Below are 56337 nucleotides of genomic sequence, written 5' to 3' on the forward strand. Positions count from 1 at the left end.
TTATCATATTAATATACACTACTCTATATACGCTCATTCCCTATAATCCCCTTTTTTACATACAAATTGATTTCATACTGAATGTAAGAATAATAGATTTTCTTATCATAACTCGTTATGATAAAAGAAAAAGAAAGCTGGCGGAAAATGAATAAAAAAATTGCAATAATTACAGGAGCCTCAAGTGGATTTGGACTATTAACTACACTCGAACTCGCAAAAAAAGATTATTTAGTTATTGCTACAATGCGGAACCTTGAAAAACAAGTGAACTTACTATCTCAAGCCGCTCAACTCAACTTACAACAAAACATAAAAATTCAACAATTAGATGTAACCGATCAAAACTCTATACATAACTTCCAATTATTTTTAAAAGAAATACAAAAAGTAGACCTACTTGTTAATAATGCAGGATATGCAAATGGCGGCTTTGTAGAAGAAATTCCAGTAGAGGAATACCGTAAACAATTTGAAACGAACCTATTTGGAGCTATATCAATTACCCAGCTTGTCTTACCGTATATGAGAAAACAAAGAAGTGGAAAAATCATTAATATAAGCAGCATTAGCGGCCAAGTTGGATTCCCTGGTTTATCTCCTTATGTATCTTCAAAATATGCATTAGAAGGCTGGAGTGAATCGCTTCGCTTAGAAGTAAAACCTTTCGGAATAGATGTTGCTTTAATTGAACCAGGTTCTTATAACACAAACATATGGGAGGTTGGGAAACAACTAGCTGAAAACCAATCTGATACAACATCTCCTTACAAAGAGTATATGGATAAAATACAAAAACATATTAATAGCGGTAGTGATACATTTGGTAATCCGATAGATGTTGCTAATAAAATTGTAGAAATTGCTGAATCTAAGCGTACAAATTTACGATATCCAATCGGTAAAGGTGTGAAATTTATGATCTTTGCGAAGAAGATTCTTCCTTGGAGATTGTGGGAACACCTTGTTTTGAGAAGCTTTAAGAAAATGTAATAAACTTTTTGAAAACTATTTTGAAAGGGATGCTAATTAAATGTTAGGTTTACCGTATGGGAAAGTGTTTTTAGTGCCGTGGACTGAAGAATGGGAAATTGAGTTTATGAAAGAGAAACAACTCATTGAGGAACAAATTGGCGAACATATTTTAGCGATACACCATATTGGTAGTACTTCTATTCCATATTTAAGTGCAAAGCCAATTATTGATATAGCAATTGAATTAGAAAATTATACGGACGGTATACATTGTATTAAAAAGTTAAAACTACTAAACTATAAATATAGAAAAGAAGTATTACCCGAAAGATACTATTTTAATAAAGGTGAACCAAGAACTCATCAAATTCATATGTATGAACAAGGGAATACATATTTAATAGAACAATTACAATTTCGTGATTACTTAATAGACAATAAAACTGCACGCATGCAGTATGAACAGTTAAAGATTCAACTTTCACAAGCTAATCCTACTGATAAACATAAGTATGCAGAGGATAAAACTAATTTCATTACATCTATATTAACTAAAATAAATGCTTAAATAAACAAGAAACCATTTAGTAGTAAATGGTTTCTTGTTTATTAGTTATTTCATTTAATTACTTGAAATAAATTGGACTATATTACGGTTATCCCCTTCTAAATAACTTATGATGCCTTCAGGATATGTCGGCTTCTCCTGTAATTCCTCTAGACTTTTCCAAATTAATATAATATCCTCATGCTCTTTATGCCTTATTTCATTTGTAATGATTTTTTCAACAGTCCCCCAATGTATCAATGTACAATGATGACCTTTTTCGTTGTCCCACTCAAAAATGTGTTCATTTACAATTGCTAACTCTTGAACATCAACTTTCAAATCGTATTCTTCTATTAACTCTCGAATTATTGCTTCTTTTGACGTTTCACCAAATTCAATAGAGCCACCTGGAAAACGATAAAATGATCCATTTTCATCGCATTGTACAAGTACTTTAGAATGATCTTCATTTAAAATCATTGCTTCAGCACGTAATTTAGGATTTTTCATTTTGTCTCCCCATTCATTCCACATATGATTAAATCCAATAGGTATAAAAGAAAAAATTAAGAATAATTCCTGTTATTACTAATAGCGGAACCGTTCCTAAAGAAATGACATATTCCCTCGATTCTTTATCAAATTTCCACTCCATAAATGATTGAAAGCAGTATAAAGTTATTAAAAATAAAATGGGTAAATTACTAATATAAACGGGATTTAAAGTAGCACATATCATCGTAAAAATTATATAAGAAATAATAAGAGCCCTAGTGCCCCATTTATGAAAGTTGTTTACATATTTACTATTCCAGTCTGTTTGTTTCGGTATATTTAGTTTTTTCCTCACTACTTTTTCAAAAACAACTAAGGATATAATCCATACTATTAATAAAATTCCTTTAACCCAAAACAGTGATGTTTCCTCCTTTACCTTTTCTCCGGCTGATCACTCGGATACGTAGCATTCCTTTTATTTTCTACGTCCCAACTAATAATTGTCGCACTATCACGTCCCAACTGATGATGCACGTGTTCTAAAACATTGTGAATATTTTCTTTAAGTGTTTTATCATTTCTGTTCATAGCATTATACAAATTTACAGGTATTTCATATCGGCGTTCCCCGCATTCTAATACTCCATCTGTCACCATTACAATTCGGTTCTTTCCAGTACGTAATTCACGAATACCTGATGAATAGCAAGGAACAGGTAAATCAAATGTGTTTACATTTCCAATCCATTCGTAAAAATGACGTTGATTTAATGCATATTGTCCTAACTTATGTAACTCTTCATGAAATACATACACTAAACAATCACCGATAGAAAGCCACCATATATAATTTTCTTTCCTTACACATAGTAAGCAAGCTGTTTCACCTTTAATTTTTTTGCACTTTTCCTTAAATGAAGATGACTGAAAAATTGTAAGTATATGATTTTCAACAGACTGAAATACTGAATTAATTGGTTCATTCAAAATTACTTTTATATTTTCATATTCTTTTTGGATTGTATTTACTACTAACTCAACACTTTCCGCACTATTATGTCCATCTAGAATAGCTGCAAATTCCCATTCACCATTTGACCAAACTAATGCACCATCTTCATTCTTTTTCGCTCCAGCACTTTTATTCCCGCCATATTTACCAAGTACAATATCACCATATTGTTTAACTGAAATTTCTCCTAAACACATTTCTATATTTCCAACCCATGAATATTGTGTATTATTTGTTGTATGCATACTCATTTACCATATACTTTCGTATTCTTTCACATAGTTTTTTTATTTTCTCTTCGTCACCATATGGTGCGCCAGTCCATTTCGCTATCTCGGTTGGTGACCAAAACTCTTTTGGTGTATTCGGATAACGCGGAATAATGTGCATATGCATATGTGGTACACCATTTCCTGAAACAAAAGTGTAAATATGCTCTGCACCTTCGCTTTCTTTTAGCGCTTTACTTACTCTACTTGTTATAAGTCCGAACGCTTTCGCTTCTTCATCTGTTAGTTCAGCAAGGCCAGGTACATGTCTTTTTATATCTATCATTACATAACCCAGGTATGTTTCTTCACTATCCCAGTGGACATGTCCAACGTAAACGAGTTCATCTTCGTAAATAGCTCCACCTGGAACTATAATATTTCCTATATGTTTTTTGCAAATGAAACAGTTTTGTTCTATTTGATTGTTTGTTGACATATCCATCACCTTCCTTTTCATATATAATATCACAATAAAAGGAAAAACAGGTTTCATATTCCGAATTTTCATTCTTTTGATACAATAATTTTTGAAATGAATTTACATCTCATTACTTCTTCAAAAACGCAATCCCAATTATAATCCCAATCACAATTCCGATTACTAAATTATTTGTAAAGTGCCCTTGAAATACACCAATTACAACCCCTATACCGACACCTATTGCCAAAGCATCATTTCTTTTTTTATTTTTAGCCAAAATTACATCTCCTCCCACCATTTCTCCCTAAATAACATACATTTACTTGAATGTATTAATATACGCACTATCTCGCTTAAATATTTCCAAAAAATGTCCTGTAATTTCACATATAATATTTTCCATTTTCTGTACATACTCCTTTTATATTGGAAAATTTTCAAGTAACTATTAATTATACATAGGCATTTACTATAAGAAAGCTTCGTAATTTATTGAAGGAGGAACGATTCAAATGTATCCTCATTGGAATCCAAATATAAATCAACAGTATGTTTATTCCCCTCATCCCGCAAGGAATACATTGCATCATGATTCACAATATATGATGCAGCGTATTGCAAGTCTTGAAAATCAATTAACTAAATTAATCTCATTAATCGAGGAAAATAATCAATTAATTAAATCAATGGAACAACAAAAAAACCAAGTTTGTGCACCAGCTGGAGGTTCTGTTATCGTTCGTATGTGATCTGGATGCAATAAAAAACACACTTTGTATTATAAAAGTGTGTTTTTTATTCATTATTTTCTTTTCGTATGGAACCCTTGTGTAATTCGATCTAATATAATTGCGATTACTACGATAGCTAATCCAGCTTCAAATCCCATTCCGATATTAACTTGTGTTACAGAGCGATATACATCAACTCCAAGTCCTGGAGCTCCTACAAGTGATGCTGTTACAACCATCGATAACGAAAGCATAATGCTTTGGTTCACACCAGCCATAATCGTTCCGGTTGCAAGTGGTAATTGTACTTTAAATAGTTTTTGTGATGCTGTGGATCCAAATGCATTCGCTGCTTCAATTAAATCTTCTGGAACTTGTCTAATTCCTAAGTCAGTAAAACGAATTGTCGGTGGCATTGCAAAGATTACTGATGCAATAATTCCAGGTACTACACCTACTCCGAAAAATGTAATCGCTGGAATAAGGTATACGAATGCAGGCATTGTTTGCATAAAATCTAATGTTGGTTTTAAAAATTTTGAGAAACGTTCATTTTGAGATGCTAATATACCAATTGGAATTCCGACAATAATTGAAATAATAACAGACGTAAGTACGAGTGCCAATGTTTGCATCGTTTGTGCCCAGTAGTTAATATTCAAAATAAATAATAATCCAATGAGCGTAAAAATGACTAAAGATAATTTCCTCGTTGTGTACCAAATGAGGAAACATAAGATAATAATCATCAATATGGCAGGTATTATTGTTAAAAAATTAGTGAGTAAATCAACAAATCCGCCAATAATATAAGAGAATCCTCGGAATAAGCCTTCAAAGTGCTCATATAAACTTGCAACAAATGAGTCGACCCATTCCCCTAATGGAATACGCGGTATACTATTCATCGTCTTTCACCTCTTCCTCAATGTTTCCTGCAAGAGCTTGAATGACACTTTCACGTTTAATAATTCCTCTTAGCCTTTTCTTCTCATCGATTACTGGTAACGGATATTTCATCTCCGCCATTTTTGCATAAGTCTCTTCCAGTAAAGTATCCAAATACACATGCGGAATATCATTAAGTAATAAATCAGCAATCGGCCACTGTTTTTGTACTGCTTTACTCGCATCATCCGCAGTTAATATACCTAAAAACTCATACTTTTTGTTTACAACATATACAGTTGAGACACCTGCATTCCTCATAATTTGAAGGGCTACACGAGGTCCACGATCAATTAATAAAGTTTCTGGTCGTTTTAAAATAGACTCAGCCGTAATTACTTTTCCTAAATTCACGTCCGCAACAAACTTTTCTACAAATTCATTAGCGGGGCTCATCATAATTTCTTCTGGTGTTCCAATTTGGACAATTTCTCCATCTTTCATTAATGCGATACGATCTCCAATTCGAAGCGCTTCATCTAAATCATGCGTAATAAATATAATCGTTTTTTCCATTTTATCTTGTAACTCTAACAATTCATCTTGCATTTCTTTTCGAATAAGTGGATCTAATGCACTGAATGACTCGTCCATTAGTAATACATCTGGATTATTCGTTAGTGCCCTTGCGATTCCAACGCGCTGCTGCATACCACCACTAAGTTGACTTGGGTAATTATCTTTATGATGATCGAGTCCTACTAACTGTAGCGATTCTAACGCTTTTTTCTCTCGCTCTTCAACCGGAACTCCTTGAATTTCTAAACCATATGCAACATTTTGTATAACTGTACGATGCGGAAATAGAGCGAATTTCTGAAATACCATACTCATTTTCGTTCTTCTTACTCTCCGTAACTCTTCTTTTCCCATCGTTGCGATGTCTTCACCATCTATGTATATATGACCTGCAGTTGGTTTAATCAATTGATTTAACATACGAACTAGCGTAGATTTCCCGCTACCAGACAAACCCATAATAACGAAAATCTCTCCAGAGTAAACTTCAAACGTTGCTTTTTTCACCCCAACGTTCATTCCTGTCTCTTTTAAAATTTCCGATTTACTTTTTCCTTCTTTTAATAAGGAAAGGGCCCTTTGCGGATGTTTCCCGAATACTTTTGTTACGTTTTCAACACGCACCTTTGTATTATCCATGTCACTACTCCTTTTCTACCCATCTATTCACATAGTGTTGCGATTTTACAAAGAAATATTACATAAAAATGACATTCATAAGATTTCTTTAAAATTCTCGTTTCCGTTCATAATAAGAATGCTTACTTATACATTTATTTTATAAGGCAAACGTTACTTAGGAGGTTTTCGATGCGAAAGAAAATTTGGTTTATATGCCTTGCATTATTTATTACTATGATTTTCACTTCATGTAATGCAACAAATGCAAATTCGAAAGGAAAAATTAAACTTGGTGTAACAAGTTGGAAAGAAAATATTGCAACCGCAAACATGTGGAAAGTTTTATTAGAAGAAAAAGGCTACAAAGTTGAACTTATGTATTTAGAAAAAGCCGCAATTTGGACTGGTGTCGCTCGTGGTGATGTTGATGCGAATTTAGAAGTATGGCTACCAGTTACAGATAAACCGCTAAACGATCGTTATAAAGATGATATTGTCTTAAAATCAAAATGGTACGAAGGTACTGGACTAGGTTTAGTCGTCCCTTCTTATATGAAAAACATAAACAGTATCGAAGATTTAAATGCTCATAAAGATGAACTAGAGAATAAAATTGTCGGTATCGAACCCGGTAGTAGTCTTATGAATTTAACGAATAAAGCAATGAAAGAATATGATATAAAACTAAAACTTGTCCAATCTTCTGAAGCTGCGATGATGAGTGAACTAAAGAAAGCATATACGAAAAAGAAACCAATCGCTGTTACGCTTTGGAATCCGCATTGGGGCTTTTCAGAATTTGACTTAAAATATTTAAAAGACCCTAAGAAAGTATATGGTGAAAAAGATGACATTTATTACTCTGTTCGTAAAGGTTTCGAAAAAGACCATCCGGATATCATAAAATACTTTGACAAATGGAAGATGAACGATGAACAGCTTGGTACGTTAATGGTCGAGTTAAATAAAACGAAAGATCCCGAAGAAGCGGCGCGAAAATGGATTAAGAAGAATCAAGCGCTAGTTGATGAATGGGTAAAAGATTAATAAAAATAGGCTAGAGGGTTAGCATATCCTCTAGCCTGTTTTTAACTTATTTTTTCGTAACAACGTCATCTACAATCCCATATGCCTTGGCTTCTTCTGCAGTCATAAAATAATCTCTTTCTGTATCATGTGCTACTCTTTCAATCGGTTGGCCTGTTTTTTCTGCAATCATTTTATTAATATCATGCTTTAACTTTAATATTCTTTTCGCAGTTATTTCAATTTCTGTTGCTTGCCCTTGTGCACCACCAAGCGGCTGATGAATCATAATTTCACTGTTAGGGAGAGCAAACCGTTTTCCTTTTGCTCCTGATAATAATAATAATGCACCGAATGATGCCGCAAAGCCCATGCATAGCGTTTGCACATCTGGTTTAATTAAATTCATCGTATCTAATATTGCAAAACCTGCTGTCGTTGAACCGCCAGGGCTATTGATGTATAAGAATATATCTTTTTCTGCATCTTCTGCTTCTAAAAATAATAATTGCGCTACGACACTACTCGCTACTTGATCATTAATTTCTGAGCCGATAATAATAATGCGGTCTTTCAATAACCTTGAATATATATCATAGGAACGTTCTCCTAATTTTGTTTGTTCTACTACATATGGAATTGCATTCATTTTAAATCCCTCCAATACTTGTTATGCTGCGTAAAGCATATAACTGTAGGAAGAAGGGTTTTTCACATTAAATAATAAGACTGGCTGTTTAGATGGTAATTTAGTAAAATCTATTGTCGGAAGAAGCTTCGTTAATAATTCTGGTCTTTCCTCACGAATAGATGTTACAACAACTTCAATATCCTCTGTGAATTCGACTATCTCAATCCCTTCTTCACTTACAGTTTTCAGCCTATTTCTACTCCGAAATAAAGAAGCTTTCACTGCACCTTCTGATACAGAACACAATTTAGCAATATCAGCGATACTATATTGAAAAACATCTTTTAATAATAAAATTGCGGATTGCTGTACATTTAATGAAGACAATACTTTCCCTACCATTTCATGCAAATCTGCAATGTTCTCATGTGGTTCTTCAAAAGTGATTTGTGCTCTTATTTTTTCATGAACAGACTTAGACTTCATCTGATCTAACCAACGATTTCTTGCTATTTTATAGACGAGTGTCATACAAATATCTTTATTTCTATATTTTTGAAGCACTTTACACACTGTTTCTTGGGCGAGATCTTCCCCATCCCATTTGTTTTTCGTTAAAAAAGTACAGTATCTTTTTAACTCTCCATATTGTTCAATTAAAAAGTTTATATTTGAATGATTCATATCGATATGGTTCTTTGAAACATGAGTTACTTTTGTGCACAAAATAACCACTCCTTTTCAGCGCTTACTTAATAAACGATTCAACATTAAAAAAAGTTACGGGGATATAAAAAAATAATGTTTATGTTCAATAATTCGCGGTCATAAATATGTTATGTACAATTTTACGTGAGGAGGAACAAATTTGCCAAAATTAACAATTGAAGGTGCGGGAACTTTTGATGTGAAAGAAGGAACAAAGTTAGTATTAGCAATTGAAGATAGCGGTGTCAACATTCTTCATCGTTGTGGCGGGAATGCACGTTGCACAACTTGTAGAGTAGAAATACTAGCAGGTGATTTCTGTGAAGCAAGTGCGAATGAGAAACATGCAATGACGGAAAAAGGAATTGAAGATCATTTACGATTATCTTGTCAAATGCGTGTACATAAAGATATAGTCGTTCGTCCGGTACTTACAGTTGAAAATTCAGGTCTTGATGCCGGGCCGCGTCCGGCGGAGTAAAGCGATGAATTTAAAACAGCTCGCTGGCGAATATGCCGCTAACTTTGTAAATGATGGCATGAAGATTGGGCTTGGTACAGGTTCTACTGTATATTGGACAATACAAAAATTAGGTGAGCGTGTAAAAGAAGGATTATCATTTCAAGCTGTACCAACATCAAAGGAAACTGAAGCATTAGCACATCAACTAAATATCCCCCTACTTTCGTTAAACGACGTACAAAGTCTTGATCTTACAATTGATGGAGCGGATGAAATTGATTCAAATTTACAACTTATAAAAGGCGGTGGCGGTGCATTACTTCGTGAAAAAATCGTTGCCTCTTCCTCTAAAGAACTAATTATCATTGCTGATGAATCGAAACTTGTAACACATTTAGGTAATTTTCCATTACCTGTTGAAATCATCCCTTTTTCATGGAAACAAACCGAAAATAAAATTCAGTCTTTAGGGTGTCAAACAACGTTACGTTTAAAAAATAATGAAACCTATATAACCGATAACAATAACATGATTATCGATTGTATATTCCCTAATCATATTTCTAATCCTGCCCATTTACACACCCAATTAAAAATGATTACTGGTGTAGTTGAAACAGGGTTGTTTATAAGTATGACGAGTACAGCAATTATTGGCACTAAAAATGGGATAAAGAAATTGTAATAAAAGCTAACTTTTTAAAGTTGGCTTTTTAGTATGTTCTTCTTCTCTTAATAGTGCTTTATTATGATATACTAGGAAAACGCAAACTGATTACACTAGAAAGGACTGAACATTTTGCAATCCAAACTTATAACAGAACTTACTGATTTAGAAACTGCCTTTCATATTCGAAAAGAAGTATTTGTAAAAGAACAAGGTGTTCCTCTTACAGATGAATTCGATACATTCGATGAAATCGGAGAGCAATGTAAACATATTTTAGTTTATTATCATGATCTTCCTGTAGGCACAGGGCGTATACGATTTGTTGATGGTGTCGGAAAATTAGAACGTATTTGTATTTTAAAAGATTATCGTACATATGGATTAGGTAAAGTCATCATTCAAACGTTAGAAGAAATTGCTCGTAACGAACAAGCTACAAAAGTGAAGCTACACGGTCAAACACAAGCTGAAGGATTTTATAAAAAATTAGACTATCAAACTTCTTCTGATATATTTATGGAAGATGGCATTCCGCACATACTTATGACGAAAGTGTTATCATAATAAAAAGGGTAGTATATGAATCTTATGTATTCATACACTACCCTGTTTTATTAATAGAAAAGTGAATTCTCAAAATTACCTTTTGCATCAAAGCCCATCATCTTTTAGTTCATACCTAGGTAAAACTTACACTGTTTTCCATAATGATAATGCATAAATCCAGTTTGGATCACCATTTCCTTGATAACTCTGGACTGCTTCATATACTTTTCCTTCGTGTAGAACTCTATCTCCCTTTTTATATGCTTTTTTTGCATCCCACGCTTCATGTGAAGCGCTTTCAGTTTTTGTAGTAATTGTGAATATATCACTCTGTACGGATTCATTTCCAGCTACATCAACAGCTTTCACTACATATTTATAAGTAGTATTAGCGAGCAGATTTTTATCCAAATAAGAAGTTGTATTGGATGTTGCAATCTTTTTCATTGACCCTTCTGTTTCTCTATAAATATCATAATGGTCTACACCAATATTATCGTCAGATGGACTCCACATTAAATCCACACTTGACGCTGTCGTTCCCATACTATGTAATCCTTTTGGTTGTGTTGGTGCTTCTGTATCAGGAGTCTCAACTGTCGTTTTTACTGTAAGCGCTGTACTTTCTTTCGATACATTGCCAGCTGCGTCAATTGCTTTTACAGTATAAGAGTATTCTGTACTTGGTTGTAACTTCTTATCAATAAAATGAGTCCCTGGTACTGTATCAATCATCTCTCCGTTACGGAAGATTTGATATCCTTTTACCCCTACATTATCCGTAGAAGCGTTCCATGTTAGTTCTACACTATTCGCTGTTACTTTTTGCGTCTGAAGTCCATTTGGACTACTTGGCGCTTCTATGTCTGGTTTCACATCATTAATAAGATTAACATCAATTACATTATAGAATGCATTTGCTGTATCAGCTACATCCCATACTGCTAAAATCACATGATATCCACTACGATCAGTAGGTACATTGATTTTATGAGTTAAATTATTTGAAGCTGCAGAACCATCATGTTGTACAGTTCCAATTGGTTCGAAATCTGCTCTTGTTAGCGCTTTATTTGGATTCCATCCTTTTTTAGTAATATAGTAATGCCACTTACTCGTTAAGTGAGGCGCAGTATACTTCCAAGTAAATGTATTTTCCCCACCAGTGATTGTATTTTTAAACCAACGATTTTCTGTTTGTTGATCTAAAATACCACCAAATTTTCCGCCTGCTGAAGCAATTTGTCCATCTACTGGACCACCTTGCGGGAACCCTTTTGGAGCTTCTAAACTTTGTGGTTCATACATAACACTTCCACAGTTTACATTTAGCGCACCATAAGTTGGACTACATAAAGCGGATCGGCTACCGGGCTTTTCAACAAAACCGTGCGCATAAGCATTTTGAGGAATAAGTGTCGTACTAATAATTCCAGCTGTTAATGCTACAGCTCCTAAACTTTTTTTGTTCATTTTCATATTTTGTAGTTGTTTTAAAAATCGATTATTCATGCTCATGTCTCCTTCTTGTTATACTTTGTAGTGGAATGTGGGCTTTGATGTAAAAGAATAAAAAGAGACAAACTTGTACCGATGTATGTATTAATTATGCATACACCGCAGTGAAAATATATTTTTTCCTTGTGAAACATTTCACTTTATGAATATATCATGACATAGAACTCGCCTAAGCATGTGCAGAAGTTGTGCAGAAACAGTGAAATTATTACTAACATATAAAACCACATCCTGAAATCATAAAGTAAAACTTTAATTAGTTGGGGTTTTACGGTCGGTTAATACGGGATAAAATAAAAGTGTGCAGCAGAAATTGTAGACTTAGTTCTCAAAATTCACATTTAGTATTTTCATTTTTTCCATTTAAACAATTCTTCTCTTCTTACAACAGAAAAGTGTCTATATCATTTAATATAGACACTTTTTTCATGTATAACTTTATATTTATTACTGACCTACAAATGTAAAAATTTCATCAACAGCTTCCTTATATCCACCCGATGTTCGGAATGATTCCTTCAAATTCAAAGCAGCCTCTTTATATGAAGGGTTATTTAAAATTAACTCCACACTTTCACGCAATTTCTCCACGGTTAATTCATTCATATGTAATTGAACTCCTGCTCCAAGACTCTCCACTTGCTTTGCGATTGCTGGCTGATCTGCACTTTGCGGTATTACAACGAGCGGAACCCCGTTATATAGTCCTTCATGCGTACTGTTCATCCCGCCGTGTGTAATAAATAGTTTCGTATAAGTAAGCAGTTCGGTTTGAGGCACATAGTTTTTCACAATGAAGTTTTTAGGGATTTCGCCTAGATCACTTATTTTTGTTTTATTACCAATAGACATAACAATTGTATGCTCACTATTCTCAAAGGCCTTCATACACAGTTTATAAAAGTCAATCGCTTCATTAAAAACAGTACCTAATGAAATATAAATCGGACTTTTTTCTTCAATTGAAGTAAAATCAACGTCTCTGTTTTTCATTTGTGCAGAGATAGATGGTCCTACAAATTTATATGTTTCATCAAACGTATCACCAAAAGGCTGGAACTCCTTAATTGTATACACAATAGTAAGGGGTGCAGGATTACAGAAAACTTCATACGATGATTTTATTTCAACACCATATTTTTCAGTAATTCCCTTTGTTAAGTTTTGAAAATCATTCTGTATTTTATCATGAATTTCTACTGGGATATTTTTTGACAGATGACCTAACATTTGCTCAAAGGATTTTTCATCCTGCACAAAAGATGTGCATGAATTTATGGCTGGAAGTTTAAGAATTTGAGCAATTAAATGGCCACAACCAAACATAGAATCATGAATCATGTAATCAAAATGTTCACCTTCAATTTGTTCTAGAACGCTAGATATTACAATATTCGCTGTATGTAGAAGGCCGTTTATTCTTTCCTGTAAATAATTTCTGCCTCCAGATAGAAACGCTTTTATAAATTTTTGATTATCAATCGTTCGTACAGTAGCACCTGTCTTCTCAATCCGCTCCCTGAAAGCTTCTATTGAAAAATAAACGACCTCTTCACCACGAGAAATCAATTCTTCTACAACTTGTAAAGTTGGATTTATATGTCCTTCTGATCCAGCGTTAATAAATAAAACACGCGCCATAATAAACACTCCTTACGTTAAATCGTTTCTATGTTGGCAAGAGTACGGATTTTCTCCATACTCTTTTCTTAGTTGTTCGTAGCATGTTCCTACTAAATTGACCTAGCGAGTCTAAAACCGAGATCATCTATATGAAATGTAGGATGGCTTCGACGACGACAAGTAGCGCCGCACCCTCTCGCTGTTTCAGCCCAACTACCACCACGAAAAATGCGGTATGATCCGTACACTGTTTCATCATACAAATCATAACACCATTCCCAAACGTTCCCTAGCATATCATAAAGTCCCCATGCATTCGGTTCTTTTTGGCCAACGTCATGAATATGTCCATTTGAATTTTCATTATACCACGCTATATCATGAAGTTTCCCGTATGTATATCCGGTTGTACTTGCTTTACATGCATATTGCCACTCTGCCTCACATGGTAATCGGTAGCCATTTGAATCTAAATTACATTTCACAATTTGACCACCATCACTAATAGAATAATATTCTTTTAATCCCGCTTTTTTTGAAAGTACATTACAAAACGCAATGGCATCGTTCCATGAAATATTGACAACTGGTTTATGATTTTTATCAAAATTATTTAATGTACTATTTGTAATAGCATCATATAGTTCGATTGTTACAGCATACTTCGCAAGAAGAAATGGTTGAATTTGCACTAGCCATTCTTTTTTTATTCGATCATCTCTTAATACTACCTCTCCAGCTGGAATATTTACCATTAATGAATCAATTAGTTGAATTAAATCATTAGTCATTTTCTATTCCTCCAAACGTTCATTTTATATGAATTTATAGTCATATACTCATTACAAAATACAATTTTCAAAAGCGTTAAATTTTCCATAATAAAAAACGATTAGTTTAATTAAACTAATCGGTAAGATTCAAAAAGAATTGTTGTGTCACATTCTATTATTATATGTGCTCTAAAAATTTCCGAACCTCATTTGGAGATTTTAAAACAATAACCTTTTTCTCTTCGGACAATTGCTCTAACCCTTTTAAAATTGTAGGTCGTTTAGCATTAGGATATTTCCATATCCATTTAAAAAATTGCAAATCAAATCTTTCTTCACATCCCGCGCCCATATCTGGTCTTTTTTTATTCCGGTATTTTACAATTCTTTTAAACGCACGATAAATACAAATTGTTCTATGAATATCAAGGAAGATAATTGTATCAGCTGCATTCAGTCTGATATCCATCGTCCCGCCATAATTCCCGTCAATAATCCACTTCTCATCTTTAATTAAGTTATTTTGAACTGCTATTTGTTCTTCTCTCGGAACACCTTCCCAATTCGGTTTCCAAAATAATGCATCAAGATGATGCACCTTAATATTTAATTTATTTCCTAACTGCCTTGCTAATGTAGATTTTCCTGAACCACCAGAACCAATTAATATTATTTTTTTCATACCTTTACGATACCTTCTATAACTTCTTCAATAGCTTCCTTATTAGCAAAAATCCAGAAGAACATTTCTTCATTTAACTTTAATAAATCTGGTAACTGGACAAAATAAGCAATAAAGATAATTTGAATTGAAAGCATAACATACCAAATGGCTTTTAGTTCTTCTTTCGTTAAATCATTTTGTTTATAATAACCTTCAAAGACTTTGCTAACGATATGTAACCATTTCCCTCTTAATTTTTCATCACTAAATAGCTCGCTTAATATACTTGTACAGCAATAACATAAATCAAATATTTTTACATTATTTTCCAAAATCTCAAAATCTATAAACCCTTCCAGTTTATCATCTTTAAAGATTACATTTGATAGATGCATATCACGATGAATAATTTGTCTCGGTAATGGATGGACCGTTTCCTTGAAAGCTGCGTGCATTCGCTCCATCTTTTGAATTACCTCTCGATGAACATGCTCATTCTTTTCTAAAATCGGTATAGCCCATTCAAATACCATCTTATATAAATCTCTTTTTATTAACTCATGGTCACTATTCACCGAATGTAATGCTTTGTGCAGATTAGCTATTTCTTCTCCAATTGTACTTGCTAGCCTTTCCAGCTTATTCGTATCTTTTATTTCTAAAACACTTCCGGCAACATACTCATATAAGCAATAATATTTTTCTTTATATAATACATATTGTTCATCATTTTCTGTCTTTACTACTCTCTGTACTTTAATTCCCTTTTCATACAGTTGCTTCAAAACATCGAATTCAACTAGAAGTTGCTTTATCGATCCCGTTCTCTTTAAAATGTACTCTTTATTCTTGCATAAAACCTTCGCTACTTTTGGTTGAATTACAGTAGCTGTGACATGTTCATTTCGAAACCAAAGCTTTGCAATTTCCAGTGCTTGTTCCATTTACAATACCCCTTTTACAATTCTTATTTCTTCCGAAAAATAACCTCACACAGTATTCCCACTCCAACACCAATTGTATAAGCCACTAAATCACTCCACAAAAAACCGTATCCCAACACGAGTCCGCCCAAAGTCGTTCCACGAATGCTATCTATCCATTCCGCATGATACAATTGGCTCGCTTCAATCCCGTAGCAAAACATTAAACTAATAAAAGCCAACTTCTTCGTCTCTGTTTTAGGAAACAAAAATCCAAAGCCAGTGAAAATCATTAATGCCCATAATGCATCACCTAAATAATCATTTAATAGATGTGGTAGTGCAAAAGCAAACTTTCTTGAGCTAAGACCTAAAATAATAACAACTATAGTAAATAGTGCATATACTACTCTATTTCGTTTCGTATTCATTTTAAAGTCTCCTAATATGTAATGTAAAACTGTAAATAGCTAGTAAAACAAAGTTATTTTACTAGCTATTTATTGATTGCTTTTATGATAAGAAAATGTGGATTCATATTTAAATAATGATATGATTTTTCGCTTACTTCTTTCATTTTTTCAATTGCCTTCGGTTCCACTATCTCTTCTAATACAAAATAATTTGTAGTTTCATTTAGTATGTCTTGTAATGATCTTCTAAAAAACTTGACTTCAATAGTAATATTCGGTTTAACCCAAGTATCTATTAATAACTGTTTTTCAAAATAATTTTCACATGGAAACTTTGTGAAATCCATAAAAGGATGATGAATAGAATATATAAGTTCTCCACCTGGCTTCAATACACGACGAAATTCTTGAAATACTTGATTCCAATTTTCTATATAATGAAGAGTTAATGAACTTACAATCACATCATACGTATTATCTTCAAATGGCAATGTTTCTTGCAGATCATGACAAAGGAACGTCGCTTCTTCTCCTATATTTTCTTTTGCTGCTTTTACCATTTCAGGACTTACATCAATTGCTGTAACATTTGCTCCTCTTCCTATGAATTGAGAAGTATACCATCCAGCTGCACATCCAGCATCTAATATCTTTTTTCCTTCTAGTTCCTTTGGAATAAGCTCCATCATCGCCGGTCTTTCATAATAACTGTTATATGGATTTGCGAAATCTAGATTTTCTTTATATGTACTCGCTAATTTATCATACGTATCTTTAATCGAATCTTTCATTACACACACTCCTAATACATATTAATCCATTAACTCCTGCTGCTTTTTCTTTGAAAATGATTGTAGTACTAAATCATACGACCAATCAATCATTTTATTAATTTGCTCCTGCTCTATACCCTTATGAATATAAACGGTATTCCAATGTTTTTTATTCATATGATACCCTGGAATAATTGTTTCTGGATAATCTTCTCTTATTCTTAATGCGACTTCTGGATCACACTTCAATGTAATCGCAGCCTTTTCACCTTCTTCATGATTTACTATCGCAAATATTTTATTATTAAGCCTCATACATGTTGCACTCCAGCCATCTGGAGAATCTTCTGTCGCTTTTCTTTTCGATAAACAGTACGCTCTTGTTGCATTCATTTTAATTGGCACCTCTTATTCTTTCCCTGTTTGATTACGATGCATCACAATTTGCTTCGTTGCTTGAAATTGCTGCTCACCGTAAAACTTTATTAGCTTCTCTCCGCAAAATAGACTAACAATATCAATATGAGATATTTCTCGAAGTAATATTGTAAGCATTTTCTCTCCAATACCTTTATTTCTTACATTCTCATGTACGACAACATCTTCAATGTATGCTCGAAAAACACCATCAGAAACGACTCTAGCAAATCCAACTAATTCATTTTCTTCCCATACTCCAATGGCTATGCTATTCTTTAACATTTTTTCAATATCGACTTCTTTTCTTTCTGGCCACCAACCGACAGAATCATAAAGCTTCTTTATTTTTTCTGCACAGATTGGTTGTTCTTGTTGCAATTTATACGTGTACATATGCTTTCTCCCATCAATCAGTATACATAATATTATTATAATCTCTTTTCAAAAAAGTGCTGACTATGACCTTTCGGATGATCTTCAACGATACCATACTCTCGGTAACCATGCTTTTTATAAAATTCTGGCGCTTGAAAACTAAATGAATCTAGCAATATTAATCTGCACCCTTTTTCCTTCGCAATTTCTTCAATTTTATGTAAAAGTTGGCTCCCCCAACCGTCATGACGAGCTGATTTATCAACCCATAAAAAGTCGATATGAAGATGATAAAAATACATCGTACCTGTTAAACCACCAAATATTTTTCCTTCTTCATTTTTTACTACGAGACTTACTTCTTCCATCGGCTGTTTTACTTCATCTGTTAAGATGGACATATTATATTGAATGACTTTATTTTTAATGTATTCTCCTTCAATACGTGTACCGTTCTCTATATGTTTCATATACATTGCTTCCTTTCAACTTAGTAAGCTACATTTTATTTTTCCCCTTTAAAATACTAATCAAAACGAATCCACCATATGTAACAAAGCATGAAAAGCCAATTATCCCTGGTACAGAGACATAGCCTACCCTTATGTAACTTATAACTGCAAAACAAGCGATAGACAATGAAATAGATAGCCAAAATATAACAGCTATTTTTCTTCGTCCTCGTTTCGATGTACTTTCTTTCTCTTCAGAAACACGTGTGCCAAAAAGCAATACAATACAAATAAGAATTGCTGCAAAGTAAATTGTATCTAATGACAAATTGTGATCATATAGTGCGATTCCAACTTCAAGAGCAATAATCGTTAAAATTAAAATAATGATTGTTGAAGTCTTTAAGTTTCTTTTCAATCGCTCACTCCTAGCATGCTTTCACTATATTCTTTGTATATGTACTTTAAAACTACTGCAAAAGCTTCATCTACCTCTTTATTTTCACGGCGATTCGGTAAATCTTTTCCCCCAATCACATAAAGAAGTGGAAATTCGTTAAACATTCCTATAATACCAATATTTATTGTAGCTGTGAGTAATCCACCTGTCATATGAGCTATATGATAATATGGAATTTCTTCATACTCTCCTTGCTGTCTTACCATGCCGCTAATAATTGGTTCCCATAATTCTGGTTCTGATTTATAACCTTGAAAGGTTTGTATGAAAAGGGCAAGAACTTCACTTAATTCTCCAACATTTTTCTCATCTCTAGCATTCTCTTGTATATGAATTTTTGAAAAGTACGTTTGTGCGTACATTTTCACAGCATCCCATCCACCACAGTGCATTACAACTGACTGTGCAACGTAACTATCATGACAAGCAATCATTACCTCTACCGCTTCACTAAGTGTTAAAGAAGTTCTTCCTTGTAAATGCGGATATAACTGCGCACTATCTTCATGTGGATTAAATTTAATGTAATGAAGTATATCATTCCAATTATGTTTATTTTCCTTCACCATTTGCGTTACTACAAATCCAATGACTAATTTTGCTGCTGATGCTAACGGAATATTTAATTCACTATTATACGAAGCAACTATACGATTATTTTTTGTAGAATAAATTGCCATTCCCACATAATTAGATTGTACCTCTTTTATTTTATTTATAACAGTTTCCATTTCTATCCCTCTTTTTATATCGTTATATTAACTTCTAATATTTCAACATTGAATGTAAAAAACCTTTTCATTAGCTATTAAAATAAGAAAAAGGTAGCATGAATTTTTTCTTGCTACCGAAAAATATTTATTCTTCTATAGGATTTTCAGGACCGTTAAGTTCCAGCTGATAAAAAGCTAAATCTAGCCATTTATTAAACTTATAACCAGCTTTTTTTATTGTTCCTGCATGAACAAATCCATAGTTTTGATGCAAGGCAATACTTTTCTCATTCTCTGCATCAATTCCAGCAATTAAGGTCATATACTCTCTTTCCTTTGCAATTTTGATTAATTCCTTCATTAATGAAGACCCAATGCCATTTTTTCTATATGCCTTATCTACATACACAGAATGTTCAACTGAATATTTATAAGCAGGCCACGTTCTAAATAGGCCGAATGTCGCAAATCCTACTACTTTATTATCTAATTCATATACGAAAATTGGATACCCTTCAGCCTTTTTTTGTTCATACCAATCTATTTTATTTTCAAGGGTTACAGGTTTATACGCATATACAGCTGTTGTATAAAGTATCGCATCGTTATAAATATCTAAAATGTATGCTAAATCTTTTTTCGTTGCTTCCCTTATCATTGTTTTCTTCCTTTCATCATGTTCACCTTATATCACTATCTTTTCAATAGTTTTATTTTATCGAAATTTCCGATTTTTATCTACATACGAATACTAGCTTTTCGGAAACCGTCAAATATATTTATTGCAGCAGATAATGTGTAAATTACAATTCCACCGCCAACTAACCACGTTTTAAATCCCTCTAGGGAAATAGTAAATGCATTTGCCAAATACGTAATAAACCCTGCGTTAAATACATGTGGATTTACTACAATTACAATGAATACTATCGTCCCAGCTACCTGAAGAATAGCATTCCCAATCGCCAATCTTTGCGTCCATTGTCCCTGCACTAATTTATAAAGGGATATACATATTTCAAAAACGATCATAATTACAACGATTGGCCAGTACTGCAATAAAACATCTTGATTAAAAGTTGGCGAGACAAACTTCAGTCCATTTGCCGTACCGTTATATACGCCAACAAGATGATTCGCATAAAAGTAAAGTGTAGCCCAAACTGCTGTCCACATTAAACCTCCAAAAACTTCAAACTTCGAGATTGCTTTTTTCTTTGGGATATACGAGATGTTTTTCAAATCATCTGGTGTCCATTTTTTTAAACTTGTCGTCAACGGTTCGATACCTTTGTCTGTATCTGTTCTTTCTAAAATAACAAACACAACTGTCAACCAGAAAAATACATGGAGGCCCACTTCAAAAATTTCCCCAATGCCTTTACCTATCAATTGAAAAATAACATTTAATACTGCTTGATCACCACTATAGCCTATAAAATTTTCTGCAACCATTGATATGAGTGCAATGACAGCTGCGATTGGTATAATCATTTTTAACAACGTTGTATATACATCAAAATAACGTGGTCCAATTAAATGCATCGGTCTATCCAAATAACCATTAGCCAATGAAACCGGACTCCCCAATTTTTCGAGAACGCTCTTTACATCTTTCTCATTATAATCTTCAGGTAACATATCATCTATAGTTGACCTTAGTTCAAGTGTAATATCTTCACGATTTTTTTCAGGTAATCTCTTCGCAACCTCTTGGATATAGAGATCAATTAAATTCATTCTCTTCCTCCTCCTTTAATAAGTTATAAAGTTCTTTCGAATCCTTTATCCATTCTTTTTTCAACTGCAAAAATATTTCTAATCCATAATCACTTAAAACATAATACTTACGAGGTCTACTCTCCGTTTTATCCCAACTACTCGTCACTAATTCCTGCTTTTCTAATCGGCGAAGTAGTGGATATAAAGTACTTTGATCAATTGTAACCCCTGATTGCTCCAATAACTGGACAAGTGAATATCCGTACTGCGGCGTTCTTAATTGACTTAAAACAGCTAACGTTAATGTCCCTCTTCTTAACTCAGTAATTAACGAGTTTAATAAAGTATCCATTCACTCACCTCATTTCCATTACTATATGTCATACAGTATGTGTTTTATACTATGTATTGTACAGTATTAGTGTGACAAAAACTGCAATTTTTTACCAAAAACAGATAATGAAAAGCGCAAATTATATGATTTGTTCTTTTTAGCTAAGTTATATATATCTATAGCACTCTAAAAGGTAGCACCTTAACTACTAATTTTGAAGTTCTAGTAATGCTATGTTACAAATATCGTATACATATGATGTGAACATAACATCTTACTATAGGAAGGTATTAAAATGGCAAATTACCATGGTTGAATGATTCCCGTTTTCAGCACCTAATCAACGTTATTTCCTTCATAAACTTCATCTTGTTCAAAATCTTTATTTTTGTTTGGTTTATTAGAGAAAAATAAAAAAACAATTAAATTAGGTTAATTGTTTTTCAAATGCAAAATCTTTATTTTTTTTAAATAATCTATGATATTAGAAAAGACAAACTCTCCAAATGCAAGTGGTATATAAATAAACCATAACTTTAATATTGCCTTTGTTTCTTTGTGATCAGAATCCCCCATTAAAACCAACCCTATCCTTTATTTTCAAATATTTTGATTTTAATTCCAATAATAAGAAGATTATACCATTTACAAATTTAATAGTCTATGTTTTCTAAAAATTAAATAAACATATCCCCTCAATATTCAGATAAACATAATAACTTTTTTTCGTTTCATCTTCAAAGTCAATAATGGGGCCTGTTAGAATCGCTACATTACCAATCGATTAGATCCCGTGACCAATAAAATCCATCTTAAATTCTTCCCACTTTAATTTATGTAATGATATAATAACACTAAATTTTCAACACGTGCTTAATAGATTGGGGACTTATAATGGATAAACCTCTCACTGCATTACAAACTATTATTATACATATGAATACAAATGAGCATTGGCATGATTTTATTTGTTACTGTCAGCATCGCGAAGCGGGACTTCGAAAATTAGCTTTTAAACATTTAGGGACATTTATTACAAATGCAAAAAAATGGGAATCAAAAGTTCAAGAAGAGTTTGCCATTTCGCTGTTTACTATTTTAGATGCATTAAACGAAAAAGATGAGGTCTTAACTTTCTCACTAAATAGTTTTCTAATTGACATTCTATATAGATGGACAGAAAACAACCCATTTGATTCAAGACCTTTTAGATGGATAGGAATTTATATGGACTCTAGCAATAAAGAAGACGATTTAGAAAAATCCCTTCGAAAAGCGATTGAATTAGGTGGTGATACCGAACAAGAAGCCATGATATACCTAGTTTCTAATTACATCAATACTTTAGAATTTGGTACACATGAATTCCCTTCAGGTTATTGCGGAGATTTAAGTGAATGTATAGAAAAACTTCCCTATATGCTTCAATTAATTGATAGAATTCAGAATAAGAACATAAAGGAGCAAAACATTGGGCAAATACAAGAACGACTACACCTTATTCTAGATTGGTTAAAACATACACAAACTCCAGAAGATGCTGTTCGTACATGGAAAAAAGAACAAACTAAGGCATTAGAAAAGGTCATTGTATATTATTTACACAACAGCTCAAGTCATTAATTCATCTTGTACAGAGATAATAAAGTTGTTTAAAACATAATAAAATTGTTTAAAAAACGCTAGTCATGTTATTCAACAATCGAGCTATATTACGGAATAAATCCTTGTAAAAATTAAAAATATTTGAAATAATCGTCATTAAGTTGAAGCAGAGCGATTGCAGAAAAAGGTGATACGACTTTTTCTTACTTAATAATTGCACGATAGTTAAAAAATTCAACTAATTATATTCCGAAAGGGTGTGTGTAGTATCTTATCAACTAATGTTTTTACTTATAAATCTAAGGATGGAAAAACAATAATAATTAGAGAAGCTAAAGAACAGGATGCAGAAAGAATACTAGATTCTGCTTCAAAAGCTTTAATAAACGCTCCATACATGCTAAGTACGGTTGAGGATGTAAAAAAGGTGCGTATCGATGTTATTCAAAAAACGTTAAAATCTTATCATGAAAATCCAAATTATGTACAGTTTATTGCTGAAGTTGATGGTAAGTTAGTCGGTGCAATAGATTTTAAGAACGGAAACAAAGAAAAAATCAGTCATCAAGGGGCTTTTGCGATGAACATACTACCTGAATATCGAAATTATGGTATTGGAAGAGCTCTTCTAGAAACGTTAATCAATTGGGCTAAAAATAACAGTAAGATTGAAAAAGTTTGTCTTGAGGTAATGGAAGATAATCTAAGTGCAATCCAGTTATATAAGAATCTAGGCTTCTTTGAAGAGGGTAGAAAAGCAAAGGGTGTAAAATTGGATGGTGGCTATCAAGATTTAATATTAATGGCTTTATTCGTTTGAAATTGAACATTATTCAACAATCGGGCGCTATTGTTGAATAATGTTTAGATTTTTAAACGACTTTATTGTTATATTTTTAAGTACAGTGAAGTATCTTATATCGAAAATTAAATAAATTTATTGTCATTTTACACGTCTACCATTTCAATATAAAAAGAGGATTTTCATACAGTACTAGAAAATCCTCTTTTTATATTTATCCCACATTAGCTTGCAGTAAAACTCCCCACTGATTATAGTTTCACTTTATTTTAATCCTTTAATTAAAGGTGACGCTTCCCCACTATGGAAAATCCATAAGTCATGAAGTGATCTCGTACATCCGACATATAGTAACTTTGCATCATGTTTTGTGTTTTTGTAATGTTCCTCATCCACATCAATTAAAAGCACCGCATCAAATTCTAAACCTTTCGCTAAATAGACAGGTACTACTGATATACCACCTTCATATTTACTTTGGTTTGCTTCAATTACGTTTACCGTTAATCCTGCATTTGTTAATTTCACATATATATCACGGCATTCATCTTCTGTTCTTCCGATTACTGCAATTGTTTTCACATCTGCATTTTGCAAATGTTTTACCGTCTTCACAATTTCAGTAAATTGATTTTCGGCATGAATTACTTTCACATCTTCTCCACTGCGGAAGACTGGTGTTGCGAGTCCTACTGGGATTTCTGCATTTTTAATTATTTCATTTGCAAATTCAATAATTTCTTTTGTAGAACGATAACTTCTTGTCAATTCATAATAACCGGTTTCTTGGAATACTTCCTTAAAAGCATTCCAATCTTCAATTCCTTGGTAATCATAAATCGCTTGCGATAAATCACCTAATATAGTGAAAGAATTACCTAATGTAATTTCTTTTAATGCATAAACTTGGAAAGGCGAAAAATCTTGCGCTTCATCAATAACAACGTGATGAAACTTCTGCCCGATTTCAATCCCTGTTATACGATGATGTATGTATATTAAAGCTGGTAAATCTTCTACATACACTTCTTTTTTACGACAACTCTTTTCTGTTTCTTTAACAAGTTCTTCAGGTAATACCTCAAGTATTTCTTTACTTTTTACTATTGAACTATACAGTGAAAGAGCACTCATTTTCGGCCAAAACTTCATATATGCGTTGAGTCTCTTAGTCGCTTCTTTTTTAAGTAATTTTTTCTCGTTTGTTTCCCCGAATTTTTTAAGTTCAATTTCAATCCAGCGCTTCATTCGTCCTACTAATCGTTCTCTTCTTTTCTGTAAAGGATAATGTTTATATTCAACTTGCATCCATTTTTTAATATCTTCTACTGGAATAATCGCTCTATCCCACGCCTCAAAATCTTTTGTCGGAACTAACTCATTTTCAAATTGGATCATTCTCTCTTCAATAAACGTCTTAAATTCCAACGTACCCTTTAATTTACCTAGCATTACCTTCTTTTCATCACGATTAATTGAAAATGCTTCTTTCAATTTTTCTTCTGTCTGCTTTAGTTTCACTGAATTATCTAACGTACGTAATGCCCAATCCGGAAACGTTGTTTGACTAATATTCCCTACACCTAATTCAGGAAGTACACTCGAAATATAGTCTAAAAACAGACTATTCGGCGCAAATACGATCATTCTTTCTGCTTCTAATTGTTCACGATATTCATAAATTAAAAAAGCAAGGCGATGTAAAGCAATTGTTGTCTTTCCGCTCCCTGCAACCCCTTGAATAAGTAATGGTAAATTTCTTTCCGCTCGAATAATATCATTTTGTTCCGATTGAATTGTTGAAACAATATCCTTTAGCTTATTATCTTTATTCTCACCTAATCGATATAGAAGAAAATCATCGGCATGCGATACATCTTCATTTCCTTTTACATATGTATCAACAACACGTTCAAGTTCTCTTTTTCGAATGGAAATGTTTCGTTTTAAATACACATCACCTTCTACTAACCCATCTGGTGATTGATAAAATGCTAATTCTTCTCCACCGGTAAATGAATAAAACATACTTGCGACAGGCGCTCGCCAATCAATAATGATTGGCTTCATCGTGTCCATATCCGAAACCCCTACTTTTCCGATATAAATCGGCATAACTTCTTCTTTTCCATCTTCCTGAAAATCTAACCTTCCAAAGTACGGCTCTTGCACACCAATACGTAAGTTTTGTCTATTAGACTCCCTCATACTTTCAAGAATTTGCTCTTTAAAATCTTCTCCATAATAAACCGGGGTTTTTTCAAGCTTATCCAATTGCTCATCCATCGTATGTAAAGTATCCTTCATTTTTTGTAACTCATCTTCAAATATGTTGCTCATTTCGACGATTCCCTCCTGTCCGTTCTAATTTTTCAGTCGAAGTATCATTGTATTAAAAACCCAATCATAAAGTCAATAGTTTCCATTTAAATTTTCCGAAAAAACTTACTTTTCATCTTTCTAATTTAAAAATAATATGCAACATCTAAATCACACAAATACACATATAGTATAGTGATGCATACAAAAGATACTACTTTCTATTTGTCTCCTATTTAATTTATCTATTAAAAAACATTGTAAAAATGAAAGACTTTAATCAATGGGCGTTTTACTGCCCATAAATAGTAGGATAAATAAAAGTAAAGGAGGCTCTTCAAATGAATATTTTGAATCTATCTCAAGATTAAATATGCTTTTATCTGGCTGTATCCTTATGGTTTGTTGGTCAATTATGTATGTTGAAATATATAGACTTACAAAATCCGTCTGGCCATGTGTTATCATGCATGCAATCGAGGATGCTGTTCCTACTGTTTTAGTTACAATAACAGGGATTATTACTCTTACAAACAGTAGTGATTTTTGGTTAAATCCTATTAGCGGGGTCGCTGCTACTGTTTTATTTCTCGGAATTGGAATCGTACTAAGAACTATAAGAATAAAAAGAGAACGACAATTATTCACACAATAAAAAGCAGATAATGAATTCGTCATTATCTGCTTTCCAATTTTTAAAACTACCTTATTATATTTTTTGATACATAAGCCAGTCACCAGAGTCTATCACTTTCTTTAACATCTTTTTATCCTGAGCGATATACACATATGCCTCAATTTCCCTATCAGCAACATATACTGTTTGCGTGATTCGATTATATAAATCAGTCTCCGCATTGCCTGTATATTCTTCTAGTTCATCTAACTTACACAATATCTCATCATTTACTACATAAATTTCTCCATACACCTGTTCTTCAATCGAATAAGTCATGGCTGGATATCCTTCGTTCGTATCAAATAATTTTCCATATGTCCAAGCTCTGTCTGCGATGCATGTTGCACCTAGCATATAATGAGCATTCGTTTGTCCTCTTCTTAACGTTCCATAAACGAAAACATGATACATAAATTCTTATCCCCTTTATATGCCTCTACTTTCTTATTTGTAAATAAGCACGAATCATAAAGTAACTCACTTCATTCGGAAGCTGTTCTTTAATAGATTTCAGACCACCATCTGCATTTTGAACGGCAGTTTCAATAAGAGATTCATACTCTGCTGAAACAAAGCTTTGCCAATCTACTTCCATTCCATCCTCATAGCAGCGAATTAAATGGTTTTCGATTGTTTGTCTTGATAAGTTACGTTCTTTTGCAATCTCATTCAAATCAATACCTTGTTTATACATTTCATACGTTTCTAAATGAGAATTTGCGGACGCTTTTCCTGACTTTTTACGCTCTGAAACTACTTCTGTCTTAATCGTTTCAGCATAATTTGGATTTTCCTTAATAAAATGCTGAACTGCTTGTAAGAAGTGCGAGCCATATTTCACAAGTTTGTGTTCTCCGATACCTTTTACCGTCAACAATTCGGAATCACTTTGCGGCATTTTCACACACATATCTTTTAATGTTTGGTCAGAGAAAATAACGAACGGAGGTACACCTTCTCCTTGTGCAATTTCTTTACGTACTTCACGAAGCACTTCAAATAAAGGATGGTCTTGAACAATTTGTCTTGTCTCTACTCGTTCTTTTCGTAAAACATTCTCTTTACCAAGTAATACTTCTTTCCCTTTTTCAGTTACTTTTAACGTCGGATAAGTGCCATGTTCAACTGCAATTAACTCGTCTGAAATTAAAAACTCAATAAACTCACTGACCTCTTTTACACTACGGTTCGATAAAAGCCCATACGTTGGTAAAGTATGAAAATTAAATTCAATAACTTTTTTATTCTTCGACCCAGTTAATACTTGCGCTATCATTTGCTTTCCAAAGCGTTGGTTGGTTCTAATCATGCATGATAAAACCATTTGTGATTCTCTTGTCACATCGATGCTCTCGCGATTGTCTGTACAATTACCACAGCGTCCACAATCTTCTTTCGGTTCTTCTCCAAAGTATTGCAAAATGAATGATTGTAAACATTGTTCTGTATGACAGTAATCGGTCATATTTTGCAATTTTTCAAGTTCATTTGAAAAACGTGATTCTCCAGTTGATTGATCAATTAAAAAACGCTGTACTTGTACATCTTGAGAAGAATATAACAATATACATGTACTATCTAATCCGTCACGACCAGCACGTCCTGCTTCTTGATAGTAACTTTCCATATTTTTTGGAAGCTGATAATGAATTACGTAACGAATATTCGATTTATCAATACCCATCCCGAATGCAGATGTTGCTACCATTACACTTACTTCATCTCGTAAAAAGAGTTCTTGTTGCTCATTTCGATCAATATCACTCATACCAGCGTGATATTTTGATACAGAAACTCCTGCCTTCATTAAATCTTCATATAACTGATCGACTACTTTTCTAGTAGCTGCATATATAATCCCAGATTCCTTTTGATTTTGACGAATATAATCCGCCAAATATGCATTTCGATCTTGCCCTTTAATGACAGAAAACGATAAGTTCTCACGCTCAAACGTTGTCATAATTGTATTTTCTTGATTAATTTCAAGTGTATTACAAATATCATCACGTACTTGCGGTGTTGCTGTTGCTGTTAATGCTAATACGAGCGGCTTTTCTGGAAGATAATCTAATATGCGATGTATATGTAAATAACTTGGACGGAAATCATGTCCCCACTGTGAAATACAGTGTGCTTCATCAATCGCAATCATAGGGATTTTCATATCGATAAGTTGGTCAACAAACTCCATCGAATCAAGACGCTCAGGCGCCACATAAAGTAACTTGTAATGTCCTTGTTTCGCTAATTGAATTCGCTGATTTGCTTCTGCAATAGATATAGAACTATTAATATATGTAGCTGAAATGCCATTCTGTACCAATGTATCTACTTGATCCTTCATAAGTGATATTAAAGGTGATATAACCAACGTCGTTCCTTCAAATACTAATGCCGGAATTTGATAACAAATCGACTTACCGCCACCCGTTGGCATGATACAAACCGTATCTTTCCCATCTAGTACATTTTTAATTGTTTCATCTTGTCCTCTTCGAAACGAAGAATAACCAAAGTAGGACGCTAAAAGTTCTTGTGCTTTAGTAAACAAAAAAGAGTCACCTGCTTTTCTTTATCTTTCATCTACTTCTATTATATCAATCACTTATGCGACTTGAAAGGGATGATTAGATGCTTATTGTTTTTTCATTATTCTATGTTTCTTCACTTATTTAATATGAATTAGCATCATTATTTTATATGTTTTACAACATTTATAACGTAAATCCAGTACACAAGAAGAAAGAGTTTCAATTTAAATGTTCATTTTATTTCCCTTTCTTGAATACTACTAATCGTATACATATAAATTCAGGAGGTTACTATATGAAACATCGTAATATGAGGTCCATCACGGCAAAAACGAAAACAAAACAACTCCAATTCTCTAATAATGATGCGTGGAAATATGAATCATACTATAAGTATCAGCCATTATTCTCTTATAAAAAGCTTTTTAATTTTCTTTCTCAACTTTTTAAACGTTAATATATGCGCAAAAAATATATTATTCACAGAAGTTTTCTCAATATTAAACATATAGACTTACTACAATTGAGTTGTTAACATATATAATAATCTGTTGGATAAACCCCTTAAGTTGACCTGCTTATATTAGCAGGTCTTTTTCATGATTACATACTTCTGTGTACCTCGATCTCACTTCCAAGTCTTTTCTCCATTTTATAACCATATTTAACTCCCAACAATTAATGATAATCATAAATTGTTGGGAGTTAAATTGTTCGTATATAATTATGCAATTCTTCTTTCTCAATACACAAAACACATTTTACTTGTTACTATAAAAGTACTCCAGATGAGTTTTTTGCTCATCGACATTATCTAGTTATTGGGATCTGCCGCGGGAAGCAGGTCCCTTTGACTGTATGAAGGTCCCAATTTCATTTGGACACATTTACCAGGTTTTTTCAAAAGAATTTTATGATAACATTACGTAGTCGAGTCCGACATCTCGGCAATACCCTTTTGAGGGTCTGTAACTTCCCTTGCAGACCCTCTTTTACTTTATATTCAAATTATTCATATATATCACAACATCATTCATTGAATTTCTCCATTTCAAATTCCCTAAAAATAATCTAGGACACGGAACTAAAAATAAATCTTCATCATACTTTGAGTTATACATGTTCAAAGGAGTGTTACTATTTATGTATTCTTATTGGCAATCGTATTACTCCCCCTACCATAACCCTTATGTAAACTATGATTTATCCGTACGGAACTACCGAATTAGTAAAAATGAGAATTTTTTAAAAGGATATATGCGTTCTTTATGGGAACAACACGTCGCTTGGACGAGATTGGCTATTATAAGTATAGTATTTAATTTACCAGATGTTAACGTTACTGTTGGACGACTTCTACAAAACGCAACACATATGGGACTATCACTTGAACCATTTTACGGTGAAGATGCAGTAAAAAAATATAGTGCATTAATTAAAGATCACTTAGTAATTGCAGCGGATCTTGTTAAAGCGGCAAAAGCTGGTAATCAAAATGCAGCGGCCGCTATAGAGAAAAAATGGTACGCTAATGGTGACGCAATTATTGAATTTCTTAACAGTATCAACCCATATATAGATAAAGAAGAATTTAGAAAAATGTTTTATGAACATTTAGCACTAACGAAAGCAGAAGCACTTGCCTTCCTAAATAAAGATTATGAAGCAGGAGTAAAACTTTACGATAAAATTGAAAAAGAAGCATTAGAAATGGCTGACATGATAACAAACGCAATCGTAAAACAATTCCCGCAAGTCTTTCAATAAAGTGAAACTTTAATCAGTGAGGGGTTTGTTCATCCCCCACTGATTATCAGCTCTCACCAATCGGCTTATTTAGTTTTCTCTCCATGATATTTCACCTCTCCTCTTTACATTTAGCTTATATCAATATATTTTATTAATATCCGTTTTTTATAGGAGGAAATAGTTTGATTAACGCGATTGGTCTCGTTTTTATACTTACAAATAAACACGAGAAAAAAAAGAAAGTTTACTTAAATGAAAAATTTGCACTAATAGATATTATTGATTCTAAAGAAGTATTTGATGATGAAGGGAATCCTTTAGTAGAACTAACATGTAAATACAGTATATATTTAGATGAAAAATATTACTGTAAATCTCTCGATGATTATACCGGACAAGTCTTTCCTTTCTTAAGTGCAAAAATAGGAAAAGGTCTTCTAAGAAACTTAAACTACTACTTTTCTTACGTTGATGCCTATGATAAGAAACCACCAGTTAAAGAAATAAGACCACTTATGAAACAAGTAACTAACAGATAGCCAAAAATACCAAAAAAAGAAAGCATCTAACCCTGGATGTTTTCTTTTTTATTAAAAACTCATTAACTTTCATCCTCTTCTAAAAGTATGTATCCAAGCATATTTTAAATTAAAAACATTGGAGGATTAGAGTGAATGAAATACTCAGAAACAATTATAAGCAAACGACTTCGAATACTTAAAATGACGGGTATGTTTTTCATGCTAGTGTTAATAGCATGGATTGGCTATACAAAATTACTTTATGAAAACGGCTTTCTTCAAGAAAAAAAGAATTCAGTAGAAGTAATGAACACTAGCATTACAGGAGAAATAGAGCAGCTTTTTCATATAAACTTGCAAGGTTATCGAAAAACAAGCCTTGATGCTGTTATAGAAGCCAGTAAAACCGATCCAAGTGAACTATCCTTAATTGAACTAGTCAACAAATCCTGCTCGCGAGATTGCATAGGCGAACCAGTAACATATGTAAACTCAAATAATGGATATATCTTTTATAAGGAATCTAATGGAACTAATGTAGCTATAACGGTTAAAAAGAAAGACACATGGGTAATTGTAAAGAAATCTGTTCAAAATGGAATATAATCACCCCAAAAAAGAGTACGCATCGTACTCTTTTTTATTATTAATACCCTTCCTCTTCATGCCTACAATGGCATTTCGCTTTTGTTTTACAATGACATTTTTCACACTCACACTTCGGTTTCTCTTTGCAACAACACTCGTGAAAATCATTGCGCTTACATCTCCCAAACATTAAATCATCCCAAAATTTATTACAATCTTGAAAATGTCCACAATGACAAGTATTTCTCATAAATATGCTTCCTCCTTGATAGAATTCATCATATTCTATGTTTGAAAGTATACAAAGGCTTGTTTATTAGTCTATTTTCTCCATATTATAAGTAGAGTTAAAAGATTAAATAAAAATAAAAACCGTCACATGACGGCTCTTATTTTTATTTAGCAAACTACTCTTTTGTATAAAAATATTTAATTCCTTTCATATCTAACCAAGCAGTTGCTTTGTCCAGTTCGTTCCCTTGACGATAATCTGTTTCGAAATACACAAGCCCTTGGTTATCTCCACGAGATATTATTTTAGAAATATATCCAAGCTTATCCATCATTTGAATCATGTCAGAAATTAAATTTACACCAAATTCATAAGTAACTACTTTGTTATATTTATTCACTATAATTCCAACCCCTTCTTGTTTTTTTATCGGCTCAACAATTTGATTTGTAAACCAAGCTAACGGCTTATTTCCAATCAGCTTATTTAAATCACACTTGCCGATACCAGCCACATTGCCTGTCTCTGTGTATTGCCAAATATCACATGGATAGGCCGGTTTGTTACCACCATAACGAGGAATCCATACAAAATCACAATTGACATTTGCCATTCCAAATGGAGCATACATATGATGAGCAATATATAAACCGACTTTCTTAGCTCCTAATCTGCGTAATTCATCAATAAAAGCTTGTGCACCCGCTCTCATATCGTTCATTGTTCTTACTTCTACGTCAACTACCCAAACTGTTGCATTTTTATCACCACGGTTCCAAAAGTCTCTTGCTTCTATCCGTGCATCCTCTACTGAAACGAAACGACAGAACGCATAATTACCAAACGGAATATTCCTTGCTTTCATTGCTTGTACATAATTTTTATATAAAGGATCTACATAGTTTGAACCATCTTGCACACGTGCAATTACGAAATCTAATTGTGGTGCTGCGATATCCCAGTTAATGTCGCCATTCCATTTCGAAATATCTACAATATAACCCATTATTTAACATCTCCTTTTTCATTATTATATTCAAAGCTTGTTTTTTTGTTATTATCAACTAATAAATAGTATGAGAGGTATTATATTATTGGGTAATAATTTAAAATTCGGCTTATGTATTGAGAAAACAAAATATTATTACGGGTTTAATAAGTAAAGATTTACAAAACTCTAAACTATATAAAGTGAAACGATAATTAGTAGGAGGCTACGAGCAGTGTAATTCCCACCTAATTTCTTAGCTTCATCCGAATTTTGAGGTAAGAATTTTACTTCCCGCAAATAGCTTGATAAATAAAACCACCTTTCTGACAGGTGGTTTTGTGTACTAATTTACATATAAATTGTCCATATTTTTATAGTTACTTAATATACTTGTTAACTAAAAATAAGACAATTTTTAGTTTTTAATCAAACCAATTTTCGTTTTATCTCACGTACTCATAGTACCATTTACGTGCATCTAACCAAGCTGTAAATTTATCGATATTCCCGGACGGATAGCCATTCGTTATAGCATAACCAATGCCATCTTTTTGAACGACAATTTGTCCATCAATACCCGCATCAACCATAGCTTGAGCCAAAGCTTGTAAATTACTAAATGCTACACCACCAGTTTTTACTTTGAGCAAATTCGCTTCACCTCCTCCAGTTTGTCCTGTAAGAGCAAATACAATAGAATTAGCGATTTTATCAACATTCCATTTTGCCATGTCGGATTCATTATCAATAAATCCTAATTCAATAAGAATAGCCGGTGCCTTCGTTCCATTTAATACTGCTAAATCTGTACGTTGTTTCGCACCTCGATCACGCCATCCAATATCTTTTGCTAGTTGAGCTGAGATTTTAGCCGCCAAATCTTTCTGATCATAATATAAAACCTCAACACCCTGTCCATTTCCATCACTTGCATTAAGATGAAAAGAAATAACTAAATCCACAGCATGGGAATTGCTATTCCGAATGATATTATTTAAATTTTGTGATTGAGTTGCCCCTACCTCGTCCGTATCGTCATAAACCGTGTGTCCTAGGGCTCTTAACTTAGCCGCCACGGCATCTTTAACTTGCCTATCTAGAACGTGTTCTTTCCGATTCCCGAAATTAGCACCTTGAACAATACTATTGTGTCCTCCGTGCAAACTATATCTAGCCATTATTCATCAACATCTCCTTTCTTAATATCTTATTCAAAACTTGTCTTATTGCTATTCCCACTTACAATCTTAACTGTGCCCATACGTCCTACATTTTCTAAAAGTGACGCAATTTGTTTTCGATATAAAAAAGCTATCGCTTCATAAATCGAATGATTTATTCTCTAAATTACTTTTACATGAATGACGACACGAACAAAAAAGCATCACCCTTTCGGCGATGCCTAAAAACTCTATTTTACTTTTCAGCTCCCTAAATAAATAGAGTTTAAAATCACTGAAACTACACCTATATTTCCTCCCCTTCCTTCACAGCTTCTTTCAACCTCTGCAACATATACCCAATCCCTTTACACCCCTCTAGCGGATATGTAATCATTTCTTCTGGATATAGCTTTGTCACTACTTTTTTATGCTTCTTCCCTGCTAATAAGACGATTTCGTCAAACTGTAATAAACTTTTATCTACCATCTGTTTTTGTAATTGCTCTATACTTATTACCTCATCGCTTTTTGAATCAAATGCAAGATCATAGTTTTCTAATACAATATCACTTGGTCTTAAAAATCCATGTTTCGCTGATAATATAACCCAGTTTTCGAAAAACATAGTTGCGTACGCCTGACATGCTTTTCCGAACGGACTAATATATACATCTTTTGCTTCCATCGGTCCGTAGTCTGAATGTTTATCCCAAATTTTCTTTTTTCCACATGGAATTATACATAGCCTTTTCATATATATTTCTACTCCCTTTACTTTGGTAAATAAAATTCGTTATTTTGTACATTTTTCTCTCGAAATACTATATAATAATTCTGAAAGTTAAAATTACACATTTTACCATATACGTACTATAGATTACTCTCATTGCAAATATTATAATACCATAAAATTTTTTCATTTTTTCTTCAAAATAATGAAAGTAAATTATAATACTATCATGTATTAATAAAGCAATAAAGGAGGTTCATAAAAATGAAAAATATTATCCCTGCACTATTAGTCTATTTTATCGTTTGCGTTATTTCCGTTATCATCCCAGCATCTGAAGGCTATAATTATGTCGGCTGGAAGTTATTTGTTGGGCAAGTGTATGCGATACCTATTTTCTTCATTACTACGATAATCACATTTTATATAAACAAGAAAAAATCTTACGAATAAACGATTATAAGGATAGCTAACGCTATCCTTATTTTAATTCGTTAATCAAAACTTTATATCCTTTCTTCTAAAAAGTTAAACGCAGTTCCTCCGAAATCCAGCTCTCTAATTTTGAAACAGATTCAATATTTTTTCAAAAAGCCCCTGTAATTTACTTTTCAATACTTCCATATCATTAAGCATACACAATGCGACTGTTTAAAAATTAAAAATTTCTGCTTATTATAAATAAAAAAGGACAAGTAGCCAATCTGACTACTTGTCCTTACTGTTCATCTGTACGCAATACGATTAAGCTTGGAATGCTTCTGTTAATACTGGTACGATTTGTTTTTTACGAGATACAACACCTTTTAAAGTAGCTGTATTGTTTTCTAGTGATACGTTGTATGCTTTCTCAACAACGTTTGCTGCTTTACCGATCGCAAGACCGACAGAATCGTTAGTTAAGATATCAGTTACAACGAATAAGAATAGGTCTAAACCTTTTTCTTCTACTACTGCAGAAATTACTTTTTCAAGTTCCGCTTGGTGTACAAGAACGTCGTTTGTATCAACAGCGTTTACTTGTGCGATTTCAACTTTCGCATTACCCATTTGGAATTCTTTAGCATCAAGAGAGATTAATTGCTCCATTGTTTTTCCGCTTAAGTCAGCACCAGCTTTTAACATTTCTAAGCCGTAGTTATCTGCATCTACACCAGCGATTTCCGCTAATTCACGAGCAGCTGCTACGTCTTGTTCTGTGCAAGTTGGAGATTTGAATAGTAAAGAATCTGAAATGATTGCAGATAACATTAAACCTGCAATTTCTTTACGAATTGTTACGCCATTTTCTTTGTACATTTTGTTTAAGATTGTAGCTGTACAGCCAACTGGCTCACAACGATAGTATATAGGATCGCTTGTTTCAAAGTTAGCAATACGGTGATGGTCAATAACTTCTAACACACGAACTGATTCGATATCGTTAGCACTTTGTTGACGCTCGTTATGGTCAACTAAAATAACGTTGTCCACTTCGCTTGCTACTGTCTCAACAAAACGCGGTCCTTCTACTTTAAAATAGTCTAACGCAAATTGAGTTTCACCGCTGATTTCGCCTAAACGTACAGGCTCAGCATTCATTCCTAATTCTTTTTTCAATTCTGCATAAGCAATTGCAGAACAAATTGCATCTGTATCTGGGTTTTTATGCCCGAAAACTAGTACTTTTTCCATGTTTTCCACCTCTTCATGAAAAGGATATCTTAAAGAAGCAAATATGACAATATTTAAAGCATATTTTTTTATAAATAATTGCACTTTCTTCTATATTTTTCATCATTTTCATAAAAAAAATCATCTAAAATGAATTAGATGATCGAAATGTATGTTTCAATTAAAATAGTGTAGGAGCTTGCACTACATTGTTAAAAGCGAAATTTGAGGATAAGCCATTATTCAAAAGGTTTACATCTATAACTTGATAAAACGCATTTCCAGTGTCTGCAATTTCCCAAACAGCTAAAATAAGATGGTATCCACTACGGTCAGTTGGTACATTCGCTTCGTGCGTTACTGTTGTTCCTGGTCTAGCTCCACCGTCATTTTCCACATAGAATGGCACTAAATCTAAATCTGATCGCGTCAAAGGTTTATTGGGATTCCAACCTTTTTTCGTAATATAGTATTTCCACTCTTTCGTACTATGAGGAGCCGTTAGTTTCCACTTGAATGTATTCGTCCCGCCATTTAACGTAACTTTCTTCCACCTATCTACAGTTTGAACATCTAAAGCGGGAAAATGACCAGCCCCTGCAATTTGTCCATCAGAAGGTCCTAGTTGCGGAAATCCACCTATTCCTTCTACGCTTTGAGGTTCATATTGAATCGGTCCACAATTTACATTTACCCCTTGCTTACATAAATAAGATCGGCTCGCTGGTGATTCTACATATCCATGAGCTGAAGCCTTTTCTGAAAATCCAAATGTTAATAATCCCGTAAGTAATACGCCACCACTTAAAATAACTTTCTTCATCTTTTGTAAACTATTCTTTTTCATTCTTTCATCCCCTTCCCATAATAAAGCGAAAATAACTATAGTTGGCTAGTCATCTTCTCTACATTTATTATAAGACGAGAATCATTACTAAAAGAACCCTCTAAAAACTTTCTCAAATTCATTTAGTGCGTTAATTAGATTATAATTAACTATTTTAACACCGCCAGAAAAATATAGACGGTGTTAAAAATAGTCGTTTATTATTCACTTACTAATAATTAAGCACTCTCCCCGTTTGATTATACCTTAAATGTTTTTATAATAAATAACCGTAGCATCTAACTTTCCATTCGGAGAAATTGCATACCCTGGTATTGTTCCAACTTCTTGGTAGTCTAGTGATTTGTACAATTTATTGGAAGGATCTCCTTCTCTAGTATCTAATACTAAAAGAGACCTGTTTTCTTGCTTTGCTCGTTCCTCTGCTTTTTGCATAAGCGCTCGTCCAATACCGTTACGTCTAAAGTTTGGATGAGTCATTAATTTACAAATCTCAGCTCTATGAATTCCGTTAGGCTTTGTAACTAACTGTAATTGAATACTCCCTGCTACTTCGTTGTTTATTTTAGCCACATACAATATCACTTCTGGCGCTAATACTGTTTGCCAATACTTTGTTGCATCTTTTTGTTCCAGTGGAGGCAAAAAACCAATTGATGCCCCATCATTTACAACCATTTTCAAAAGTTTCGAAAGTTCTTCTATATCATTTTCTAGTTTCTTAATTTCTTCAATTACTAAATTTCGCATTACTTTTCCCCCTTTTGTTTCATTGTAACAATTTTTAAAGAAGGAATAATGAAATAATAAGAGGAATTTATAGTAAGATATGATTTTTTGTGAAAGGATAACGATATGAAATATATATTAGATAGAACATACGCAAAAGAATTACTCGAATGGGCATATGAACAAAACCCGGGCCCTTGGTTTGAACATTCACTACATGTTGCTCATGCAACTGAAAACATAATTATAGAACTTATAAAAAAAGGGTACAAGCTAGATGCTGACATAGCATATAACGCTGCCCTTTTGCATGATATCGGAAGATACAAAGGTTTTACCAAATCGGTCATTCATTCCTATGATGGTTATATGTATATGAATGATTTAGGGTATACAGGAAACGCTGTTATTTGTGTGACACACTCATTCCCATGCAAAAATGAACATATAGATATCGCAGCGGAATGGAGTCTCGTTCCTGACCATATGAGAAGCCGGTTAGTTGAAATATTAAATGAACATTGTAACTACGATTTATACAATAAAGTAATTACTCTTTGTGACGCTCTTGCTGATGCGGATGGCTTTACTACGCTGGAAAGAAGATTAATTTCTGTTGGTTTGCGTCATGGTACAACATCTCATACATCTTTACATTGGAAAGGGTTTTATGCGATTAAGAAAGAATTAGAAGCTTTAATCGGTAAGAGTATATACACAGTTCTTCCTGATGTAGAAAAATCTATTTATGAAGATATAGAATATTAAATTGAAAACGATAAAAATTTGTATGTATGTTTCTAAACAGAAAAACAAAACAAAAGCCATTGATTATATGAAACAATTGAAGCTTTTTACAAAACCTTAAAACTAAATAAATAGTTGTTATTTCTCATTCCTACTAAATTTAAAATTCTCCCATTATTGTATAACCATAAATTGAACCCATCCTAGATAATTTTTATACTCAAATTTAATTTCACATAAAAAACGTTTTAAACATAAAGTTTAAAACGGTTTTTTATTCAATGCTTTTGATTTTTCAGTTCTGTTAAACACTCTTGCACTAAAGTTACCGCTTGACTCATCGCAGCTCCGCCAGCAAATGCTGCTGAAACACCACATGCTTCCAGAATCTCTTTATCCGAACATCCTTGATCAAGACAACCTTTTGTATGATAAATTGTACAATACTCATCTTGCGTTGCTAAACTAATTCCTAATGCAATAAGTTGCTTTTCTCTTTTTGTTAAAGCACCCTCTTGAAAACAAGCTTGCGTGAACGCATTATATGTCTCAGCGATTTCAGGAATTTGATTTGTAAAACTACCTATACCTTCTTTATAATGATGTAGAATATCATTTATCGAACTATGTTGCTCATGTTCCATCTTATTCCCTCCAGTCATATTATCCATACTTATTGTAGTATGTGATAATATGGAGGTAATATACCTTCTTTTAAATTAAGAATTTTCAGTTAATTTAAGTTATAATTTTAAATTATCATCTACAATAACTTTTTCTCTAGAACTTTTTCTTTCAACCTCTTTACTTCTTTCTTCCCAAAATGTTAATCCTTCAATCCCCACATTTTTAGGATTAAATACTGGATCTTTCCCTTCTTTTTTCTGCGTTTCATAATCTTTTAACACTTTTAATGCGGTTTTACTTAAAAGTAAGATTGCGATTAAGTTTAACCATGCCATACTACCGATTCCTAAATCTCCAAGATTCCATAAAAGCGACGCTGATTCAACGCTACCGATGTAAACCATAATTAAAAATCCAAATTTTAAAACTGGTTTTAACCAGCCATACTTCAGTTGACGATCTAAATAAGTAAGTGTTGTTTCAGCGATATAGTAGTAAGCGAGTAACGTTGTAAATGCAAAAAAGAAAATCGCAATTGAAATAAATATTGGACCAAACCCTGTTATCACAGTTTCAACTGCTTGTTGTGTATAAATTGGACCAGCTTCCACATTTCCTATGTTTTGTACAATGGTGGTTTTCCCTTCAGGTATAACATTGTACATACCTGTTATTAAAATCATAAGAGCTGTCGCTGTACATACGACAATTGTATCGATATATACGGAAAACGCTTGAACTAATCCTTGTTTTGCGGGATGCGATACTTCAGCAGCCGCCGAACTATACGTCGCTTCTCCGACACCAGCAACGTTTGAAAATACAGCGCGTTTTACGCCCCATGCAATAGCTGCACCAACAATTCCACCAAACATTTCATTTACACCAAATGCGCTAGAGAAAATTAAAGCAAACATACTTGGAATCTCCGTTACATTCGCAATTAATATGATACATGTAACAATTACATAACCAATTGCCATAAATGGAACAAGCATTTGAGAAACGCCAGCAATTCTCTTTACACCACCAAAAATAATTGCTGCTAGTAACAAGACTAAAAATATACCAGTTATATATTTGCTAATACCATTAGAGTTTTCAAATCCAACTGCGATACTACTAGATTGAATACCTGGTAATAAAACGCCATATGAAAGTGTTACAACTACTGCTACAATGACTGCAAACCATTTCATTTTCAAACCTTTCTCAATGAAATATGGAGTACCGCCGCGATATTCATTCCCTATTTTACTTTTGTATACTTGAGATAATGTTGATTCTACAAACGCGCTCGCTGCCCCTAACAAAGCCATTACCCACATCCAAAATACAGCTCCAGGACCGCCGAAAGCAATTGCTGTCGCTACCCCTGCAATATTACCAATTCCAACTCTTCCTGATAAGGCTAAACAAAATGCCTGAAAAGATGATATTCCCGTCTCTGAACTCTTTCCTTCAAATAATAGTTTAATCATCTCTTTAAAATAACGGATTTGCAAAAAGCGTGTTGCAATCGTGAAATATACGCCTGCCCCTAATGCAAAAACAACTAAACCGATACTCCACACTTGCCCTACTAACCATTCTACTAAATTCTCCATCCAAATCCCCCTTATCATTCTTTTGAAAAGCAATTTTGTATATAAAAAAAACGGACAACTATTATCAAACTTTCTAGTTGTCCGCATCTTTCATTATTTCATCCCTCAATTTTTATCAGTAAAACGCCCTATTACTTTATATTTACCCAAACACTTTTCACTTCTGTATAATTATCAAGCGCATATGAACCTAATTCGCGGCCAATACCAGATTGTTTATATCCACCAAATGGTGCAGCTGCATTTTCTAAGTTATAATCATTAATCCATACTGTTCCTGCTTTTAATTTATTTGCCACTTGATGACCCGTTTTGATATTTTGCGTCCATACACCCGCAGCAAGGCCATAGGATGAGTTGTTCGCTCGTTCAATTACTTCTTCTGTCGAATCAAATGGCAGAACAACAACAACTGGTCCAAATATTTCTTCCTTAACGATTGTCATATCGTCTGTAACGTCTGTGAATACAGTTGGCTTAACGAAATAACCCTTTTCAAGTGCACGTTCACCACCAGCCGCAACTGTAGCGCCTTCTTTCTTCCCTTGCTCAATGTAATTTAACACACGCTCTTGTTGTTTCTTAGATACGAGTGGACCCATTTCCGTTTCTTTCTCCATACCTGCTCCAAGTTTTACGTTGTTCGCCATTTTCACAAGTGCATCTACTACAGTTTCATAATGTTTACGATGAACAAACACACGTGATCCTGCGCTACAATTTTGACCGTGATTATACATAATACCTTGGAATGCACCATTAATCGCTTCTTCCAAGTCCGCATCTTCTAAAATGATATTTGGTGATTTTCCGCCAAGCTCTAACGTTACATGCTTAATCATTTCTGCAGACTGACGCATAATGTACTTTCCTGTAACAGTAGATCCTGTAAAAGCAACTTTATCAATGTCGTGATGATTTACAATTGCAGCCCCTGCTTCAGGACCAAAGCCTGGTACAAAGTTTACAACACCGTTTGGAAATCCAGCCTCTTTAAAGAGTTTCGCTGCATATAGTAAAGATAAAGGCGTTTGCTCTGCTGGCTTTAATACAATCGTACAACCTGTCGCCAGTGCAGCTCCCATTTTCCAAGAAGACATAACAAGCGGAAAATTCCACGGAATAATTTGTCCTACAACACCAACAGGTTCATGTCTCGTATAATTTAAGTAATCTTTTGAAATCGGGATTGTTTGCCCAATAATTTTTGTAGTCCATCCTGCGTAATAACGATAATTTTCTACAGTCGCTGAAATATCATCATCAAGTGCTACTTGGTATGGCTTTCCATTATCTAAAGCTTCTAGTTGCGCTAATTCTTCTCTATGTTCTTCAATTAAATCTGCTAATTTATAAATAAGATGCGCTCTTTCAGCAGTAGTCATTTCTGCCCACGGGCCAGATTCAAATGCAGATCTTGCCGCTTTTACTGCAGCATCAATATCCTCTTCTTGCGCTTCACATACGACAGCTAGAACATCTTCTGTTGCTGGATTGTACGTTTCAAACGTCTTTCCGCCAATAGCAGAAACAAATTCGCCATTAATAAACATTTTAATTTCTTCATTTAAAAACGCTTCCACTTTTGGTTTCAGCTCAATATTTGTCTTTAACATTATGTCCTCCTTATTTAAACAGCTGCATGAGCTGCAATATTTGATAAAATCGTTTGAAGCTTTTGATCTTCTTCTACAGTTAACCCTAGTCTTGGATAGCGAGAAGGTCCTCCCGCTTGCCCATGTAATTCCATAGAACGTTTAACGATTTGAACATATTTCCCTGATCCTTCAAGAAACTCGCAAAGTGGTAAAATAGCATCGTTTATTTCCCACGCCTTTTCTAATTCACCATTTTGAAAATGCTCATACATTTTTGTAACGAGACCGGGAACGATATTTCCTGCTACTGAAACCCATCCCGAGGCACCAACTAAATATGATTCCATAACTAAATCTTCAGAACCACAGAAGACTTGGAAAGCCCCTTCACTTTGTCTTACTAAATCTCTCGCTTTTCGAATATCTCCGCTAGATTCTTTAATATGTGTAACATTTTCACACTCTTTTCCAATACGGAGCATTAGCTCTGTACTCATATCAACACCAGAAGTAAATGGATTATTGTATAACATAATTGGTATATTTACAGAGTTTGAGATTTCTTTAAAATGAAAATAAATCTCCTCTTCCTTCGGTTTACAATAGTAAGAGTTTATAATTAATGCACAATCCGCTCCGTGTGCTTCTGCATGCTTCGTATATTCAATTGTTTCTTTCGTCGTTTCCGCAGCAGTTCCAACAATAACTGGAATACGGCCATCAATTTCTTTCAAAACGGTTTCTACCATTTTAAATCGCTCTTCTTTTAATAAACTTACAAACTCTCCTGTACTTCCATTAATGATGATACCTGCAACGTTTTGTTCGATAAAGTAATTTACATTTTGCTTTACCCCATCCCAATTAATTTCCTGAAATTCATCCATCGGTGTTATTAATACTGGGAATGCCCCTTTAATTTTTTGCATATTTATCTCTCCTTATCACATTTTATTTTAATAAGAAACCTGCCGGAAATGGATCCGTAGGGTCTAATAGAAACGTCTGCATCCCTGTAATAAATCCTCTACTTTCAAAACGGAAAATGTATCCTAGTTCCTCCTTCTTCACTTTTTCCACAGTTATAAAACTATTAAATATACTTTCATTTTTAAAAGGTTTATCCGCCATATAATCATTTTTAAATAACGCATGAACATAGGATACAATAGTAGAAACAAAACCTGGCGAACGTACGATAAAGTTATCTTCATGAAATGTAATCGATTTTATATGGTTCTTTTCTTTTTGCGAAGGATCTACTAAAATAAGCCTTTTTATTAGCGACTGTTTTTGTATAGCCTGCAGTGTAGCTTCTCCCCATCTTTTCAATTCAGAAATGTTTTCCATGCGAATTTCTGGCGAATACGCACCTTTTTCTACAACTGCATATACTTTATCTGCTTGTATAAGAGAATAACTTACATTACCAACCTGTAAATTTTTCTCAATCATATAGCATAGTTTGCTTTCAAACGAAACCGATATAACTTCATCATTCTCTACATACGCATGAACTAAAAATATTCCACATAACGTTTCAATTTTGTATTGATTGGACTCTCTCTTTTTTAAATACCTACTTTCGAGTAACATCGTTATTACTGCAACAATGCCTCCATAATGAAGCGGAACCGAACCTTCATGATTAAAAAATAATACAGCTGCATCCACTTCATTATAGATAGATGGAACGACAATACACCCATTCAAACCGATAAAACCACGTGGTTCATTTAATAAAAGCTTCATCTCTTCTGCTAATTCACCTGAAAATTGTTCATTTAATTGCTCCAAACTGTAGTAGTATTTGCATGGTACGTCTTTCATTACACGAAATGCCTCGCCATTTACATGTACGTCTACTGCTGTATACATTTTTTGAATGTTCATTTTATATCCTCCGTTTCATGTTCCATCGGCGGAATTAGCAAAAATCCTTCTTTAAGTGGATCCATTTCATTGTAAAAAAATCTATGCATACCCATAAGCCAAGCTGATCCCGTAATTTTCGTTATGACAGCTTCAATATTTTCAACATGTGTCGTATTCATGACATATCCTTTAAATAAAGAACCAACGATACTCTCATGAATGAACTCTTCACCAATCTCGATTTCTTTCTGAGCGTATAATACAGCTAGCTTCGCAGATGTTCCTGTACCGCATGGAGATCGATCTATTCCGCCTGGTGGTACAACAACTGTATTTTTCACATGCGCACATTCATGAGTAGGATCTGTATAAAATTCAACATGTGTTAATCCTCTTATAAACGAATACTCTGGATGAGTGATTTCAAACTTCTCATTAATTGTGTTCCTTATATGAATCGCCTTATCGATGATTGTAGATGCATTTTCTGGTACTAATTCTAGACCTACTGATTTCGCATCAATAATGGCATAAAAATTCCCTCCATAGGCAATATCAGCCTCTATAGTTCCAATGTCTTTCACTTGTACAGTAATATTTTTCAATAAAAAAGCTGGTATGTTACAGAAAGATACTTCTTTTGCTTTTCCATCTTGAACAGCAATATCTACTTCAACTAAGCCAGCCGGTGTATCTAGTTTTAAAGAAGTAATCGGTTCAACTACCGGAATTAAACCTGATTCAACTAACGCTGTACATACACCGATTGTATCGTGACCACACATCGGTAAATATCCACCTGTCTCTATGTATATAACACCTATATCAGCCTCAGGATGACACGGGTCTGTTAATAATGCTCCTGACATTACATCATGACCACGCGGTTCATTCATTAACAATTTTCGAATCCAATCATACTCCTTTTTCATATGTAACATCTTCTCTGCTATCGTCTCTCCAATCAACTTTGGAAGTCCACTAATTAATGTCCTCGTTGGATTCCCACCTGTGTGTGTATCAATCGTCGTAAAGACTCTTTGTGACCTCATCCGTTTAACACCCTTTCTGTAAAACGACTCAAACGAAGTGGTTCAATAGGAATAATTGTCTCTTTTTCATTTAATAACTCTTCAATTACTTTTCCAGTAACTGCTGCAAGACTAATCCCATCACCTTCATGTCCAGCGGCAATGAAATAATTCGGAATATGTTCCACTCGTGAAATAATCGGTAAATGATCTTCTGTCCACGGACGTAAACCAGCGTAAGAACGAATTACCATCATATCTGCCATTTTCGGATAAAAGCGAATTGCTCTATTTGCGATACATTTAATGACTTCATTATTTATCCTCGTATGAAATCCTACAAATTCACGACTACTACCAATTAAGAAATTTTGACTTTCAGTAGGCTCAAATACGAGCGCAACCCCGTATTTTTCAGTTAAAGCATCCACTTTTCGTTTTCCGCCAAATTTAGAAATTAAATAACCGAATTCCATTACTTTACGGCATCCTACGTGTTGTTGCCTTGAAGCTACAATAATATGCCCTTTTCTCGGTTCAATTGGTATATTTATATTTAACATCTGACCAATCTTAGGAGCCCACACACCGGCTGCATTTACAACTTGTTGTGCTGTAAAAGTTCCATTCGTAGTTTCTACAACAAATGAACCATCCGTCTCTATTTCCATACTCTTTACTTCCGTCTGCTTAAAAGCTTTTGCGCCAAACTTTTGTGCCTCTGACAGAAGCGAGAAAGCAAGGAGATATGGATTCACAGTTGAATCCGTCGCACATTCTAAACCGCCTAATAAATCATCAGCAAAAAAAGGCGACTCTTCCCTTATATCTTGCCTATCAAGCATTCGAAACGGTAATCCAGCTTCTTTTTGCCGATTTACCCATTGCTGCGCAGCTTCCATCTCTTCGTCTGACTCACATACGAGAATACTTCCTGGTGCCCTATATTCAAATGAATGCTCTAATTCTTCACTTAAATCAGTTACTAATTTTTGACTTACTAAAGACATTTGACTATCAAATCCCGGGTCTTTATCAATGGCCAAAATATTCCCATCACACCGTGAAGACGTCCCGCTGACAAATTCCTCTTTTTCAATGATTGTTACGTCTCTTCCGTATTTTGAAGTGTAATAAGCGATAGAACACCCTATTATTCCACCACCTATAATTAAAACGTCGCAGTGCCTCACAATATACTCCTCCTTTCCTAGCCCTCTCACTTTCTTTTTATGCAATTGACGTGCCAATTCTGTACATATACAATTTTTATAAATAATATTTTTATTTGTAAAAATATTTTAAATTCATAGTAAATAGGTGTATTATTTTTTTATCACTGTCAAAATTTTTATACATAACAGGAGGACATTATGGAATTCTCATTTCCGACTATACAAGAATTTTTGGAAAGCGTTTTAATCAATCATACATGTAGCCTTGATCCCATTAAGAAAATAAACGAAAGGTTTTATTACCTCCCTTCTACTACAGAAGAATATAATTGCGCAATTATTTATGTAGATGACTCATTCACTGCATTAATTGACGCTTTTTCTTATGAATTAGCTGTTATCATCCTTAACGAAAACGATGAGCCGATATGCTGTATAACTTCTCAGCAAATGATTCCATTTCTTTATAAGTCCTACAATGAACTACAGTCATTTTATGACACTGTAATACAAACAACTGACTCTTCTGTTACAGTAATTGATAGTAAAGAATGCGTTCGAACTTGGACAGATGGTGCTGAAAAAATATTTTCAGTCAACCATAATGAGATTATTGGGCAACCGATTACTCGTTTTTTTGATTATAAAGACTTGGAAATTTTACAATCTTTACATGATGGAAAAAGCATAGTCGCTCAGTTCCATCAGCCTCGTCCCGATTTATTCGTATTAATTAATTCAAATCCAGTTTATTGTAATGATGAAATTATAGGAGCAGTCGTTTCAGAAACAGATGTTACAAATCAAGTCGCTTTAAATGAAAAACTATTTAATATGTCACATGAAATGCACCGTTTAGAACAAGAAGTGGCAAAGTATAAAGATGAATCCGATCCATTCCTTGCGATGAATGGAAAAAGTCCTGTTATACAAAGAACGATACAATTAGCTAGAAAAGTTTGTTCGGTGAAATCAACTGTTTTAATACTTGGGGAAAGCGGAGTTGGAAAAGAAGTATTTGCGAAAGCAATTCATGAAGCAAGTGAAGCAGCGAAGGCGCCTTTCATTTCGATTAACTGCGGGGCAATTCCAGAAGCATTATTTGAAAGTGAATTATTCGGTTACGAGCGTGGGGCGTTTTCTGGAGCAAATAGTAAAGGAAAAAAAGGTAAAATTGAACTCGCGCAAGGCGGTACTTTATTTCTTGATGAAATAGGTGAAATGCCACTTGATATGCAAGTAAAACTGTTACGTGTACTGCAAGAGCGAAAGTATTACCGAGTTGGTGGTGAAAAAGAAATTAATATTGATTTCCGTATTATCGCTGCTACAAATCGTGATTTACAAGAAGAAATGAGAAAAGGAACTTTCCGAGAAGATTTATATTACCGCTTAAATGTAGTTAGCTTGCAGATTCCACCGCTGCGCGAAAGACGCGAGGATATTATTGAATTAACCTATTCTTTCTTAAACGATTTTTCAATCAACTATAACAGACCAATTCGTGACTTACCTTCAAGCATTATGCATGAACTGCTTCATTACAATTGGCCAGGTAATATTCGCGAACTTCGAAACGTTGTTGAACGGCTTGTGGTATTCGCAACAGACGGAATTATAAAACAAGAATATTTACCATTTCATACGACTGAAACTTTAGACAACCATACAGCCCATTCCCTATTACTCAGCAACAATAATACAATCCTTTCTTTACAAGAAGAGATGGATGAGCATGAGAAAAAAGTTATCGAAAGGGCTTTACGAATTTTAAATGGGAATAAATTAGAATGCGCAAAACAACTTGGTGTAACAAGGGCTACTTTATATAACCGTTTAAAGAAACTTGGACTTCAATAAAGAAGCAGTATGCACCGATCAGGCATTTACAGATAGCCCTCTCCTCCTCTATATTGGCATGATTTTTGCATATATAATTTGTGAAAACCGAACTAGAGGAGGAATACACATGACAAATAAAAACAACTTAATCATTTGTCGTTGTGAAGAGGTTACATATGGGCAACTTCAATCGACAATTGCTGAATATAAATGCTCGGCAAGAGAATTAAAACTAAGAACACGTGCTGGCATGGGATTTTGCGGTGGTCGCACATGCAGAATAATGATAGATCGAATGATTGAAAATGCGAATCCTGACGTAACTCTTAATGAACTACCGTTAAAATATCAACCACCAATACGTGCAGTTACTTTTGGATCGGTAGGTGAAAGTAAATGAGTAGAATTACACATCACCCTATTTTAGGCACTTTACAAAGTAGTAAGCGTATTACCTTTCAATTTAACGGTCATCAATACGAAGCATATGAACATGAAACGATAGCTGCTGCCCTGTTAGCAAATGGAATACGGACATTAAGAGTTCATGAAGATAGCGGAACACCGCGAGGTATTTATTGTAATATCGGGCACTGTTCCGAATGCCGCATGACAGTAAATAATCAAACAAATGTACGCGCATGCTTAACTGTTGTAGAAGAAAACATGGTTGTTGAAAGCGGGAAACAGCATCCGAATATCGTGAGAGAGATGGTGAAAAAACGATGAGTGATGTAATTATTATTGGTGCAGGGCCAGCGGGATTATCTGCTTCTATTTCTTGTGCTCGTTTCGGACTAAAAGTGCTCGTTATTGATGAATTTATGAAGCCAGGCGGGAGATTGTTAGGACAGTTGCATCAAGAGCCTACTGGAGAATGGTGGAACGGAATAAAAGAATCGAAGCGACTTCATGAAGAAGCAGAATCACTTTCAGTACATATCAGGTGCGGTGTTTCGGTCTATAATTTAGATAGAGATGAAAACAATTGGTTTGTACATACTAATATCGGTACGTTAGAAGCACCTTTCGTACTACTTGCTACTGGAGCTGCGGAATATTCTATTCCCCTTCCTGGCTGGACACTTCCAGGAGTGATGTCAATTGGAGCAGCTCAAGTTATGACAAATGTTCATCGCGTGCAAGTTGGAAAAAAAGGAATTATTATTGGTGCTAACATTTTGTCTTTCGCCATTTTAAGTGAATTGCAATTAGCGGGAATTACAGTGGATCATATTGTACTCCCTGAGAAAAGCGAGTTAAGTCAAAAAGCTGGTGAACCTGAAGAAGTTTTAAACTCTCTTTTAAATGCAGCTCACCTCGCTCCTTCTGCTTTCTTGCGAATAGGTAGCCACTTTATGAAATTTGATTGGATTCGAAAAGCTGGATTAACATTCTATCCAAACAACGGAATGAAAATAAACGGAACGCCACTTCACCTTCGGAAAGCAGCTCTTGAAATTATCGGAACAGATCAAGTTGAAGGTGTACGTATTGCTAATATTGACTCTAAAGGAAATGTTATTAATGGATCAGAGAAAATATATGAAGCAGATTTTGTTTGTATTGCCGGAGGATTATACCCACTTGCCGAACTTGCAGCTGTAGCTGGTTGTCCCTTCCATTACATTTCAGAATTAGGCGGACACGTTCCTCTCCATTCCGAAACAATGGAAACCCCTCTTCCTGGTTTATTTGTAGCCGGCAATATTACAGGCATTGAAAGCGGAAAAATTGCGATGGCGCAAGGAACAGTTGCAGGTCTATCTATTGCTAAATATGCAAGCAAAAAACGTGATATAGTCGACCAACAATTATATCACGCCATTCAAAACGTTCACTCTGTTCGTCAGAAAGCTGCAATTCAGTTTAATCCGATGGTAGATATCGGTAGACGAAAGATGAATGATTTATGGCATAAATTCCAAACAAATGATAAAGATTTCTATAAACAACAAGAAATTATTTAATAAGACTTATTTGTCAAAAAGCTCTCCTTATCAAAAACATAAGGAGAGCTTTTCAAATTATTTCACTTCGATTGTCCAATCACCATCAGCTTGAATAGTGAATATATGTATACCATTTTCTTTTACAGGTACTTTTTTCGTAGTATCGGCAGCACCAATTTCATTAAATATCATGCTATCGTTTAAATCCACTACAAAATTACTTTCACCATTCTTATGTACACCATGCAATTCTTTCAAACCTTTTTCAAGTTTCACAAAAACAACATCAGATCCGTGACCACTAATTGTTCCTGGAGCTGTTACTACTTTATCTATTGGAATAGACTGAGACATATTCACTTTCCAGTGACCATCTGCCATTGGATTAATAAAATATTTTCCACTCTTGTTTAATAAAACTACACGTTTTTCTTTTCCATTACCAATAAAATTCGAAAGTGAACCAGAGTCATTACCTTGTTCATCTTTTAACTCTAGAATTGCATTACTTTCTCCTGTATGTTCTACTTCCGCAATAACAAATCCGGATTTTAACTCAAAAAAATCAGAAGAATTCGCACCATCACCTTCTAACGAAACACTATGATCTTGTGATAATCTCTCCACTGCACTTTTTTCTTTTATCTCTTTAGCTTTCGGGCTAGTTGTTGCTGTTTGCTGTTCAGTATTCTTATCTTTTTTTTCATTCGCTTGTACCTCTTTTGTTTGCTCCGTTGAATTACAAGCAGTTAAAGATAAACATACCGCAGCAATTGTTGCTAATAATTTCTTTTTCATAATATCCTCCTATTAACATAAAACATTCTTAATAAGAATAACATATTTTTACCAATTCATCAGTTTATTAAAAATTGAATTTTATCCTAAAATAGGAAACATACTAAAAATAGAAATTAAAATAAAAAACTGCTAGAGCATAAAGCCCTAACAGTCTTATTGTTCATCACTATTAATTTTCGCTAATGCGTAAATACCTTCTTCATCATCTAATTCAAGTTGTAATCTCGCTGCGAATGGATTGACATTATATTCTCTGTCAAGCAATAAGCGTAAAGCTTCGATTAAGTTTGCTTGAATTAAAATTTGCTGGCGACCATTTACCTCTACTTCCGCAGAGAAACCGTAGTCGTCATCATACATGAGTTCAACTAATACTTCTTCTGGACCCACTTGTCTTTTTTCAGCGATATATATACAAAGCGCATTTATAAGCTCTTGTTCAGAAATTTTTATTGTTTCCATGCTACTTCATCTGCCTTCTTCTTACGTTGGTCTTTGAAGTATTTAAATGCACGAACTGCTAACATTACGATACCAGCCATTACTAACATATTTACCATAAACGCTAATACAGAACCAAGAGCTCCCATATTTGCAAATAAGCTACCCATTAGTAAACCACCAAGACCACCTAGTAATAAACCTTTCATAAAGCTTCCTTTATTACTTTTTGGTGCCGTGTTTGTTGCTTTCGTTTTTGAATCTGGAGTCGTTTTTTGAGAATTTACATTTGAGTCTTTTTTGTTTAAATCAACTTTTGACTTTTGACCTGAACTTGGTGTAAATGATTTTTTACCAGATTTGTAACTTTTCGCTGCTGCATGATCTACGAACATAAAGCTACTAGCCCCAAAGATAACCATGAATGCTGTCATTACTGCTACAAGTTTTTTCAACATATTATATCCATTCTCCTTTTATATAGATATATGTGAAATCTATCTTTCTAGTAAATTCAGAATGATAGATTTGTTTTTAAGAACATTTTAAAGGTTCTTATGAACTTATTATATGAACTTTTGTCGAAATATGCAAGTATTATTTACTTTCAACAGTTTGGTCACAAAGGAAAAATTAAGCAAAACAGAATTGACTTTAAATGAAACAAAACATATTATAAGTTCATAAGAACTTTTTATTATTTTGGAGGTGAAAAGATGGAAACATTTCATCTCACACGAAACGAAATGGCTACCCTTCTTCTATCACTAAGAGGATGGAATACGAAAAAGCCTCTCGGTATTTTACAAGAAGCTTGGGCAAAGTCACATAAAAAAGATATTGAAAGCGGACAAAGCGTTACAGCTTTTATTACTACCGCACTTTCACCTATTTTTGAAAAGCTGATTAAAATTGACGATACTGATGTCGGTTTTTCTTTAAATGAAATAGTTGCGCTTGGCAATCAGATTGAAAACACAAGTTTCTCTGTAACTGCTATGCAAAACTGGGTGAAACGAGATATAAAAGAAATGATTGGCTCTCCTCAAAAAGGGAAAAAATATTCAATTGAACAAGCAGCCTTACTATTTATTGTCGAAGATTTAAAAACAGCACTTGATTTTGAATCCATTCGTAAGCTATTACGCCTTATTGTAAATGATCCAGCTGATCGAAGTGATGATTTAATCAATCCTGTTCATTTATATGTAGCATACTCTTCTCTATTTGAAGAACTCAATCAAGGAAATTGCTTACAATTAAATGCAACAGATACCGTTCATACAATTGAAAACATCGTAAAAGAAAAAGCTGATAAAATCGCAAGTAAGTTCGATCAAATTAATAACGAACAACGCGAAGCAATTCGTAACGCTATTATTATTGCGACCCTTTCTGTACATACCGCTTATGTACAAATGTTAGCAAAGCGTTACGTAACAGCAACTTTATTTTTACAGAACTTAGATGTGAAGCCTTAAAAAAACAAGCATCCCCCCGTCATATACCTAGGACAGGGGGATGCTTGTTTTCAATCAATATAAAATACAAAAATCATTTTACATCTAAGTTTCATTATAAAATAACTCTTGATTATGTATTATGTAAAAATCATTACTAACCTAACATTCAACAATGTTCATTTCTTTCTATTAAATTCCTATCAGATTTTCTCGATAAACTTAATTACTTCATCTTTATAATTATATTTGTCATTAATTTCTTGTAATAATTCAATATCATGCGTATGAGTTTTTCCTGTCTCTAACAGCTCACGATATAAATCAATGTAAGGAAGATTTTTATTCATGGCATTTTTATATTCCTTTTCTACATCGTAAAAAACCTTTTTAAACCTCACATCAGTAATCCCTGCCTCATCAATTTCAAGAATTGCATACTGAGCACGCAAGTCAGAATTTAGCTTATTCCACTTGTAAAAAGGTTGTCCAACTGTTCCTGGGTTAATAATTAATTGATCATTGCTACTATAGCGCAACAATTGATGGTGGGTATGAGCGTAAATCGCAATATCATAATCACGATCAAATAGCCGATCAAACTGTTCCTGATTATTAGTGGGCCACAAATCTCCTCCGTAATTTTTATTTTGTAGATTATGACTAATACTGATTGATAAATCATTAACCTGTTTTGTTATATGTAATGGTAAATTTTTAACATGCTTAATATAATTTTCATCCAGGTTTTCACATTGATACTGAACTAATCTAGAAACATAAATATCAGTTGCGTTATCAATATCAATATTTTTATTAAGAACGTCAAGAAAACTATCTTCCCAGTTTCCTTGTACATAAGTATCAACGTTAATACTTTCTAATATTTCAAACAAATCATTCGATCCAGGACCAGGCATAATTAAATCTCCTAAAAACCAATAATCAGTCACACCTTCTTTCATAGAATCTTCGATAACTGCTTTTAAAGCAGTTGCATTTCCATGTACATCTGCCAGTACAGCAATTTTATGTTTCATGTATTTTATTCCCTCCTCTAAATTTACGTTTCCATCTCATTCATTTTTTATTTTCGAACCAAATCAAATTGAATAGGCATATTCTTTTTTAGGCAATTTTACTATCTCTTGAATGAAATTTGATTTCTCTAAAATGTCCTCTAACTGCCCCTCACTATGGACGTAAATACCACCTGCATATGAACTGTACGCCTTTTTCTCAGTTATTATCGCTAAATTGTTATTTTCCTTTCTAAAATCACCCTCCACTCCTTTTTGAAATGATAAACTTTTAGTTGTTGAAACATAAAGTTGAATTAAAGATACTATTTCAACATCATCTGATTTTGCAAAGCACTGTATTTCATTTAAAATCATTTCATCTTGTAACGGAAGAAAGTCTTCTACTTCTAACTTCTCTCCTTTATGAAAGAAGTTTTGAAGTTCAGGAGTATAGAACGAAAGATTTTTCTCCTCTATCATTTTAAAAATTGTTTGCAGCAATATATCTTTTCCTATCACAAACGGATGGCCAAATCCATTATTGTAAAGCCCTTCTTTCATTTTCATTAATTGTTCGATGAAGGGGATTCCCGATTCTTCAATAACAAGTTTACCGTCAATTAAACGCATGTTAGCAATCAATCCTTCTATCTGTAAACCTTCTAATTCAAGCGATGAGTAATATAAATCTCTATTCCAAAAATCTAATTGATCCATTCCTAATGAATTAAATAAGAGCTCATCTATAATTGGAAAAACTCCATCTTCTGTTAAAGCTTTCGTTACATCATCTAATAATCTAGGTGTTTGATTTAAAATCGTACGTATTTCTTCGTCCTCTTGAATGATTCGTACCGTCCACTCACTATGATTTTCACCCGATATTTGCTGAAAAAAATGTGAATATGGCCCATGTCCAACATCGTGTAGAAGGGCTACAGTAGATACTAGCTTTCGTTCATATTTCGATAAATGTATGTCACCAATCTCAGTAAGATGTTCTATCACTTTATTTACTAGTGCATATACACCTATCGAATGTTCTTCTCTTGTATGTATTGCGTTCTCATGTAAAAAATAAGTATGTCCTTGTTGTTTAATATACGCCAACCTTTGAAATGCTTTTGTATCTATCAATCGAAGGATATCTCTATCACGAATAGAGATTGGTCCATAAATCGGATCTGTAATATACATACGTTCTCCTCCTATTTTTGTAAATGAAAGGCCTATACCATTATACTTAATTTTCAGTCTATTATC

66 protein-coding genes and 1 pseudogene are annotated in these 56337 nt (G+C 33.7%); 21 read left to right on the forward strand and 46 right to left on the reverse strand.

The features are described from left to right. Nucleotides 1-147 precede the first annotated feature (147 nt). Both EBQ15_RS06480 and EBQ15_RS06485 read left to right on the forward strand, forming a co-directional pair. Nucleotides 148-993 (forward strand): oxidoreductase, encoded by an 846-nt coding sequence (locus EBQ15_RS06480; RefSeq protein WP_001034801.1) that lies wholly within the window; start codon nt 148-150, stop codon nt 991-993. Between the two features lie 40 nt (nt 994-1033). Then, the gene (locus tag EBQ15_RS06485) at nt 1034-1543 is read left to right on the forward strand and encodes a GrpB family protein (RefSeq protein ID WP_000901215.1); all 510 of its coding nucleotides are present in this window, start codon (nt 1034-1036) and stop codon (nt 1541-1543) included. A gap of 54 nt (nt 1544-1597) precedes the next feature. On the opposite strand, the gene EBQ15_RS06490 is transcribed toward EBQ15_RS06485, so the two are convergent. The 5 genes from EBQ15_RS06490 to EBQ15_RS06510 all read right to left on the reverse strand — a co-directional run bounded on the left by EBQ15_RS06490 (nt 1598) and on the right by EBQ15_RS06510 (nt 4023). After that, the gene (locus tag EBQ15_RS06490) at nt 1598-2035 is read right to left on the reverse strand and encodes an NUDIX domain-containing protein (protein WP_000795352.1); all 438 of its coding nucleotides are present in this window, start codon (nt 2033-2035) and stop codon (nt 1598-1600) included. Between the two features lie 28 nt (nt 2036-2063). Beyond that, nucleotides 2064-2402: a DUF4181 domain-containing protein gene (locus EBQ15_RS06495; RefSeq protein WP_074628857.1), complete on the reverse strand. Its 339-nt coding sequence runs from the start codon at nt 2400-2402 to the stop codon at nt 2064-2066. Nucleotides 2403-2455: 53 nt separating this feature from the next. Further along, nucleotides 2456-3280 (reverse strand): PP2C family serine/threonine-protein phosphatase, encoded by an 825-nt coding sequence (locus tag EBQ15_RS06500; protein ID WP_000557604.1) that lies wholly within the window; start codon nt 3278-3280, stop codon nt 2456-2458. Further along, on the reverse strand, nt 3264-3764 hold the full coding sequence (locus tag EBQ15_RS06505; RefSeq protein WP_002005170.1) for an HIT family protein: 501 nt from the start codon (nt 3762-3764) through the stop codon (nt 3264-3266). The genes EBQ15_RS06500 and EBQ15_RS06505 overlap by 17 nt, the downstream gene beginning before the upstream one ends. Before the next feature lie 91 nt (nt 3765-3855). Continuing rightward, complete coding sequence (locus EBQ15_RS06510) at nt 3856-4023, reverse strand: glycine zipper domain-containing protein (protein ID WP_000508470.1); 168 nt, start codon at nt 4021-4023, stop codon at nt 3856-3858. Nucleotides 4024-4240: 217 nt separating this feature from the next. Between EBQ15_RS06510 and EBQ15_RS06515 the strand changes: the two genes are divergently transcribed. Further along, nucleotides 4241-4477, forward strand: a complete 237-nt coding sequence (locus EBQ15_RS06515; protein WP_000283222.1) for a hypothetical protein — start codon at nt 4241-4243, stop codon at nt 4475-4477. A 53-nt stretch (nt 4478-4530) separates the two neighbouring features. Here EBQ15_RS06515 and EBQ15_RS06520 read toward each other — a convergent pair whose 3' ends face one another. Together EBQ15_RS06520 and EBQ15_RS06525 are read right to left on the reverse strand one after the other, a co-directional pair. Then, nucleotides 4531-5367: an ABC transporter permease gene (locus EBQ15_RS06520; protein ID WP_001084760.1), complete on the reverse strand. Its 837-nt coding sequence runs from the start codon at nt 5365-5367 to the stop codon at nt 4531-4533. Then, on the reverse strand, nt 5360-6565 hold the full coding sequence (locus tag EBQ15_RS06525) for a quaternary amine ABC transporter ATP-binding protein (protein WP_000370606.1): 1206 nt from the start codon (nt 6563-6565) through the stop codon (nt 5360-5362). Before EBQ15_RS06525 ends, EBQ15_RS06520 begins: the two co-directional genes overlap by 8 nt. Before the next feature lie 171 nt (nt 6566-6736). On the opposite strand from EBQ15_RS06525, the gene EBQ15_RS06530 reads away from it, so the two are divergent. Next, a complete protein-coding gene (locus EBQ15_RS06530) occupies nt 6737-7594 on the forward strand; it encodes a glycine betaine ABC transporter substrate-binding protein (RefSeq protein ID WP_001227620.1) in 858 nt (285 codons plus the stop codon). A 46-nt stretch (nt 7595-7640) separates the two neighbouring features. Here the strand turns inward: EBQ15_RS06530 and clpP are convergent, their stop codons facing one another. Beyond that, on the reverse strand, nt 7641-8222 hold the full coding sequence (gene clpP / locus EBQ15_RS06535; protein WP_000991610.1) for an ATP-dependent Clp endopeptidase proteolytic subunit ClpP: 582 nt from the start codon (nt 8220-8222) through the stop codon (nt 7641-7643). Nucleotides 8223-8243: 21 nt separating this feature from the next. Next, complete coding sequence (locus EBQ15_RS06540; protein ID WP_000337523.1) at nt 8244-8930, reverse strand: RNA polymerase subunit sigma-70; 687 nt, start codon at nt 8928-8930, stop codon at nt 8244-8246. Between the two features lie 142 nt (nt 8931-9072). On the opposite strand from EBQ15_RS06540, the gene EBQ15_RS06545 reads away from it, so the two are divergent. The 3 genes from EBQ15_RS06545 to EBQ15_RS06555 all read left to right on the forward strand — a co-directional run bounded on the left by EBQ15_RS06545 (nt 9073) and on the right by EBQ15_RS06555 (nt 10609). Continuing rightward, the gene (locus tag EBQ15_RS06545; RefSeq protein WP_001125388.1) at nt 9073-9393 is read left to right on the forward strand and encodes a 2Fe-2S iron-sulfur cluster-binding protein; all 321 of its coding nucleotides are present in this window, start codon (nt 9073-9075) and stop codon (nt 9391-9393) included. A 4-nt stretch (nt 9394-9397) separates the two neighbouring features. Continuing rightward, nucleotides 9398-10060 carry a ribose 5-phosphate isomerase A gene (gene rpiA / locus EBQ15_RS06550; RefSeq protein ID WP_001049985.1) on the forward strand — a complete coding sequence of 221 codons (663 nt, stop codon included), beginning with the start codon at nt 9398-9400 and terminating at the stop codon, nt 10058-10060. A 114-nt stretch (nt 10061-10174) separates the two neighbouring features. Then, on the forward strand, nt 10175-10609 hold the full coding sequence (locus EBQ15_RS06555) for a GNAT family N-acetyltransferase (RefSeq protein ID WP_001190880.1): 435 nt from the start codon (nt 10175-10177) through the stop codon (nt 10607-10609). A gap of 126 nt (nt 10610-10735) precedes the next feature. Here the strand turns inward: EBQ15_RS06555 and EBQ15_RS06560 are convergent, their stop codons facing one another. From EBQ15_RS06560 to EBQ15_RS06630, 15 genes are all read right to left on the reverse strand, one after another. Next, on the reverse strand, nt 10736-12103 hold the full coding sequence (locus tag EBQ15_RS06560) for a lytic polysaccharide monooxygenase (RefSeq protein WP_001065150.1): 1368 nt from the start codon (nt 12101-12103) through the stop codon (nt 10736-10738). A 453-nt stretch (nt 12104-12556) separates the two neighbouring features. Further along, nucleotides 12557-13750 carry a macrolide family glycosyltransferase gene (locus EBQ15_RS06565; protein WP_000124896.1) on the reverse strand — a complete coding sequence of 398 codons (1194 nt, stop codon included), beginning with the start codon at nt 13748-13750 and terminating at the stop codon, nt 12557-12559. A gap of 92 nt (nt 13751-13842) precedes the next feature. Then, the gene (locus EBQ15_RS06570) at nt 13843-14523 is read right to left on the reverse strand and encodes a formylglycine-generating enzyme family protein (RefSeq protein WP_000180344.1); all 681 of its coding nucleotides are present in this window, start codon (nt 14521-14523) and stop codon (nt 13843-13845) included. A 160-nt stretch (nt 14524-14683) separates the two neighbouring features. Beyond that, the gene (locus EBQ15_RS06575) at nt 14684-15187 is read right to left on the reverse strand and encodes a DNA topology modulation protein (RefSeq protein ID WP_000720551.1); all 504 of its coding nucleotides are present in this window, start codon (nt 15185-15187) and stop codon (nt 14684-14686) included. Then, entirely contained in the window at nt 15184-16113 is a 930-nt protein-coding gene (locus EBQ15_RS06580; protein WP_000434089.1) for a phosphotransferase enzyme family protein, read from the reverse strand. Before EBQ15_RS06580 ends, EBQ15_RS06575 begins: the two co-directional genes overlap by 4 nt. A 23-nt stretch (nt 16114-16136) precedes the next feature. Then, nucleotides 16137-16523 carry a ribosomal maturation YjgA family protein gene (locus tag EBQ15_RS06585; RefSeq protein ID WP_001093462.1) on the reverse strand — a complete coding sequence of 129 codons (387 nt, stop codon included), beginning with the start codon at nt 16521-16523 and terminating at the stop codon, nt 16137-16139. A 65-nt stretch (nt 16524-16588) separates the two neighbouring features. Next, complete coding sequence (locus tag EBQ15_RS06590; protein WP_000655256.1) at nt 16589-17296, reverse strand: class I SAM-dependent methyltransferase; 708 nt, start codon at nt 17294-17296, stop codon at nt 16589-16591. A gap of 21 nt (nt 17297-17317) precedes the next feature. Then, nucleotides 17318-17671 (reverse strand): MmcQ/YjbR family DNA-binding protein, encoded by a 354-nt coding sequence (locus EBQ15_RS06595; protein ID WP_000994622.1) that lies wholly within the window; start codon nt 17669-17671, stop codon nt 17318-17320. Nucleotides 17672-17686: 15 nt separating this feature from the next. Continuing rightward, complete coding sequence (locus EBQ15_RS06600) at nt 17687-18091, reverse strand: GNAT family N-acetyltransferase (protein WP_000288969.1); 405 nt, start codon at nt 18089-18091, stop codon at nt 17687-17689. A gap of 35 nt (nt 18092-18126) precedes the next feature. Next, nucleotides 18127-18543 (reverse strand): GNAT family N-acetyltransferase, encoded by a 417-nt coding sequence (locus tag EBQ15_RS06605; RefSeq protein WP_000680409.1) that lies wholly within the window; start codon nt 18541-18543, stop codon nt 18127-18129. 28 nt (nt 18544-18571) lie between these two features. Further along, on the reverse strand, nt 18572-18943 hold the full coding sequence (locus EBQ15_RS06610) for a hypothetical protein (protein ID WP_000827992.1): 372 nt from the start codon (nt 18941-18943) through the stop codon (nt 18572-18574). Further along, nucleotides 18940-19716 (reverse strand): serine hydrolase, encoded by a 777-nt coding sequence (locus EBQ15_RS06615; RefSeq protein ID WP_000450750.1) that lies wholly within the window; start codon nt 19714-19716, stop codon nt 18940-18942. The genes EBQ15_RS06610 and EBQ15_RS06615 overlap by 4 nt, the downstream gene beginning before the upstream one ends. Before the next feature lie 127 nt (nt 19717-19843). Continuing rightward, the gene (locus tag EBQ15_RS06620; RefSeq protein WP_000617509.1) at nt 19844-20356 is read right to left on the reverse strand and encodes a GNAT family N-acetyltransferase; all 513 of its coding nucleotides are present in this window, start codon (nt 20354-20356) and stop codon (nt 19844-19846) included. 80 nt (nt 20357-20436) lie between these two features. Further along, the gene (locus EBQ15_RS06625) at nt 20437-21438 is read right to left on the reverse strand and encodes an HAAS signaling domain-containing protein (RefSeq protein ID WP_001048877.1); all 1002 of its coding nucleotides are present in this window, start codon (nt 21436-21438) and stop codon (nt 20437-20439) included. Then, nucleotides 21425-21772: a PadR family transcriptional regulator gene (locus tag EBQ15_RS06630; protein ID WP_000380301.1), complete on the reverse strand. Its 348-nt coding sequence runs from the start codon at nt 21770-21772 to the stop codon at nt 21425-21427. Before EBQ15_RS06630 ends, EBQ15_RS06625 begins: the two co-directional genes overlap by 14 nt. An 876-nt stretch (nt 21773-22648) precedes the next feature. On the opposite strand from EBQ15_RS06630, the gene EBQ15_RS06635 reads away from it, so the two are divergent. After that, nucleotides 22649-23377 carry a hypothetical protein gene (locus EBQ15_RS06635; protein WP_000360492.1) on the forward strand — a complete coding sequence of 243 codons (729 nt, stop codon included), beginning with the start codon at nt 22649-22651 and terminating at the stop codon, nt 23375-23377. A gap of 241 nt (nt 23378-23618) precedes the next feature. Beyond that, a complete protein-coding gene (locus EBQ15_RS06640; RefSeq protein WP_000337112.1) occupies nt 23619-24179 on the forward strand; it encodes a GNAT family N-acetyltransferase in 561 nt (186 codons plus the stop codon). Nucleotides 24180-24425: 246 nt separating this feature from the next. Here EBQ15_RS06640 and EBQ15_RS06645 read toward each other — a convergent pair whose 3' ends face one another. Continuing rightward, on the reverse strand, nt 24426-26501 hold the full coding sequence (locus EBQ15_RS06645) for a HelD family protein (protein WP_000065179.1): 2076 nt from the start codon (nt 26499-26501) through the stop codon (nt 24426-24428). 319 nt (nt 26502-26820) lie between these two features. On the opposite strand from EBQ15_RS06645, the pseudogene EBQ15_RS06650 reads away from it, so the two are divergent. Beyond that, nucleotides 26821-27135: pseudogene (locus EBQ15_RS06650) on the forward strand (CPBP family intramembrane glutamate endopeptidase); the annotation flags it as partial. 54 nt (nt 27136-27189) lie between these two features. On the opposite strand, the gene EBQ15_RS06655 reads toward EBQ15_RS06650, so the two are convergent. Beyond that, complete coding sequence (locus EBQ15_RS06655; RefSeq protein WP_000274905.1) at nt 27190-27570, reverse strand: gamma-glutamylcyclotransferase family protein; 381 nt, start codon at nt 27568-27570, stop codon at nt 27190-27192. Nucleotides 27571-27595: 25 nt separating this feature from the next. Further along, nucleotides 27596-29713 (reverse strand): DNA helicase RecQ, encoded by a 2118-nt coding sequence (gene recQ, locus EBQ15_RS06660; protein ID WP_000494268.1) that lies wholly within the window; start codon nt 29711-29713, stop codon nt 27596-27598. 275 nt (nt 29714-29988) lie between these two features. Between recQ and EBQ15_RS31065 the strand changes: the two genes are divergently transcribed. The 4 genes from EBQ15_RS31065 (at nt 29989) to EBQ15_RS06675 (ending at nt 32569) form a co-directional block, all read left to right on the forward strand. Beyond that, complete coding sequence (locus EBQ15_RS31065; protein ID WP_000682736.1) at nt 29989-30150, forward strand: hypothetical protein; 162 nt, start codon at nt 29989-29991, stop codon at nt 30148-30150. Nucleotides 30151-30836: 686 nt separating this feature from the next. Next, nucleotides 30837-31460 (forward strand): hypothetical protein, encoded by a 624-nt coding sequence (locus EBQ15_RS06665; protein WP_000287727.1) that lies wholly within the window; start codon nt 30837-30839, stop codon nt 31458-31460. Nucleotides 31461-31624: 164 nt separating this feature from the next. Next, a complete protein-coding gene (locus EBQ15_RS06670; protein ID WP_000606231.1) occupies nt 31625-31981 on the forward strand; it encodes a hypothetical protein in 357 nt (118 codons plus the stop codon). A gap of 135 nt (nt 31982-32116) precedes the next feature. After that, the gene (locus tag EBQ15_RS06675; RefSeq protein ID WP_000877574.1) at nt 32117-32569 is read left to right on the forward strand and encodes a hypothetical protein; all 453 of its coding nucleotides are present in this window, start codon (nt 32117-32119) and stop codon (nt 32567-32569) included. On the opposite strand, the gene EBQ15_RS31070 is transcribed toward EBQ15_RS06675, so the two are convergent. From EBQ15_RS31070 to EBQ15_RS06690, 4 genes are all read right to left on the reverse strand, one after another. Further along, nucleotides 32570-32737: a hypothetical protein gene (locus EBQ15_RS31070; RefSeq protein WP_001999954.1), complete on the reverse strand. Its 168-nt coding sequence runs from the start codon at nt 32735-32737 to the stop codon at nt 32570-32572. It abuts the gene before it with no gap. 221 nt (nt 32738-32958) lie between these two features. Further along, nucleotides 32959-33789, reverse strand: a complete 831-nt coding sequence (locus EBQ15_RS06680; RefSeq protein WP_000540619.1) for a GH25 family lysozyme — start codon at nt 33787-33789, stop codon at nt 32959-32961. A 428-nt stretch (nt 33790-34217) separates the two neighbouring features. Beyond that, nucleotides 34218-34952 (reverse strand): N-acetylmuramoyl-L-alanine amidase, encoded by a 735-nt coding sequence (locus EBQ15_RS06685; RefSeq protein ID WP_000135281.1) that lies wholly within the window; start codon nt 34950-34952, stop codon nt 34218-34220. Between the two features lie 289 nt (nt 34953-35241). Continuing rightward, nucleotides 35242-35691: a DUF6884 domain-containing protein gene (locus tag EBQ15_RS06690; protein ID WP_000824872.1), complete on the reverse strand. Its 450-nt coding sequence runs from the start codon at nt 35689-35691 to the stop codon at nt 35242-35244. A 240-nt stretch (nt 35692-35931) separates the two neighbouring features. On the opposite strand from EBQ15_RS06690, the gene EBQ15_RS06695 reads away from it, so the two are divergent. Further along, nucleotides 35932-36120, forward strand: a complete 189-nt coding sequence (locus tag EBQ15_RS06695) for a DUF4017 family protein (protein ID WP_000789486.1) — start codon at nt 35932-35934, stop codon at nt 36118-36120. 291 nt (nt 36121-36411) lie between these two features. On the opposite strand, the gene ppaC is transcribed toward EBQ15_RS06695, so the two are convergent. The 3 genes from ppaC to EBQ15_RS06710 all read right to left on the reverse strand — a co-directional run bounded on the left by ppaC (nt 36412) and on the right by EBQ15_RS06710 (nt 38917). Beyond that, nucleotides 36412-37341: a manganese-dependent inorganic pyrophosphatase gene (gene ppaC, locus EBQ15_RS06700; protein WP_000416861.1), complete on the reverse strand. Its 930-nt coding sequence runs from the start codon at nt 37339-37341 to the stop codon at nt 36412-36414. A 160-nt stretch (nt 37342-37501) separates the two neighbouring features. Next, a complete protein-coding gene (locus EBQ15_RS06705) occupies nt 37502-38167 on the reverse strand; it encodes a lytic polysaccharide monooxygenase (RefSeq protein ID WP_000742276.1) in 666 nt (221 codons plus the stop codon). Nucleotides 38168-38413: 246 nt separating this feature from the next. After that, nucleotides 38414-38917, reverse strand: coding sequence for a GNAT family N-acetyltransferase (locus tag EBQ15_RS06710; RefSeq protein ID WP_001245249.1), 504 nt, complete (start codon nt 38915-38917; stop codon nt 38414-38416). Between the two features lie 105 nt (nt 38918-39022). Here EBQ15_RS06710 and EBQ15_RS06715 point away from each other — a divergent pair, with 105 nt between their 5' ends. Then, complete coding sequence (locus tag EBQ15_RS06715) at nt 39023-39664, forward strand: HD domain-containing protein (RefSeq protein ID WP_000874109.1); 642 nt, start codon at nt 39023-39025, stop codon at nt 39662-39664. Nucleotides 39665-39921: 257 nt separating this feature from the next. Here the strand turns inward: EBQ15_RS06715 and EBQ15_RS06720 are convergent, their stop codons facing one another. The 7 genes from EBQ15_RS06720 to EBQ15_RS06750 all read right to left on the reverse strand — a co-directional run bounded on the left by EBQ15_RS06720 (nt 39922) and on the right by EBQ15_RS06750 (nt 47574). Then, on the reverse strand, nt 39922-40314 hold the full coding sequence (locus EBQ15_RS06720; protein WP_001999958.1) for a carboxymuconolactone decarboxylase family protein: 393 nt from the start codon (nt 40312-40314) through the stop codon (nt 39922-39924). Nucleotides 40315-40386: 72 nt separating this feature from the next. Further along, nucleotides 40387-41877 carry an alanine/glycine:cation symporter family protein gene (locus tag EBQ15_RS06725; protein WP_000429511.1) on the reverse strand — a complete coding sequence of 497 codons (1491 nt, stop codon included), beginning with the start codon at nt 41875-41877 and terminating at the stop codon, nt 40387-40389. 131 nt (nt 41878-42008) lie between these two features. Continuing rightward, the gene (locus EBQ15_RS06730) at nt 42009-43493 is read right to left on the reverse strand and encodes an aldehyde dehydrogenase family protein (RefSeq protein WP_000920976.1); all 1485 of its coding nucleotides are present in this window, start codon (nt 43491-43493) and stop codon (nt 42009-42011) included. Nucleotides 43494-43507: 14 nt separating this feature from the next. Next, a complete protein-coding gene (gene dapA, locus EBQ15_RS06735; protein ID WP_001169457.1) occupies nt 43508-44404 on the reverse strand; it encodes a 4-hydroxy-tetrahydrodipicolinate synthase in 897 nt (298 codons plus the stop codon). A gap of 22 nt (nt 44405-44426) precedes the next feature. Beyond that, nucleotides 44427-45368: a proline racemase family protein gene (locus tag EBQ15_RS06740; RefSeq protein WP_001025573.1), complete on the reverse strand. Its 942-nt coding sequence runs from the start codon at nt 45366-45368 to the stop codon at nt 44427-44429. After that, complete coding sequence (locus EBQ15_RS06745) at nt 45365-46402, reverse strand: proline racemase family protein (protein WP_001257519.1); 1038 nt, start codon at nt 46400-46402, stop codon at nt 45365-45367. The genes EBQ15_RS06740 and EBQ15_RS06745 overlap by 4 nt, the downstream gene beginning before the upstream one ends. Further along, the gene (locus EBQ15_RS06750) at nt 46399-47574 is read right to left on the reverse strand and encodes an NAD(P)/FAD-dependent oxidoreductase (protein ID WP_001215233.1); all 1176 of its coding nucleotides are present in this window, start codon (nt 47572-47574) and stop codon (nt 46399-46401) included. Before EBQ15_RS06750 ends, EBQ15_RS06745 begins: the two co-directional genes overlap by 4 nt. 180 nt (nt 47575-47754) lie before the next feature. Between EBQ15_RS06750 and EBQ15_RS06755 the strand changes: the two genes are divergently transcribed. The 4 genes from EBQ15_RS06755 (at nt 47755) to EBQ15_RS06770 (ending at nt 51368) form a co-directional block, all read left to right on the forward strand. Then, the gene (locus tag EBQ15_RS06755) at nt 47755-49416 is read left to right on the forward strand and encodes a sigma-54 interaction domain-containing protein (RefSeq protein ID WP_000395822.1); all 1662 of its coding nucleotides are present in this window, start codon (nt 47755-47757) and stop codon (nt 49414-49416) included. A 109-nt stretch (nt 49417-49525) separates the two neighbouring features. Beyond that, a complete protein-coding gene (locus tag EBQ15_RS06760; protein WP_000182614.1) occupies nt 49526-49798 on the forward strand; it encodes a (2Fe-2S)-binding protein in 273 nt (90 codons plus the stop codon). Then, nucleotides 49795-50127, forward strand: coding sequence for a (2Fe-2S)-binding protein (locus tag EBQ15_RS06765; RefSeq protein ID WP_000087074.1), 333 nt, complete (start codon nt 49795-49797; stop codon nt 50125-50127). Before EBQ15_RS06760 ends, EBQ15_RS06765 begins: the two co-directional genes overlap by 4 nt. Further along, a complete protein-coding gene (locus tag EBQ15_RS06770) occupies nt 50124-51368 on the forward strand; it encodes an NAD(P)/FAD-dependent oxidoreductase (RefSeq protein WP_001286102.1) in 1245 nt (414 codons plus the stop codon). Before EBQ15_RS06765 ends, EBQ15_RS06770 begins: the two co-directional genes overlap by 4 nt. A 57-nt stretch (nt 51369-51425) precedes the next feature. On the opposite strand, the gene EBQ15_RS06775 is transcribed toward EBQ15_RS06770, so the two are convergent. The 3 genes from EBQ15_RS06775 to EBQ15_RS06785 form a co-directional block, all read right to left on the reverse strand. Then, nucleotides 51426-52148: a hypothetical protein gene (locus tag EBQ15_RS06775; RefSeq protein ID WP_000727979.1), complete on the reverse strand. Its 723-nt coding sequence runs from the start codon at nt 52146-52148 to the stop codon at nt 51426-51428. A 156-nt stretch (nt 52149-52304) separates the two neighbouring features. Further along, the gene (locus tag EBQ15_RS06780) at nt 52305-52613 is read right to left on the reverse strand and encodes a YxcD family protein (RefSeq protein ID WP_000447749.1); all 309 of its coding nucleotides are present in this window, start codon (nt 52611-52613) and stop codon (nt 52305-52307) included. After that, nucleotides 52601-53050 carry a hypothetical protein gene (locus tag EBQ15_RS06785; RefSeq protein ID WP_000914478.1) on the reverse strand — a complete coding sequence of 150 codons (450 nt, stop codon included), beginning with the start codon at nt 53048-53050 and terminating at the stop codon, nt 52601-52603. The genes EBQ15_RS06780 and EBQ15_RS06785 overlap by 13 nt, the downstream gene beginning before the upstream one ends. Nucleotides 53051-53308: 258 nt before the next feature. Between EBQ15_RS06785 and EBQ15_RS06790 the strand changes: the two genes are divergently transcribed. After that, nucleotides 53309-54073, forward strand: coding sequence for a DUF1836 domain-containing protein (locus tag EBQ15_RS06790; RefSeq protein WP_000447231.1), 765 nt, complete (start codon nt 53309-53311; stop codon nt 54071-54073). Nucleotides 54074-54255: 182 nt separating this feature from the next. On the opposite strand, the gene EBQ15_RS06795 is transcribed toward EBQ15_RS06790, so the two are convergent. Both EBQ15_RS06795 and EBQ15_RS06800 read right to left on the reverse strand, forming a co-directional pair. Further along, nucleotides 54256-55092 (reverse strand): metallophosphoesterase family protein, encoded by an 837-nt coding sequence (locus EBQ15_RS06795; protein WP_000680867.1) that lies wholly within the window; start codon nt 55090-55092, stop codon nt 54256-54258. Nucleotides 55093-55155: 63 nt separating this feature from the next. Next, a complete protein-coding gene (locus tag EBQ15_RS06800) occupies nt 55156-56271 on the reverse strand; it encodes an HD domain-containing protein (protein ID WP_000275995.1) in 1116 nt (371 codons plus the stop codon). Between the last annotated feature and the right edge of the window lie 66 nt (nt 56272-56337).

The sequence above is a fragment of the Bacillus sp. 2D03 genome (genome assembly GCF_003946765.1).
Classification (GTDB): domain Bacteria; phylum Bacillota; class Bacilli; order Bacillales; family Bacillaceae_G; genus Bacillus_A; species Bacillus_A cereus.

Excerpts from the sequence above, each read along its gene's own strand:
- EBQ15_RS06480 (WP_001034801.1), top strand. The coding sequence starts at position 148 with ATGAATAAAAAAATTGCAATAATTACAGGAGCCTCAAGTGGATTTGGA.
- EBQ15_RS06485 (WP_000901215.1), top strand. The coding sequence starts at position 1,034 with ATGTTAGGTTTACCGTATGGGAAAGTGTTTTTAGTGCCGTGGACTGAA.
- EBQ15_RS06490 (WP_000795352.1), bottom strand. The coding sequence starts at position 2,035 with ATGAAAAATCCTAAATTACGTGCTGAAGCAATGATTTTAAATGAAGAT.
- EBQ15_RS06500 (WP_000557604.1), bottom strand. The coding sequence starts at position 3,280 with ATGCATACAACAAATAATACACAATATTCATGGGTTGGAAATATAGAA.
- EBQ15_RS06505 (WP_002005170.1), bottom strand. The coding sequence starts at position 3,764 with ATGAAAAGGAAGGTGATGGATATGTCAACAAACAATCAAATAGAACAA.
- EBQ15_RS06515 (WP_000283222.1), top strand. The coding sequence starts at position 4,241 with ATGTATCCTCATTGGAATCCAAATATAAATCAACAGTATGTTTATTCC.
- EBQ15_RS06520 (WP_001084760.1), bottom strand. The coding sequence starts at position 5,367 with ATGAATAGTATACCGCGTATTCCATTAGGGGAATGGGTCGACTCATTT.
- EBQ15_RS06525 (WP_000370606.1), bottom strand. The coding sequence starts at position 6,565 with ATGGATAATACAAAGGTGCGTGTTGAAAACGTAACAAAAGTATTCGGG.
- EBQ15_RS06530 (WP_001227620.1), top strand. The coding sequence starts at position 6,737 with ATGCGAAAGAAAATTTGGTTTATATGCCTTGCATTATTTATTACTATG.
- clpP (WP_000991610.1), bottom strand. The coding sequence starts at position 8,222 with ATGAATGCAATTCCATATGTAGTAGAACAAACAAAATTAGGAGAACGT.
- rpiA (WP_001049985.1), top strand. The coding sequence starts at position 9,398 with ATGAATTTAAAACAGCTCGCTGGCGAATATGCCGCTAACTTTGTAAAT.
- EBQ15_RS06560 (WP_001065150.1), bottom strand. The coding sequence starts at position 12,103 with ATGAATAATCGATTTTTAAAACAACTACAAAATATGAAAATGAACAAA.
- EBQ15_RS06565 (WP_000124896.1), bottom strand. The coding sequence starts at position 13,750 with ATGGCGCGTGTTTTATTTATTAACGCTGGATCAGAAGGACATATAAAT.
- EBQ15_RS06570 (WP_000180344.1), bottom strand. The coding sequence starts at position 14,523 with ATGACTAATGATTTAATTCAACTAATTGATTCATTAATGGTAAATATT.
- EBQ15_RS06575 (WP_000720551.1), bottom strand. The coding sequence starts at position 15,187 with ATGAAAAAAATAATATTAATTGGTTCTGGTGGTTCAGGAAAATCTACA.
- EBQ15_RS06580 (WP_000434089.1), bottom strand. The coding sequence starts at position 16,113 with ATGGAACAAGCACTGGAAATTGCAAAGCTTTGGTTTCGAAATGAACAT.
- EBQ15_RS06585 (WP_001093462.1), bottom strand. The coding sequence starts at position 16,523 with ATGAATACGAAACGAAATAGAGTAGTATATGCACTATTTACTATAGTT.
- EBQ15_RS06590 (WP_000655256.1), bottom strand. The coding sequence starts at position 17,296 with ATGAAAGATTCGATTAAAGATACGTATGATAAATTAGCGAGTACATAT.
- EBQ15_RS06595 (WP_000994622.1), bottom strand. The coding sequence starts at position 17,671 with ATGAATGCAACAAGAGCGTACTGTTTATCGAAAAGAAAAGCGACAGAA.
- EBQ15_RS06600 (WP_000288969.1), bottom strand. The coding sequence starts at position 18,091 with ATGTACACGTATAAATTGCAACAAGAACAACCAATCTGTGCAGAAAAA.
- EBQ15_RS06605 (WP_000680409.1), bottom strand. The coding sequence starts at position 18,543 with ATGAAACATATAGAGAACGGTACACGTATTGAAGGAGAATACATTAAA.
- EBQ15_RS06615 (WP_000450750.1), bottom strand. The coding sequence starts at position 19,716 with ATGGAAACTGTTATAAATAAAATAAAAGAGGTACAATCTAATTATGTG.
- EBQ15_RS06620 (WP_000617509.1), bottom strand. The coding sequence starts at position 20,356 with ATGATAAGGGAAGCAACGAAAAAAGATTTAGCATACATTTTAGATATT.
- EBQ15_RS06625 (WP_001048877.1), bottom strand. The coding sequence starts at position 21,438 with ATGAATTTAATTGATCTCTATATCCAAGAGGTTGCGAAGAGATTACCT.
- EBQ15_RS06630 (WP_000380301.1), bottom strand. The coding sequence starts at position 21,772 with ATGGATACTTTATTAAACTCGTTAATTACTGAGTTAAGAAGAGGGACA.
- EBQ15_RS06635 (WP_000360492.1), top strand. The coding sequence starts at position 22,649 with ATGGATAAACCTCTCACTGCATTACAAACTATTATTATACATATGAAT.
- EBQ15_RS06645 (WP_000065179.1), bottom strand. The coding sequence starts at position 26,501 with ATGAGCAACATATTTGAAGATGAGTTACAAAAAATGAAGGATACTTTA.
- EBQ15_RS06655 (WP_000274905.1), bottom strand. The coding sequence starts at position 27,570 with ATGTATCATGTTTTCGTTTATGGAACGTTAAGAAGAGGACAAACGAAT.
- EBQ15_RS31065 (WP_000682736.1), top strand. The coding sequence starts at position 29,989 with ATGAAACATCGTAATATGAGGTCCATCACGGCAAAAACGAAAACAAAA.
- EBQ15_RS06665 (WP_000287727.1), top strand. The coding sequence starts at position 30,837 with ATGTATTCTTATTGGCAATCGTATTACTCCCCCTACCATAACCCTTAT.
- EBQ15_RS06675 (WP_000877574.1), top strand. The coding sequence starts at position 32,117 with ATGAAATACTCAGAAACAATTATAAGCAAACGACTTCGAATACTTAAA.
- EBQ15_RS06680 (WP_000540619.1), bottom strand. The coding sequence starts at position 33,789 with ATGGGTTATATTGTAGATATTTCGAAATGGAATGGCGACATTAACTGG.
- EBQ15_RS06685 (WP_000135281.1), bottom strand. The coding sequence starts at position 34,952 with ATGGCTAGATATAGTTTGCACGGAGGACACAATAGTATTGTTCAAGGT.
- EBQ15_RS06690 (WP_000824872.1), bottom strand. The coding sequence starts at position 35,691 with ATGAAAAGGCTATGTATAATTCCATGTGGAAAAAAGAAAATTTGGGAT.
- EBQ15_RS06695 (WP_000789486.1), top strand. The coding sequence starts at position 35,932 with ATGAAAAATATTATCCCTGCACTATTAGTCTATTTTATCGTTTGCGTT.
- ppaC (WP_000416861.1), bottom strand. The coding sequence starts at position 37,341 with ATGGAAAAAGTACTAGTTTTCGGGCATAAAAACCCAGATACAGATGCA.
- EBQ15_RS06705 (WP_000742276.1), bottom strand. The coding sequence starts at position 38,167 with ATGAAAAAGAATAGTTTACAAAAGATGAAGAAAGTTATTTTAAGTGGT.
- EBQ15_RS06710 (WP_001245249.1), bottom strand. The coding sequence starts at position 38,917 with ATGCGAAATTTAGTAATTGAAGAAATTAAGAAACTAGAAAATGATATA.
- EBQ15_RS06715 (WP_000874109.1), top strand. The coding sequence starts at position 39,023 with ATGAAATATATATTAGATAGAACATACGCAAAAGAATTACTCGAATGG.
- EBQ15_RS06720 (WP_001999958.1), bottom strand. The coding sequence starts at position 40,314 with ATGGATAATATGACTGGAGGGAATAAGATGGAACATGAGCAACATAGT.
- EBQ15_RS06725 (WP_000429511.1), bottom strand. The coding sequence starts at position 41,877 with ATGGAGAATTTAGTAGAATGGTTAGTAGGGCAAGTGTGGAGTATCGGT.
- EBQ15_RS06730 (WP_000920976.1), bottom strand. The coding sequence starts at position 43,493 with ATGTTAAAGACAAATATTGAGCTGAAACCAAAAGTGGAAGCGTTTTTA.
- dapA (WP_001169457.1), bottom strand. The coding sequence starts at position 44,404 with ATGCAAAAAATTAAAGGGGCATTCCCAGTATTAATAACACCGATGGAT.
- EBQ15_RS06740 (WP_001025573.1), bottom strand. The coding sequence starts at position 45,368 with ATGAACATTCAAAAAATGTATACAGCAGTAGACGTACATGTAAATGGC.
- EBQ15_RS06745 (WP_001257519.1), bottom strand. The coding sequence starts at position 46,402 with ATGAGGTCACAAAGAGTCTTTACGACGATTGATACACACACAGGTGGG.
- EBQ15_RS06755 (WP_000395822.1), top strand. The coding sequence starts at position 47,755 with ATGGAATTCTCATTTCCGACTATACAAGAATTTTTGGAAAGCGTTTTA.
- EBQ15_RS06760 (WP_000182614.1), top strand. The coding sequence starts at position 49,526 with ATGACAAATAAAAACAACTTAATCATTTGTCGTTGTGAAGAGGTTACA.
- EBQ15_RS06765 (WP_000087074.1), top strand. The coding sequence starts at position 49,795 with ATGAGTAGAATTACACATCACCCTATTTTAGGCACTTTACAAAGTAGT.
- EBQ15_RS06770 (WP_001286102.1), top strand. The coding sequence starts at position 50,124 with ATGAGTGATGTAATTATTATTGGTGCAGGGCCAGCGGGATTATCTGCT.
- EBQ15_RS06775 (WP_000727979.1), bottom strand. The coding sequence starts at position 52,148 with ATGAAAAAGAAATTATTAGCAACAATTGCTGCGGTATGTTTATCTTTA.
- EBQ15_RS06780 (WP_000447749.1), bottom strand. The coding sequence starts at position 52,613 with ATGGAAACAATAAAAATTTCTGAACAAGAGCTTATAAATGCGCTTTGT.
- EBQ15_RS06785 (WP_000914478.1), bottom strand. The coding sequence starts at position 53,050 with ATGTTGAAAAAACTTGTAGCAGTAATGACAGCATTCATGGTTATCTTT.
- EBQ15_RS06790 (WP_000447231.1), top strand. The coding sequence starts at position 53,309 with ATGGAAACATTTCATCTCACACGAAACGAAATGGCTACCCTTCTTCTA.
- EBQ15_RS06795 (WP_000680867.1), bottom strand. The coding sequence starts at position 55,092 with ATGAAACATAAAATTGCTGTACTGGCAGATGTACATGGAAATGCAACT.
- EBQ15_RS06800 (WP_000275995.1), bottom strand. The coding sequence starts at position 56,271 with ATGTATATTACAGATCCGATTTATGGACCAATCTCTATTCGTGATAGA.